Raw genomic sequence first — 53,457 nt, 5'->3', positions numbered from 1 at the left:
CAGCGAGGCCACGCCCTTCACGTTCTGGCGGCCCTTGGTGCGGTCCCAGATGGTCAGCAGCGGGCCCACGCCGGCACCGGCGATCTCGATGTTGCCGGACAGCAGCGCATCGTTCACGGCCGCGCCGCCCGAGAGCTTGACCCACTCGACCTTGGCGTCCACGCCGGCCGCCTTGGCGTGCTTCTCGATGAGCTTTTGTTCCTGCGCCACGTTGAGCAGCAGGTAGACGATGCCGAATTGCTCGGCGATGCGGATGCGGCCCTCTTGGGCGTGGGCGGCCAGGCTGCCGGCAAGCAGCGAGATGCCGGTGGCGATCACGGCGATGCGGCGGGTGAAACGTGGCATGTGAGGAATCTCCAGGGTGAGCGAAGCCGGCCCGCGGGATGGCGGGCACGGTGCAAAGAAGCGGGGATCAGAAAGGCGTGTCGCCCTCGATCGTGGTGCGGTAGAGCTTGCGGCGTTCGCTGTCCGGCGTGCCGGCGGCCAGGTGCACCACCGAGCGGTTGTCCCAGAACACGATGTCGTGCGGCCGCCACCGGTGGCGCAGCTGGAACTCGGGCTTGGTGCTGGCCGCGAACAACAGGCTCAGCAGCGCGCGGCTCTCGTTCTCGGGCACGCCCACGATGCGCGTCGTGAAGTGCTCGCTGACGAACAGTGCCTTGCGGCCGGTCTCGGGGTGCGTGCGCACCACCGGGTGCACGACGGGCTTGACCTCGTCGAGCTGGGCCTGCGTGAGCGCAGGGCGCCAGGGGCTGCGCGCGCGCAGCTCCTCGTACTTGGCCAGGTAGCTGTGCTCGGCCTTGAGCGTGGCGATGCGTTCCTTCACGCTCTGCGGCAAGGCCTCGTAGGCCGCATGCTGGTCGGCGAACAAGGTGTCGCCGCCCTCGTTCGGCAGCTCCTGCGCGTGCAGCAACGAGCCCAGGCTAGGCCTTTCCTTGTACGACAGGTCCGAGTGCCAATAGTGGCCGGCATCGCCCAGGCCGATGGGCTCGCCGTTCTCCTTGATGTTGGAGACGATCAGCACCTCGGGCGTGCCGGCGAGCTGGAATTTCTTCTGCACATGGATCTGCAGCGGGCCGAAGCGGCGGCTGAAGGCGACGTGCTCGGCGGGCGTGATGCGCTGGTCGCGCAACACCAGCACGTGGTGCGCCAGGTGCGCGCGGTGGATGGTCGCGAAATCGGCGGCGTTCAGCGGCTTGGACAGGTCCAGGCCCACCACCTCGGCGCCGAAGGGCGCATCGAAACGCCGCACGTCGAACGCTTGGGAGGGCGTGGGGTCGGCGGCAACACCGGGTTGCAAGGTCTCGGGAAGGGCAGACATCGGGCGGGCGCCGTCGGCGCAATGGAGGCAGATCCACGCACTGTACGGGTGGGCCTGCCCCGGACAAACGACAGTTTTCTTGCTTGCTTATGCCGACCCGATCTGATGGCCTGCGCCGCGGGCGGCACGCGGCACGTCCTCGCTCACCAGCGCGCGCCGAACTGCTGGCGCAACTCCTCGATCTGCTCTTGCCCGAGCGGCGCCGGCTTGGCCAGCAGCCACAGCCGGGCCGTCTCCTCCAGCTCCTCGAGCACCGCCATCGCCGCTGCCGGGCTGTCGTGCCACACGTTGGGGCCCAGGCGCGCCAGCATCACGGCGCGGATCGCGCGGCCGTCGTGCGCGTACCGGGCGATGGCATCGGCCACGGCCTCGGCCGCCTCGGGCGCCCCGGGGCGGCGGTAGCCGATGTGCGGCACGCGGCCGACCTTCATCACGAAATACGGCGTGATGGGTGGCAGCAGTTCCTCGGCATCGCCATGCTGCAGCGAGCACGCGACCAGGTGCGTGCTGTGCGTGTGGATGATGCAGCGCGCCGGCTGCGGCGTGGCCGCGCTGGCCTCGTAGATGCGGCGGTGCAGCACGATGGTCTTGCTGGCGCGGTCGCCGTCCACCTGCCGGCCCTCGGCGTCCAGCCGCGCCAGGCGCTGCGGGTCCAGCAGGCCCAGGCAGGCATCGGTCGGCGTGATCAGGTAACCGTCTGCCAGGCGCACGCTGATGTTGCCGGCCGTGGCGTGCACGTAGCCGCGCTCGAACAGGCTGCGCCCCACGCGCACGATCTCGGCGCGGGCCGTGGCGTCGTCCAGGTCATGACTCATGGCGTGGCAAAGGCCTTGGTGAAGAAATCCGGCGTGCCGAAGTTGCCCGACTTCAGCGTGATGTGCAGGCCCTCGGGCACCACGTCGCTGGTGGCGAAGCACCAGGGCACGCCAGGGTCGATCTGCGCGCCGATGCGCATCTGCGCGATGCCGAGTGCCTGCACGCAGGCGCCGGAGGTTTCGCCACCGGCCACGACCAGCTGCCGCACGCCGGCCTGCACGAGGCCGCGCGCGATGCCGGCGATCGCGTCCTCCACCATCGCACCGGCCTGCTCCACGCCGAGCCGGCCCTGGATCGCGCGCACGGCCGCAGGCTCGGCCGTGGAATAGACCAGCACCGGGCCGCTGGCCAGCCTGCCCCCCGCCCAGGCCAGCGCCTCGCCGACCACATCGGCACCGCTGGCGATGCGCAGCGGGTCGAGCGCCAGCGCCGGCCGGCCGCTGGCGATGAACTCGGCCACCTGCCGGTTGGTCGCCACCGAGCAGCTGCCCGACACCACGGCCTGCAGGCCGGCGGCCGGGGGCAAGGCGGCGGCCTGCGCATCCGGTGCGATGCCGAAGTTCTGCGGTAGCCCGATGGCCACGCCCGAGCCCGCCGTGACGAGCGGCATGCCCTGCAGCGCCTGGCCCAGCGTGACGAGATCGGCATTGGCCAGCGCATCGACGATCGCAATGCCCACGCCCTGTGCCTGCAATGCGGCAAAGCGCGCGCGGATCGCATCCGGCCCCTGGGCGACGGCCTGGTAGTCCACCAGACCGACCTTGTGCCGCGTCTGCGGCTGCAGCACGCGCACGAGATTGGGATCGGTCATGGGCGTGAGTGGGTGGTCCTGCATGCCGCTCTCGTTGAGCAGCACGTCGCCCGCGAACAGGTAGCCCTTGAAGACGGTGCGCTTGTTGTCCGGAAAGGCCGGCGTGGCGATCGTGAAGCGCGTCTCCAGCGCCTGCATCAGCGCGTCGGTCACGGGCCCGATGTTGCCCGCGGGCGTGCTGTCGAAGGTGGAGCAGTATTTGAAGTAGATCTGCTGGGCACCCTGGGCCCGGAGCCACTGCAGCGCTGCCAGCGACTGGGCCACGGCCTCGTCCGGCGCGATGGTGCGGCTCTTGAGCGCGACGACGACGGCGTCGGCCTGCGTGTCCAGCGGGCCCTCGGGCACGCCGATGGCCTGCACCACGCGCATGCCGGCGCGCACCAGGTTGTTGGCCAGGTCGGTCGCACCCGTGAAGTCGTCGGCGATGCAGCCGAGCACGATGGCCGGGGCGGTCTTGCGGTCGGTGTGTGGTGTCATGGCAGGCAGTGTGGTGCTGGAGGCCACGACATGCTATCCGGGGCAACGCTTGGGCGGTTGCAGCCACCCGCCAGGCCATCGGCGCGCCGTATGCTGGCGCCATGACCCCTCCACCGCTTCCCACCCTCGACTTCGCCGCCGTGCGCCGCGCCCTGCTCGCACGCGAGGAGATCGCCCTGCTCGACCTGCGCGAAGAAGACCCGTTCGCCCAATGCCACCCGCTATGGGCCGCCAACCTGCCGCTGTCGCGCATCGAGCTCGACGCCTGGCGCCGCATCCCGCGCCGCGACACCACGCTCGTGCTGTACGGCGAGCACGACGGCGAAGACCTGGTGCCGCGCGGGGCCGCCGTGCTGGCCGCGCTGGGCTACACGCGCCTGTTCGCGCTGGCCGGTGGACTGGCCGGCTGGCAGGCCGCCGGCGGCGAGGTGTTCCGCGACGTGAACGTGCCGAGCAAGGCCTTCGGCGAGCTGGTCGAGCACATGCGCCACACGCCCTCGCTGGCGGCCGAAGAGGTGCAGGCCCTGATCGCCTCGGGCGCCGACGCCGTGGTGGTCGACGCGCGCCGCTTCGACGAGTACCAGACCATGAGCATCCCCGGCGCGACCAGCGTGCCCGGCGCCGAGCTGGTCTTGCGCGTGCGTGCGCTGGCGCCCGACCCGCGCACCCAGGTCATCGTGAACTGCGCCGGCCGCACGCGCAGCATCATCGGCACGCAGTCGCTCGTGAACGCAGGCCTGCCCAACCCCGTGGCGGCGCTGCGCAACGGCACCATCGGCTGGCTGCTCGCGGGCCAGGTGCTGGACCACGGCGCAAGCCGGCGCGCACCGGCCGCGGTCGACCCGCAGCACCTGGCCGCCGCGCAGGAGGCCGCGGCGCAACTGGCCGAGCGGGCCGGCGTGCGCACCATCGCGCCCGAGGCGCTGGCCCGGCTGCGCGCCGCGCCGGGCCGCACGGTGCATGCCTTCGACGTGCGCACGCCCGAGGAATACGCGGCCGGCCACCTGCCCGGCTTTGCCAACGTGCCCGGCGGCCAGCTCGTGCAGGAGACCGATCACCAGGTGCCCGTGCGCGGCGCGGCCATCGTTCTCGCCGACGACGACGGCGTGCGTGCGCGCATGACGGGCTCATGGCTCGCGCAGATGGGCTGGGACGTGCACGTGCTCGCAGGCCCGCGTGCGGCCGACGGCGGCGAGACCGGCGCGCAGCCCGCGGTGCTGCCGCCCGCGCCCGATGCCGGGCGCCTCACGCCCGCGCAGCTGCAGGCCGCGCTGGCCGATGGCAACACGCTGGTGCTCGACCTCGGCCCGGGCCAGGCCTACGTCCAGGCCCACATCCCGGGCGCCTGGTTCGCCATCCGCGCGCAGCTGCGCCAGGCGCTGGGCGCCCTGCCGCCCGCCGCGCGCTATGTGCTGACCAGCGCGGACGGAGCGCTGGCGCCGTATGCCGCGGCCGACCTGCGCGCGTTGCTGGCCGCGCGCCAGGACCCCGCACAGGTGCTGGTGCTGGACGGCGGCACGAACGCATGGGCCGCGGCCGGCCTGCCGCTGGAAGGCGGCGAAGCCCGCCTGGCCACGCCGCGCACCGACCGCTACCGCCGGCCCTACGAGGGCACGGACGCGCCGCGCGCAGCCATGCAGGCGTACCTGGATTGGGAGTTCGGCCTGGTCGAGCAACTGGGCCGGGACGGCACGCACCACTTCCACGTGGCGTGAGGTCTCGCCCGGCGGCCGGGTCTCAGGAGCGGCGCGCGACCCAGTAGGTCGCGCCGGCGGCGCCGTAGCGCTCCGAATGCACGGTGCCGCGCGCCAGCACGAAGGTGTCGCCAGGCTGCAGGTGCCGCGTGCCCTGCGCGTCGCCGAGCCACATCTCGCCATCCACGACGAGCGCCTCGGCGTCGAAGGGGTGCGCATGGTCGTCGATGACCTGGTGCGGCGCCCAGCTGCGCGCCATCGCCTCGTCGAAGCCGGCTGCCAGTGCCGCGGTGCGGAACGCCTCGAGCGTGGTCGCGGCCTGCAGGGAAGGATGGATCGCGGGCATCTCAGCGCCCCAGCCAATGGCCGACGGCGATCGCGCATCCGCCTGCCTGGATGAGCGCGCCCAGCAGCAGGCGCCCGCGGTGAAGCCGGGTGGTGGGGAAGGTGGCAAGTGTGTGCATGGGCGCCATGCTATTGCCGCCGCAGCGCCTTGGCCAGACACGGCATTCAATCGCAGCGATAGCCTGCCCTGCAACACACCCAAGCCCTGCCGAAGCGCGCCGGCGCGGCATCCACGCGCGTGCACGCCTGACGGGCAAACCGCTGCGCGATGCTGCTCAGGCGGGCGTGAGCGGGCTCACGGCCTGACTTCGTCCGCCACCAGCGCGTCCGCGCGCGCCCGGCTGCGCCAGACGATCTCGGCGTTGAGCCCGTCGTTGCGCGCGATGCGGGCCAGGGCCTCCTCTGGCGTGATGCCCCAGGCCGCCTGGTGGCGCGCCGCCAGACGCGCCATGGCCACCTCGCGCGGCACGTCGAGAAACCAGCAGGCGTCCATGGCGCCGCGCAAGTTCCAGCCGTGCGCGTCGTGCAGCAGGTACAGGCCTTCCAGCAGCACCAGGCGCACCGAGGGTGGCACGTGGATCGCATCGGCCACCGGGTCGCCCACGCCGTGTTCGAAGCCGGGCCAGGTCAGGCTCTGTGCCGCCTGTGAACGCAGCAAGGCCAGCCGCTGTGCCAGGCCCTGCGGATCGAAGGTCCAGGGTGCGCCGCGGCGCAGCAAGGCCGCATCCGGATCGGGGAAGGCACGCAGTTGCGCACGCGTGAGATGGAAGCCGTCCATGCCCAGCGCCATGGCCACGGGCGCGCCGGCCGCCAGGTTCACCGCGCCGGCCAGCGCCTGCGCGATGGTGCTCTTGCCCGAGCCCGGCAGGCCGGCAATGCCCACGATCCAGCGCCGTGGCGGCATCTGTCGCAACAGGCCGAGCAGGTGGTCGACAGGACCGTGCAGGAGGGGTGGCGAAGCGGACATGGGCCGGATCGTAGCCGCGCTTTTCTATGATGCGGCGCATGAGCGAATTCAGCGACAACCTGCACGAGGTCTTCGAGCGCTTCGGCCGCATCGCGGTGCGGCGCATGTTCGGCGGCCATGGGGTGTTTCATGAAGGCCGCATGTTCGCGCTGGTGGCGCGCGAGCGGCTGTATCTGAAGACCGACGCGCAGAGCGTGGCGGCCTTCGAGGCGAAGCACCTGCCGGCCTTCGAGTACGAGCGCAAGGGCGAGCTGGCGCGCATGCATTACCACGAGGCGCCGGCCGAGATCTTCGAGGACCGCGACGAGGCCGCGCGCTGGGCACGCCTCGCCTGGGAGGCCGTGCTGCGCTCGGGGACGCCGCCGCGCGCACCGGCTGCACCGCGCCAGCGGGCGGCGGCCAGGAAGCGCTCACCCAAGCGCTGAGCCGGTTCCCGCGATGGATGCGCGCGCGCACTACGAAGCCGAGGTCACGGCCCTGGGCACCGAGGCGGCCCGCATGCTCGCCGCGGGCACCAGCGAGGAACAGGTCGCGCGCTGGATCGTGGCGCAGCGCAACGCACTCAAGCAGCGCTTTCGGGCGCTGACGCCGGCCGAGGATCTCGCGCGGTTGGAGGCCTGGACGCTGGGCCGCTACGGCAATGCGCTGGGGCCGTCGGTCGAGCAGTTGCGGTCCGCAGGCAAATCGTGGCGCCAGATCATCGACGGCGCCGCACGGCCCGGGCTGTACCGCGGCCGGCCTTGAATCCTGGGCGTGCAGAGCGCCGACCTTGTTGACAGCCCGAGGAGTCCCCCGTGTACATCCCCCACTACCACCGCCAGCCCGATCCCGGCGCCACGCAAGCCCTGATCGACACGCACCCACTGGGCGCCTGGGTCGTGCAGGCCCGTGACGGGCTGTTGGCCAACCATGTCCCCTTCCTGCTGGACCGCGCGCGCGGCCCGCACGGTACGCTGCTGGGCCATGTGTCGCGCGCCAACCCGGTCTGGCGGCAGCTGGTGGGCGGCGTGCCCTCGGTCGTGATGTTCCAGGGACCGCAGAGCTACATCACGCCGGGCTGGTACCCTGGCAAGGCCGACCATGGCGAGGTCGTGCCGACCTGGAACTACGTGGTCGCCCATGCGCACGGCGTCGCCCGGGCGGTGGACGACGCACTGTGGCTGCGCGAGTTCCTGATGCGCCTGACCGCGACCCACGAGGCGACGCAGGCGGTGCCGTGGGCCATGACGGACGCGCCCGCGGCGTTTGTGGACAAGCTTCTGCGCGCGGTGGTCGGCATCGAGATCCCGATCGACCGCCTGGAAGGCAAGCTCAAGGCGAGCCAGGACGAGGCGATGCCGGACCGGCTGGGCACGGTCGACGGGCTGATGGCCCAGGGCAACCCGACCGCTTGCGCGATGGCCTCGCTGGTGCAAGCGGCCCTGGCCCCGCGCGCGCGGGACTGAACGCTGCGGCTCAGACGCCGCGGCTGTGCAGCGTGACGACGCCCTTGGGCGTGTGCAAGGTGGCGGCCAGGTCGGCCGCACCGGCCGTGATGTCGATGCCCGTCAGCCCCAGCTCCGAGTAGGCCGCTTTCAACGCGTCCGCCTCGGGATGGGTGACCGCGATGCGCTCCAGCGACACCTTGGAGCGCGGCAGGCTGTTGCGCGGATGGCGGCGCAGCGGCTCCTTGTCGCCGGGCGCACCCCACTGGATCAAGGTGGGCAAGGCGCCATTGAACAGGCGCTGGCCGTCGTCGCGCACGCTGATCTGCCATTGCAGAAGCCCGTCCGCACCAGGCCGACTCGCCGCCAGCGGGGGGCCACGGTCCAGGCCCTGGGCCTGCAGCGCGGCCAGGGCGGCCCGGATGTCCGGTGGCGCCACGACGAAGTGGATCAGCTGCGGTTCCTTGCCGATGGCGGCCTGCAGCGCGGCGTCGTCCAGGTCGAACCAGCGCGGGCCGCGCGCGGTGGGCACGGCGCCGGGGTCCACGGCGATGATCTCCAGATACGCCATGGGGTTGCGTGGCGTGGCGATCTTGATCAGCCGGTTGTGGGTGCCGTACTGGGGGTGCGCGCCGCCGGGGCCCGGCGTGACGCCGAGCGTGGCCTCGCACCACTGCACGCCCTGGTCCAGCGTGCGGGCGGCGACGATCAAATGGTCGATGTGTGTCTGCATCGCCCGACCGTACCACTACCCGCCATGGGTCTTATCCAGTCTGACGCACGCCCATGGCATGCTGCGCCATGCCCTTCTTCCCTTCCCGCCGCCCTGCCCTGAACCTCGCCCTGCAAGGCGGCGGCGCGCACGGCGCCTTTACCTGGGGCGTGCTCGACGCGCTGCTGGAGGCCGACCGCTTCGACATCGCCGGCATCAGCGGCACGAGTGCCGGCGCCATCAATGGCGTGCTCGTCGCGCACGGCCTGCAGCAAGGCGGCCCGGCCGCGGCGCGCGCGGCGCTGGACGGCTTCTGGAGCGCGGTCGGCGCGCGCATCCCGTTCGAATGGCTCACGGTGGGCGAAGACGACGCGCTGGCCTTCAACCCGCTGGCGCGGCTCATGATGCGCTGGTCCAAGCTGTTCGCGCCGCATGAGCTGAACCCGTTGGGCCGCAACCCGCTGCGCGAGCTGCTGGCCGAGCAGGTGGACTTCGCGGCACTGCGCAGTGGCGCGGGGCCACGGCTGGCCATCGCGGCCACGCATGCGAACAGCGGGCGGCTCAAGGTGTTCGACAACGCCGCCATGGACATCGACGCCGTGCTGGCCTCGACCTGCCTGCCCACGCTGCACCACACGGTGCTGATCGACGGCGAGCCGTACTGGGACGGCGGCTACAGCGCGAATCCTGCGCTGATGCCACTGCTGGCCGACAGCCAGTGCGCGGACGACACCCTGCTCGTGCTGCTGGCCCCGCGCCAGCATGCGCGTACGCCGCGCAGCACGGCCGAGATCGCCGAACGTGCGATGGACATTGCGTTCCAGGCGCCGTTCCTGCGCGAGCTGGGCTTGATCGACCAGTTGCAGTCGGCCTCGCCATCTCGCTGGTGGCCGCGTGTGGGCCTGGAGCGGCGCATCGCCAATGCGCGCTGGCACCTGGTCGATGGCGCGCCGACGTTGGCGGCGTTGCACGGCGAGACGCGGCTGATCGCCTACCTGCCGTTCTTGCAAAGGCTGCGTGAAGCGGGGCGCATGGCGGCGCAAGCCTGGCTTGCGCGCGATGCTGAACAAGTCGGCCGAAGCAACGGTGTGGAACTGCGTACGCTGGCGGACTGCAACGCTGTGGGTTGACCGCGTATGGAGGCTTGCGGCAAGCGCTACGGCCAAATGTGCTCAGGCGACGATCGCCTCCAACCGAAACCGCCGCGCCACGGCACGCACTTCCTTCATATGACCATGCCCTGGCAAGACCTTGGTCTCGATGGTGACCATGCCAGCCAGCGCAAGCTGGTCCACATCACGCTTGACGGCACTGCGGTCACGCTGCAGCCGCTCGGCGATCACGGTGATCGACCCTGGCGCGTCTTTCACCGTGCGCAACACATCCAGCCGGCTGCTGGTCAACAGCCGCAGCAGTTCTGCCGGCTCCTCGAAACTGATGGTGCGCTCGCGCGGCATCGGCTGGCGCCAGTCGGCCAGGCGCGCCAGAGCCTTGCCCCGCTGGAAGAAATCCTGCTCCGTCCCCGCCTTCAAAACCATGCTTTTCATTGAGCACCTCGCAACGCTGTCCAATCTGCCTGAAAACGATCCTCGATGTCTTCGAAGCTCGTGAACTCGACCGGGAATACCTTGCCGAAAGCATGGCAGTGGTGGTACCCGTGCTGGTTGTCGTAGCCCACGACCCGCCCGTGGTCCCCCGCTTGCACTGCAGGGTTGATGTAGGCCAGGTGGTAGCGCGTCACGCGTCCCTTGCCATCCACCCACACCTCGCGCCGCAAGTGATCATTCCCACGCTTGTGCGCGATGTGATGGACTGCGTCCACGACCTTGCTGTCAGCCATGACAAAAATTATCACGCCTGCAGCGCACTCCTCAATGCATGTGGACCTGACCCACAGCCGCCGCAGCCCCATCCGGCGCCCCCACCGGCACCTGCACCTCGCGCACGCTCTTCACCCCCTTCGCATCCTCGAAGCGCAGGCTCAGCGGCACCGTGGCGCCCTTGGGCAGCGGCTGCTTCAGGTCCATCAGCATCACGTGGAAGCCGCCGGGTTTCAGCTCCACGGTCTGGCGCGCGGGCAGCGGCAGGCCGTCCTTCAGCTCGCGCATGCGCATGGTGCCGCCGTCCATCAGCATCTCGTGCACCTCGGCCACGCCGGCCACCGGGGTGGAGACGCCCACCAGCTTCGCGCCCTGCGGCGCTTGCAACTGCATGAAGGCGCCCGTGCCGCTCTGGCCCGGCACGGTCTGGCGCACCCAGGCGTTCTTCACGTCCACGGCCGCGACGCCGGCCGGCAGCACGTCGAGCCGCGCGGCCGGGAACGGCAGCTTGGCGCTGGCATCGGGGCCCGGCAGCTGCGCCCAGTCGGCGCTGGCCGTGCCGCAGGATTGCAGCACCTTGAACCACAGCGTGCCGGGCTGGCCCGTGAGCTTGCCGCGCACGATGAACTCGGCGCGCTCGTTGTCGGGAAGGCCGGCGTTGGCAGGTGCCGTCCAGCTCACTTCGCGCGCATTGCTGGCGAGTGTCCAGCCGGCGCGCGGCTGCGCTTCGGCCAAGGTGAAGCCCTCGGGCAGGCGTACCGTGATGCCCGTGGTGCTGGCCGTGTCCTTGCAGCTGTGGCCGACGCGGAACGCGGCCTCGTAGTCGCTGCCGGCCGCGGCGCCGCCGGGCGGCAGCGTGACATGGGCCAGGGCTGGCAGGGTGGCGGAGACGAGAAGGGGGAAAACGAACTTGCGCATGGTGATGGCTCCTTGGGTCACAGATCAAATTTGAGTTCAGCGCTGTAGGTGCGCTGCGGATACGGGTGGAACGCCCAGTACTGCTGGTTGTTCAGGTTGTCGATGCCGAACGCGGCCGACCATTGCTTGTCGATCTGCCAGCGCAAGCGCAGGTCCAGCGTGAGGTAGCGGCTGGCGCCGAAGTACGCGAAGGCATTCGTGTCGCTGTTGTCCAGGTTGCTGTACTGGCGTCCGCTGTAGCGCGCGGCCAGCGTGGCGGCCCAGTGATCGTCGGGGCGCCAGGTGGCCACGGCGGTGGCGCGCCAGCGCGGCACGCGCGGCTGCCATTTGCCAACGCTGGCCGGGTTGGCGGCATTCGCCACGGTGCGACTGTTGGCATAGGTCAGGCTGCCGCCCAGGTCGATGCCGCGCAGCCCCACGTCCTGCGCGGTGGCGGCCAGCTCCACGCCGGTGGTGCGCACCTCGTCCACGTTCTGCACGCGCGAGACGGCGGTGTTCGGCACCAGCTGGCTGATCAGCGCGTCGCGCGTGCGCTCGTGGAACAACGTGGCGCGGGCCAGGACTGTGCCCAGGTCGTGCTCGGCCGAGAGTTCGCTGGTCCAGGACTTCTCAGGCCTGAGATTGGGGTCGTTGATGAAGGCCAGCGCGCCGCCCGATGTCGCGCCGTACAGCTCGCCCACCGTGGGGTAGCGCACGGCGCGGCCCAGCGAGGCCTTGAGGACCGTGTCGGGCAGCCACTGCCAGGCCAGCGCGGCCTTGGGCGACAGGTCGGACTGGCTGCGCTGTGCGTAGCCCTGCCGGCTGGTCGCCGTGGCTGTGGTGCCGTCGCTGGCCTCCCAGTGTTCCCAGCGCGCGCCGAGCACGGCCTTCCAGCGCGGCGCAAAGGCCCAGGCGTCCTGCGCCCAGGCATGCCAGGTGGTGGTGCGGCCGGCGACGTCGCTGACCAGCGCGCCCGCATCGCCGCTCTGCCAGTCGCCCACGACGGCGCTCTTGAGGATGTCGAGCTTGTAAGCATCGCGCCCCACGCCGAAGTCCACGATGTGCGCACCGCCCACGCCCTGCGGCCGCCAGGTGCCCTTGGCGGCCAACGTGTTCCAGCCCGTGCCGTCCTGGCTTTGCACGGTGCCGGCTCCGCCCAGCGCAGCCTGCGGCAGCGGCGTAGTGGGCGCGCGCTGGAGGTCCTTGGCGTAGTCGTAGAGGCTGGCGGCCAGCTCCCAGTCCCACTCGCCCTGCGTGCGGCTCTTGAGCGAGAGGCCATGCATCACATGCGTCTGCCGTTCGTCCGTGAGCGGGAGTGCCAGCGTGACGGTGCGCCCGCCGACCAGCACCGGCCCGCTGTAGACCGCGTTGCCCGCGCCATCGCGCAGCCAGCTCTCGGGCCGGCCCTGCGCATCGTTCTGCCACCAGCCCAACGTGTAGCTGGCACGCAGCGTGGGCGTGATGTCGTAGGCCAGTCTGAGCTTGGCCTGGTCCTGCCGCGTGTCGTACTGCGTGGCGCTGCCCAGCAGCCACCAGGGCTGGCCCGTGGTGCTCTGGCCCGGCACAGCGCCCGTGACGGGCACGCCGTTGCCGCCGGCCTGCCCCGCGCTGGCCAGCGCCGTGGCGAAGGTCTGCGGCTGGCCCTCGCTGCGGCTGCGCTGCAGCGCAATCCACCACGACCAGTCGCCGCTCTTGCTGCCCAGCGAGGCGCTGGTCTGCCAACTGTTGAAGCTGCGGTCGGTGCTGTACAGGTCGTTGGGCTGGCGCGCATAGCCCAGCTTCACATGGGCCTCCAGCTTGGTCGGCATGCGCGTCACGAAGTCGACCACGGCGCCGGCCGAGTTGCCCGGGTACGCGGCCGAGAACGGGCCGTACATCACGTCCACGCGCGCGATCTCCTCGGGCGTGACCAGGCCCCAGCGCGGTGCGTAGTTCGTGCCGTTGGCAATGCCGTTGCCCAGGAAGTTCGACAGCAGGATGCCGTCTGCGTACACGGCCGATCGCGCGCTGTTGCCCGTGCCGGAGGCGCGCGTGGACAGGATGGCGTGGTTGTAGTCGCCGATGTAGCGCTTGCGCACCATCAGGCTGGGCAGGTATTTCAACGCGTCTTCGCTGTCGCTGGCGTTGATGGTGGTGGCGATCTGCTCGCGCGTGACGCCTTCGATGGTGGTCGGGATCTGCGTGGGCAGCGAGCTGGGCTGGCCACCTGTGACGGTGACGATGCCCAGCGACTTGGCGCGCTCGGGCGCCCGGTCCTGCGCGGTGGCGGCCAGCGCCACGGCGGGCAGAAGCGCCAACGCAATGTTCTTGTGCATGGGGAAGCTCTCCGCGGCGTGCCGGTGCACACCGCTGCATGACGGGAAGGCGGCGTGCCGCGCAGCCCGCAGGCCGCACGCTCACGCCATCGATGAGAACGTCAGGAGAGCGAGGGAGGCCCGCGCGCCGGCAACGGCGCCGCGGTGGCCGCGGCAATGCGCGCGGCGGGGATGGGCTGGACCGCATGGCCCAGCGGCTGCAGCGTGGGCAGGGCCACGGCAGAAGGGATTGGCGGTGCGCCGCCCAGCACGCACAGCGGGCAGTCGAGGTGGCCGGCGCCCAGCTCCTGCATGCCATCGTCGGTGTGCACGATGGCTTTGACGATGCCGCTGCCCGAGCAGATCAGCTCCATGGTCTGTGGCTTGACGATGGGCGATGCGATGGCCACGCCCAGCGACAGCGCGAACATCAGCAGCACGGCGCGCACCAGGCCCACGCCCGGCCGCTGGCCGGCCACGAGGGGCAGGCAGTGGAGGAAGCGGGGCCAACGGGACATGGGCGCGATTGTGCCGTACCGCACGGGCCCGGCGCCGCATGCACTGATGCGCGGCGCGCGTTTCAGCCCGCCTTGCGCGCGTCCTTCACCAGCGCCGGCTCGGCCCGATACACCGCCGGGAAGATCTTCTTCAGGTCCTCGATCTTGGGCTGATCGTTGATCACGATGTACGGCTGGCGCGGGTTGCGCACCAGGTAGTCCTGGTGGTAGGCCTCGGCCGCGTAGAACGGCCGGCCCGGCTCGATGGTCGTGGCGATCTTGTCCTTGAACACGCCGGACTGGTTCAGCTGCGCGATGTAGTCCCTGGCGATGCGGGCCTGCGCTTCGTCTTGCGGGAACACGGTGGAGCGGTACTGCTTGCCGAAGTCCGGCCCCTGGCGGTTCAGCTGCGTGGGGTCGTGCACGACAGAAAAGTAGATCTGCAGGATCTGCGCATAGCTGATCTGCCGCGGGTCGAAGTAGACCTGCACCGCCTCGGCATGGCCCGTGCGGCCCGAGCCGATCTGCTCGTAGGTGGCGGTGGCCTTCTCACCGCCAGCGTAGCCCGAGACGGCATTGCTCACGCCCTTGACGTGCTGGAACACGCCCTGCACGCCCCAGAAGCAACCGCCGGCCAGCACGGCGACCTCGGTCGCCGGTGGATTCGTGGGCGCTGCGCCAGCAAACGCCGGGATGGTGCGCGCCTCGCTGGAGGCAGTGGCCAGCTGCCAGAACGCCGTGCCGCCGAATGCGGCCAGCGCCGCCGTGCCCAGCCATGCGCGGCGGCGCAGCGGGGTGGGCGATGTGTCACTCTTCAAGGTCTTCATGGGTTCTCCTGGTCGGAACATCAGGCTTCACCCGGCACAAAACGCAGCGCCAGGCCATTCATGCAGTAGCGCAGGCCGGTGGGCTTGGGCCCATCGTCGAACACATGCCCACCGTGCCCGCCGCAGCGCTTGCACAGCACCTCGGTGCGCAGCATGCCCAGCGAGCGGTCCTTCTTCTCGATCAGCGCGCCGTCCAGCGGCTGCCAGAAGCTGGGCCAGCCGGTGCCGCTGTCGAACTTCGTTCTAGACGAGAACTGCGCCAGCCCGCAGCCTGCGCACTCGTAGCGCCCGGCGCGCTTCTCATTGTTGAGCGGGCTGCTGTAGGGGCGCTCGGTGCCCTCCTCGCGCAGCACGGCGTACTGCTGCGGCGTCAGGCGCTTGCGCCACTCGGCCTCGGTGAGCGTGAACTCGAAGGTCTCGGCCGCCACGGCCTCGCCCGGCCGTGTGGAGAACCAGCCGAGCGCGGCCAGGGCAGCCGCCGCGCCGGCTGCCAGGATGAAACGACGGTCGGTCGAGGCTGTGGTGTTCATTTCTTCATCTCGTCTTTCTTCATGTCGTCCTTCTTCATCATGCCGCCTTTTGCCATGCCATCCTTGGCCATGTTGTCTTTGGCCATCCCGTCCTTGGCCATCGAATCCTTCTTCATGCCGTCCTTGGCCATCGAATCCTTGGCCATGCCGTCCTTGGCCATGCCGTCCTTCTTCATGTCATCGGCCGCGAATGCCGAAACGGAGCCGATGGCGATGCCGGTGACCAGCAGGGTTGCGTAGAGCTTGTTCATGGGGTTTCCTTTGGGGTTGGTTGATCGTCTTCAAAATGGCCGGCCCGTCATGGGTCCGGCCGCACCTTCGGGCCGCTTGTCGAGTCGGCCCTCCATTGCGCTGTGCGCTACCCGCATGTCCCGAAGCAACGGGCTATGCGAGTGCACCCGCGGGACTGGCTCTGCCAGACCGCTGGGTGCGCCCCTTGAGGGGTATGGGATGTCTACACGCAGTGAGACATCCAAACGGGGTGGGTTCATCTAGCTTCCGCCGAACCAGTTGTAGCCCTGGTCTTCCCAGTAGCCGCCCGGGTGGGTGTTGGTGACGAAGATCGCCATGACGTGCTTGGGGTTCTTGTAGCCCAGCTTGGTCGGCATGCGCAGCTTCATCGGGAATCCGTATTTGGGCGGCAGCGGATGGCCGTCGTAGCGCAGCGTGAGCTGCGTCTGCGGATGCAGCGCGGTCGCCATGTCGATGCTCGTGTAGTAGTCGTCGGCGCACTTGAAGCCCACGTACTTCGCCGTCGTGTCCGCGCCCACGCGCTGCAGGAAATCGGCGAAACGCACCCCGCCCCACTTGCCGATGGCGCTCCAGCCTTCCACGCAGATGTGGCGCGTGACCTGCTCGTGCTGTGGCATGGCGCGCAGTTCGTCCAGCGTCCAGGCGCGCTTGCCCGAGACAAGCCCCGACACCTCGAGCCGAAAGCCCTCCTCGGCCACCACGCGCACCTCGTCCTCGCCGTAGTAGGCGTTGAAGGGGAACGGCCGCGTGATCATGGACTCGGGGTAGGTCTCGGCCAGCTGGTTCGGGTCGAAGATCAGGCCCTGCACCTTGTCGTTCAAACGCGAGATGCGCGAGAGCGCGGCCTCCACGCCGGCGTTGTCGCTGATGCTGCAACCCGTCAGCAGCGACAGGCCGCCCAGCGTCAGCGAGCGCTGCAGGAAGGCGCGGCGCGCGGGCTGCTCGACCACGCGGCCGATGCGCCGGCGGGCCTCGCCCAGCACGGCCTCGCCGTCGATGCCGGCGAGCGGGATGCGGCGCAGGATCTTCATGCGGGTTCTCCATGGCGGCCAGCGCGGCCGCTCAGCATCGTCAACAGCGTGCGCGGCACCAGCGCCACCATCACCAGGTGTACGGCCACGAAGCCCACCAGAGCCGCCATCGCCACGAAGTGGATGCGGCGTGCGAACTCGTAGCCGCCCAGCAGGTCGCGCAGCAGCCCGAACTGCACGGACTTCCACAGCACCAGGCCCGACAGCACCAGCAGCACGATGTCCACCATCACGAACAGGTAGGCCAGCCGCTGCACCTGGTTGTAGTGCCGCGGGTCGGCATGCGACAGGCGCCCGCGCAGTGCGGCCAGGGCGTCATGCACGATGCCGCGCGGCGACAGCGGGAAGAAGCGGCGCCACAGCCGGCCGCTGGACACATTGGCCGCCAGGTAGACCAGGCCGTTGCCCGCCAGCACCCACATCGCCGCGAAGTGCCATTGCAGCGCGCCGCCCAGCCAGCCGCCCAGCGTGATGCCGGCCGGAAACGTGAACGGGAAGAACGGCGCCGCGTTGTAGATGCGCCAGCCGCTGGCCACTAGCACCAGCACCGCCAGCGCGTTGAGCCAGTGCGTGATGCGCATCCACAGCGGGTGCACCGGTGCAAGCGGGGTGGAGATGGTTGCGTTCGGCATGGGCTGGATTCTTGGGCCCACCCGCTCACCGATGCATCACGCAAACTTCAATAAATCGTGATAACTCGGCGGCGCCGTCCGCAGGACAATCGGCCGCATGGAAACCGTCAAACGCGTGCTCGTCGTCGAGGACGACATCCACATCGCCGAGCTGCTGCGCATGCACCTGCACGACGAGGGCTACGCCGTGACGCACGCGGCCGATGGCCATGCCGGCCTGCGCGCGCTGGAGCATGGCAGCTGGGACGCGCTGATCCTGGACTTGATGCTGCCCGGCGTGGACGGCCTGGAGATCTGCCGCCGCGCGCGGGCCATGGTGCGCTACACGCCCATCATCATCATCAGCGCGCGCGCCAGCGAGGTGCACCGCATCCTGGGCCTGGAGCTGGGCGCCGACGACTACCTGGCCAAGCCCTTCTCGGTGCTCGAACTCGTCGCGCGCGTGCGCGCGCTGCTGCGCCGCACCGAAGCCATGGCGCGCAATGCCCGGCTCGAATCAGGCCAGTTGAGCCTGGGCAATCTCTCCATCGACCCGGTGGCGCGCGAGGTGCGGCACGGCGGCCAGGCCGTCGAGCTCACGCCGCGCGAGTTCGACCTGCTGTACTTCTTCGCGCGGCATCCGGGCAAGGTCTTCTCGCGGCTGGACCTGCTGAACCAGGTCTGGGGCTACCAGCACGATGGCTACGAGCACACGGTGAACACGCACATCAACCGGCTGCGCATGAAGATCGAGACCAATCCCGCCGAGCCGCAGCGCATCCTCACCGTGTGGGGCCGTGGCTACAAGCTGGCGGACGTGAAGCCATGAGCCGTCTTTCGCTGTCGCAGCGCTTGTCGCTGGTGTTCGCCGCGCTGCTGCTGGCCTGCTGCGGCGCATCGGCCTGGCTGCAGATGGCGGCCAGCGGGCGCCATGAGCAGGAGGTCACGCAGCGCCTGTCCGCCGGCCTGGCCGCGCACATCGCGGGCAATGCAGAACTGATGAAGAGCGACGGCCTGAACGACGCGGCCGTACGCCGCTTGTTCACGATGCTGATGGCCGTGAACCCCAGCGTGGAGGTCTACGTGCTGGGCCTGGACGGCCGCATCCAGGCCCAGGCCGCGCCCGATGGCCACCTGAAGAAGACCACGGTCGATACCGCTCCCATCCACCGCCTGCTGGACGGCGCCGCCCTGCCTGTCTTCGGCGACGACCCGCGCGGCGAGGGCGGGCGCAAGGTGTTCAGCGCGGCCCCCCTGAAGGTCGACGGGCGCGATGCCGGCTACGTCTACGTCGTGCTGTCGGGCGAAGAACGCGACGCGCTGGTCACCCAGGTGGCGGCAGGCGGCGTGCTGCGCACCACGCTGTGGTCCATCGCGCTGGTGGCGCTGCTGGGCCTGGTCGCCGGCCTGGTCGCGTTCCGGCTCATCACGCGCCCGCTGCGCGAACTCACCGGCGCCGTGCGCCGCTTCGAGCAGGAAGGCGTGCAGAGCCTGGAGCATGCCGCGCCCGCGCTGCAGCGCGTGGCCGCCGGCGGCGACGAGATCGCCACGCTGGGCCAGGCCTTCACGCGCATGGCGCAGCGCATCGCCGAGCAGTGGCGCGAGCTGACCACGGCCGACCAGCAGCGCCGCGAGCTGTTCGCCAACATCTCGCACGACCTGCGCACGCCGCTGACCTCGCTGCACGGCTACCTGGAGACGCTGCTGCTCAAGGCCGACACGCTGGGCCCTGCCGAGCGCCGCCGCTACCTGGAGATCGCACTGGGCCAGAGCCGCAAGGTGGGCCTGCTGTCGCAGCAGCTGTTCGAGCTGGCGCGGCTGGAATACGGCGTGGTGCAGCCCGAGCTGGACCGCTTCGTACTGGCCGACTTGGTGCAGGACGTGTTCCAGAAATTCGAGCTGGCCGCCGAATCACGCCGCCAGCGCCTGGTGCCCGACATCGCACCCGGCCTGCCCACCGTGACGGCCGACGTCGGCATGATCGAACGCGTGCTGACCAACCTGCTGGACAACGCGATCCGCCACACGCCCGAAGGCGGCGAGATCGCCGTGCGCCTGAGCGCACGGGCCGACGGCGTGCAGGTGGACGTGAGCGACACCGGGCCGGGCATTGCGCAGGCGCTGCAACCCGTGCTGTTCACGCGGCCCGCGTTCTCCGCGTCCACCAGCCGCAGCGGCGGGCTCGGCCTGATGATCGTCAAGCGCATCCTGCAGCTGCACGACAGCGACATCCGGCTGGTGGCACAGGACGGGCGGGGGGCGGTGTTCCGATTCTGGTTGCGGTAGTGATGGGCACCCAGCCCGGACATCCCGGTCCGCGCGCACGCCCTTCAGCAGCAAAGACGTGCGAATGCCTGGCCCTCAGGGCTACGACTGGCGAGTCGGCCCCGAGGAGTCCGCAGGCTGGCGTTGCCAGCAAGGCGCAGCGCCCCTCCCTGCTGCGCCGCTGGTCTCACCGCAAAAACGCATACCAGTAGGCCGTGTAGATGCAGTCCATGAATCCATCGCACGGCGCGTCACGGCGGCCCATGGCGTTGGCACTGGTACAGAGCGAGGCACCGATCAGCAGGGCGACCGTGAGTGCACGTGAACGTGTGATGAGTCTGGGCATGGTGGGCTCCGAAGAATGTGCAACCGGGACCATCCCGTTGCTGCGTCCCATTCTTCGAGCCTGCCACCCGTCGCGCATCGTGTGTTTCTGGTAGCCGTGGCACGCGCCGTCATCAAGCCGGCACGTGCCCGAGGCGCCGCGGCCCGCTGGCGCATATGCAAACTCGGAAAGCTTCGTAGCCACGGCGGGGCGCCCTCCCTATGCTCGACCTTCCTCGTTCCCAACCCCGCACACGGGCATGCATCCATGAACATCGTCAGCATCTCCGGCAGCCCCTCGCTGCGTTCGCGCTCCGCCTTGCTGCTGCAACTGGCGCAGACACGTCTCGAAGCCCATGCGCACAGCAGCCACCTGATCGCGGTGCGCGAGCTGCCGGCCCAGGCCCTGCTGCTGGCCGACACCCAGTCCACACCGGTCCAGCGGGCCGTGGCACAGCTGGCCGATGCCGACCTGGTCATCATCTCCACGCCCATCTACAAGGCGGCCTACAGCGGCCTGCTCAAGATCTTCCTGGACCTGTTGCCCATGGATGCGCTGCGCGGCAAGACCGTGCTGCCGCTGGCCACCGGCGGCACCCTGGCCCATCTTCTGGCGCTGGACTACACGCTGCGCCCGGTCGTCTCCGCACTCGGTGCGCGCCACGTGCTGGACGGCGTGTTCGCCACCGATGCGCAGCTGGTGGCGCACACCTCGGGCGGCTACGTGCCCGACGACAGCCTGCTCGAGCGCCTGGACCGCGCGCTGCAGCCGCTGCTGGCGCACCCTGTGCACGCGTCGCGCCCGGCCGCACTGGAGCGCGCCGCTTGAGTTGAGGGTTGGTTTTGTCTCCTCGCCCCCGCAAGCGGGCGTTGGACCCCAGGCACTGGCAACAGGCCTGGGGGTTTTTTTACTGCGCGCATCGATCGAATGCCTGCGCCTACCCGCACCGCGCTTGAGACAATTGCGCCATAACCAATCTACGAATCAATCGTTTGGAATCCGCGGGCCGGGCGGAACAATGCAGCCGGATGAACTTCCAGCAACTGCGTTCCGTGCGCGAAACCGTCCGCTGCGGCTTCAACCTGACCGAAGTCGCCCACACCCTGCACACCTCGCAGCCCGGCGTCAGCCGGCAGATCCGCGAGCTGGAGGAGGAGCTGGGCATCGACCTGTTCGTGCGCGCCGGCAAGCGGCTGACGGGCCTGACGGAGCCCGGCGCCCACGTGCTGCCCATCATCGAAGGCATCCTGCAGGGCAGCCACAACCTGCGCAGCGCGGGCCAGGAATTCATGGCCCAGCAGAGCGGGGCACTCTCCATCGCGGCCACGCACACGCAGGCGCGCTACGCCCTGCCCACTGCCGTGCAGGAGTTCCGCTTGCAGTTCCCCAACGTGAAGCTGCACCTGCACCAGGGCTCGCCGCGCCAGGTGGCCGAGATGCTGCTCTCGGGCGAAGCCGACATCGGCATCGCGACCGAGGCGCTGGCCCAGTACAGCGAGCTGGTCGCCCTGCCCTGCTACCGCTGGACGCATTCGGTCATCGTGCCGCCCAACCATCCGCTGCTCGAAGGCCCGCTCACGCTGGAGAAGCTGGCGCGCTACCCGCTCATCACCTACGGCGCAGGCTTCACGGGCCGCGGCCACATCGACCAGGCTTTCGCCAAGCAGCGCATCGAGCCGCGCATCGTGCTGAGCGCGATGGACGCCGACGTCATCAAGACCTATGTGGAGCTGGGCATGGGCGTGGGCATCGTGGCCTCGATCGCGTTCGAGGCCGAGCGCGACACGCAGCTGCGTGCCATCGATGCGGGCGGGCTGTTCGGCATCAACCTGACCAAGCTGGCGCTGCGGCGCGGCACTTACCTGCGGGCCTATGTCTACGCGTTGATCGAGTCGTTCGCGCCCACGCTGCAAAAGAGCGTGGTGGACCAGGCGATGGCAGGCCGGGACGCGGTGGCCGAGGGGTACGAGATCTGATGCCGGTGTTTGTCGGCTGAGCCTGGTTTGGCTTGGGCTGTGTCCAGGCGGCGGTTGCGGGCCTGCGCAACGCGTCGGTCAAGCCGGGACCGGCGTGAAGCCGGCTTGCGTGATCGCATCGCGCAACTGCGCTGCGTCGGCTTGCGCTGGCGTGATCTGCACGCGGTGCGTGGGCAGGTCGATCTCCACACGGGCCTGCGGGTCCACGGCCTGCACGGCCTTGGTGATGCTGCCGACGCAGTGGCCGCAGCTCATGTCTTGCACTTCGAAAGCGATCATCGGGTGTCCTGTCTGTAAGGTGAGACAGTCGCAGTATCGGGCTTGACACTGCGGCAAGGTCAAGCGGCGTGCCGGCATGCCCCTGCTGGCAGGAGCGTCTTGCGCTAGCCTTCCTTGACCTTGCCATCATGGCAATCTTTACCATCGCGGCATCTTCCATCAACCGAGTGCCGCGATGCCCGCCCAGGATGCCAACCGTTTCGAGCTGCAGATCGAGGGCATGACCTGCGCGTCGTGCTCCGGCCGCGTGGAGAAGGTCTTGCGCCAGGTGCCTGGCGTGTCCAGCGCCACGGTGAACCTGGCCACCGAGAAAGCCAGCGTGCAGGCTTCTTCCACGGTACCCATCGCCGCCTTGCTCGCGGCTGTGGCCCAGGCTGGTTACCAGGCGCGCGACGCTGCGCAGGGCCGGCCCGCCAGCGCCAAGCGCCTGCCCGCGTGGTGGCCCGTTGCGCTCAGCACGGTGCTGACGCTGCCCCTGGTCGCCCCGATGCTGCTGCAGCTCTTCGGCATCGCCTGGATGCCCAACGGCTGGGTGCAGCTCGCGCTGGCCACGCCCGTGCAGTTCTGGCTGGGCGCGCGCTTCTACCGCGCGGGCTGGGGCGCCCTGCGCGTGGGCACCGGCAACATGGACCTGCTGGTCGCGCTGGGCACTTCGGCTGCCTACGGCCTGTCGGTCTACCTGCTGTTGCGGCACACGGGCCACGGCATGGCGCATCTGTACTTCGAGGCCTCGGCGGCCGTCATCACCTTGGTGCTGCTGGGCAAATGGCTGGAGGGCCGCGCCAAGCGCCAGACCACGGACGCGATCCGTGCGCTGAACGCCTTGCGGCCGGCGACGGCGCGCGTGCTGCGCGACGGCGTGGAGGCCGAGGTGCCGGTCGAGCAGTTGCAGGTCGGCGACCTGGTGCGCGTGCGGCCGGGCGACCGCGTGGCGGTGGACGGTGCCATCGTCGAAGGACGCAGCCATGTCGACGAGTCGTTGATCACGGGCGAGAGCCTGCCCGTGGCCAAGGGGCCGGGCGACGCCGTGACCGGCGGCGCCATCAATGCAGAAGGCCTGCTGACGGTACGCACCACGGCCATCGGTGCCGAGACCACGCTCGCCCGCATCGTGCGCATGGTCGAGTCGGCGCAAGCCGGCAAGGCGCCGATCCAGCGCATCGTGGACCGCGTCAGTGCCGTGTTCGTGCCGGTCGTGCTGGCGCTCGCCGTGCTGACCTTCGCGGCCTGGGCCGGGGTGACGGGCGACTGGGAGGCGGCGCTGATCAACGCCGTGTCGGTGCTCGTCATCGCCTGCCCGTGCGCGCTGGGCCTGGCCACGCCTACGGCCGTGATGGCCGGCACCGGCGTGGCCGCGCGCCACGGCATCCTGATCAAGGACGCCGAGGCGCTGGAGGTCGCCCACGGCGTGACCGTGGTCGCGTTCGACAAGACCGGCACGCTGACCGAGGGCAAGCCCGCGCTGGCCGCCGCGCTGCCGGCCGATGGCGTGGCGCGCGACGAGCTCGTGCGCCTGGCCGCCGCGCTGCAGCAGGCCAGCAGCCACCCGCTGGCGCTGGCTGTGCTCGGCGCCGCGCGTGCGCAGGGGCTGGCGCTGCCGCACGCCAGCGACGCGCAGGCCCTGCCGGGCCGCGGCGTGGCCGGCACGGTGCATGGCCAGTCGCTGGCACTGGGCAGCACGCGGCTGCTGCACGAGCGCGGCGTGGACGCCGGCCCGCTGGCGGCCCAGGCCGAGCGGCTGGAGCAGCAGGGCAAAACCATCTCGTGGCTGCTACGCCAGGACGCAGGCAGCACCACCGTGCTGGGCCTGCTGGCCTTCGGCGACACCGTCAAGCCCGCCGCCACGCAGGCCGTGGCGCGCCTGCATGCGCTGGGCATCCGCACCGTGATGCTGACCGGCGACAACCACGGCAGCGCGCAGGCCGTGGCCCGGGAGCTGGGCATCACCGACGTGCGCGCCGAGGTGCTGCCCGGCGACAAGGCCGCCGTCGTGCAGCAGCTGCGCGCGGCCGGCGAGGTCGTCGCCTTCGTGGGCGATGGGCTCAACGACGGCCCGGCGCTGGCCGCGGCTTCCTGCGGCTTCGCGATGGCCGGCGGTGCCGACGTGGCGACCGAGACGGCCGGCGTCACGCTCATGCGCGGCGACCCGCGGCTGGTGGCCGACGCCATCGACGTCTCGCGCCGCACCTACGCCAAGATCCGGCAGAACCTGGGCTGGGCCTTCGTCTACAACACGTTGGGCATCCCGCTGGCCGCGTTCGGCCTGCTGAGCCCCGTGATTGCCGGCGCCGCCATGGCCTTCAGCAGCGTGAGCGTGGTGGCCAATGCGCTGCTGCTGCGCCGTTGGCGTGGCGCCGCCGACACGCAGCCCGCCGCGCCCGCCGAGGCGCCACGCCCCACCACCGTCACCGCCTGAGAAGCGACCACATGGACACCACGATGAACATCGGCCAGGCCGCCAAGGCCTCGGGCGTGTCGGCCAAGATGATCCGCCACTACGAGAGCGTGGGCCTGTTCCCCGAGGCGCTGCGCACCGAGGCCGGCTACCGGCAATATGGCGAGCGCGAGGTCGGCACGCTGCGCTTCATCCGCCAGTCGCGCGACCTGGGCTTTTCGATCGAGCAGATCCGCGACCTGCTGGGCCTGTGGCAAAACCGCAAGCGCCCCAGCCGCCAGGTCAAGGCGCTGGCCCAGGCCCACATCGCCGAGCTGGACGCCAAGCTGCAGGAGCTGCAGGCCATGAAGGCCACGCTTGCGCATCTGGTGCACTGCTGCCAGGGCGACGACCGGCCCGACTGCCCCATCATCGACAGCCTGGCGGGCGAGCAGCCCGTGCTGCCGGCGACGGCACGGCCGGCCAGCCGTGGCAACGGCCTGCAGCCGGGGCGGCATGCGCGCCGGCCCTGACGTCGCGCTGGCCGGCGTTGCCCTGGCGTGGCTACACTCGCCGGCCTCCGATTTGCGATCGAGGTCCACCATGAGACTGCTGCACCGTCTGCTCTGCCTGGCCTGCACCGCCGCGCTGCTGGCCCCGCCCGTCTTCGCACGCACCGACGCCGCGCCGCGCGCCATCGCGCCGCGTGGCCCGCTGGGTGCGGAGGAGCTCAACAACATCGCCGTGTTCAAGGCGGCCTCGCCCTCGGTCGTGAACATCACCTCGCTGGCCCTGGAGCGCGAGATGTTTTCGCTGAACGTGCAGCAGGTGCCGCAGGGCACGGGCACCGGCTTCGTGTGGGACACGCAGGGCCACATCGTCACGAACTTCCATGTGATCCAGAACGCGCGCGGCGCGCGCGTGACGCTGGCCGACCAGAGCAGCCACGCGGCGCAGCTGGTCGGCGTCTTCCCCGACCGCGACCTCGCCGTGCTCAAGATCGACGTGCCTGCCGCCCAGCTGCGCGCGCTGCCGATCGGCCGCAGCGCCGACCTGCAGGTCGGACAGGCCGTCTACGCGATCGGCAACCCGTTCGGCCTGGACCAGACGCTGACCACCGGCATCGTGAGCGCACTGAACCGCGAGATCGAATCCGTCACGCGGCGCACCATCCGCGGCGCCATCCAGACCGATGCGGCGATCAACCCAGGCAACTCCGGCGGCCCGCTGCTGGACTCGGCGGGCCGGCTGATCGGCGTGAACACCGCCATCTACAGCCCCTCGGGCGCCAGTGCCGGCATCGGCTTCTCGATCCCGGTGGACGAGGTCAACCGCATCGTGCCGCGCCTAATTCGCGACGGCCGCTTCGTGCGTCCCGCCCTGGGCGTGGCCTATGCGCCGGCGCAGCTCAATCGCGCGCTCGGCCTGCCGCGCGGCGTGGCCATCGTGCGCGTGCAGCCGGGCAGCCCGGCTGCGCAGGCGGGCCTGCGCGCGTTCACGCGCAGCGAGCGCGGCGTGAATGCGGGCGACGTGATCACGGCCATCGGCGGCGAGCCCGTGGCCAGTGCCGACGACGTGCTCAATGCGCTGGAGCGCCTGCAGCCCGGCGACCGGGCCGAGCTGACGCTGTGGCGCGGCGGCAGCACGCGCACGGGGCGCGTGACGCTGGCGGCGTCCGAGGAATGAACGATCAGGCAAGCACGTCACTTACTCGTGGCCAACGGAAGACCGCATGCAGCACAGCACTATCACCATCGACACGCGCGACGGCATCTCGGTGCAAACCTCTGGCTGGGCGCCAGCCGACGTGCCGCGCGCCGTGGTCCAGTTGCAGCATGGCCTGGATGAGCATGCCGGCCGCTACCGCCGCTTCGGCCAGGCCCTGACAGCCGCCGGGTATCTGGTCTATGCGCCGGACGCGCGCGGCTCCGGCCGCAATGCAGCCGGAGCCTACGGGCGCTGGGGCGCGAACGGCTGGCTGGTCTGGATCGACGATGTGCACCGGCTGAACCGCCGCATCCGTGCCGACCAACCCGGCCTGCCGTTGGCTTTGATCGGCCACAGCCTGGGCTCGTTCGCGGCACAGCAATACTTGCTGGACCACTCCGCAGACGTACAGGCTGCCGTGCTGCTGGGCACCAGCGAGCCGGCCGGCATCGCTGCGATGTTGAGCGCCGAAGGCCCGGTCGACCTGAGTAGGCTGAACCAGGGCTTCGAACATAGCACCTGCCTCGAATGGCTGAGCCGCGACGCGGCCGAGGTTGACCTGTACTGCGCCGACCCGGCCTGCGGCTTCCTGCCCGAGCCCTTCAGCGGCATAGCCACGCTGGGCCGCGCGGCCGACCCTGCCGCCCTGTCGCAGGTGCGGGTGGACCTGCCCATCCTGCTGCTGTCCGGCGAGGCAGACCCCATCGCCGGGCCCGGCGGCTCAGGCGTGCAACTGGTCGGGCAGCGCCTACCGCGAGGCGGGCGTGCGCGATGTGGAGGTTGGGCTGTACGCAGACGCACGGCACGAGTTGCTTAATGAGACGAACTGCGACGAGGTGACGCGGCGCATCATAATGTTCCTCGATCGGGTGCTTGGTGGAGCTAAGGCCGGGGCGGCATCCTCACATTGATGGAGGCGCGCGGCGGACCCGGCCGCACAGCTTGGTAGATTGTTCGCAGGACCTTGACCGGCCAATGGCTGGAGGTCTCGATGTGTCACGCCGACTGTTCGACAGCGGCTTGAACCAGAGCGCAAACCCAAGGATCCCCATGCACCAACCCAATGTCTTCATCAGCTATCGCCGTACGGACGCCATCGACGCAGTGCGCGGCTTGTACTTCCAGCTGCGCCTGCGTTTCGGCTCACGCCAGGTCTTCATGGACGTGTCCGGTATCGAGCCGGGTGATGTCTGGCCCGATCGCTTGCAGCGCGCCCTGACTAAAGCCAGCGTCGTGCTGGTAGTGATCGGCCCGACCTGGCTGCGTGCGACCGACCAGTACGGGCGCCGCCGCCTGGACGAGACAGGCGACTGGGTGCGCCAGGAGATCGAGCAAGCGCTGCGCTCCGGCAAGCCGGTGATCGCGCTGCTCGTCGGTGGCCTGACCGTACTACCGCCGGCCGAGGCGCTGCCGGAGCCGCTGCGGGAGCTCCGCAACCGTCAGCATCTCGTGATCCACGACCAGAGTTGGGAAGACAACGTCGGGAGCCTGGCCCGCCTGCTGGTGGATTCGCATGGCTTTCACCCGTCCGACGCGGCGGTGATCTACCCAACGCCCGAGATCAACCTGCCTGCGTTGACTGATGGCGATCTGGACGCGGCATTGCTGACGATTCCTCGCTGGGAGCCCGTCGAGAGCGCCATTCCCAGAGACTACCCACGCACGCGTCTAGAGCTGCGCCGAGGGTTTCGCTTCCGGTCCTTCAAGGACGCGATCGGCTTTCTGCAAGCGCTCGTGGACCCGATCAACAAATTGAAGCACCACCCACGCCTCGAAAACCAATGGCGCACCGTGTTCGTGTACTTCACGACCTGGGACGTCGGCAATCGGATCACGCAACTGGACATCGAAGCGGCCAGGCTCGTCGAAGCGCTCTATGAAAAATTTCGTGCACAGGCTGAATCGAAAGCACCGCAGTGACGTTCCGCCAGACACCGGCTTGAACACACTGTTCCTCGCTATCGTGCTGCCGGTTCGATGTGTGTCACCACGAACCTGCCATCGATCTTCTCGGCCTGGAAGCGCACCTTCTCACCGGCCTTGACCTGGTCCAGCACGGCTTCGTCCCGCACACCGAACACCATGGTCATGCCCGGCATGTCCAGGTTCTTCAGCGGCCCGTGCTGGATCGTGAGCCGGGCGTTGTCCTTGTCGACCTTGCGGATCTCGCCCTCGGCCAGCTCGGTTGCGTTCGTGGTGATGGCGGCCAGCGCGAGCATGGCGGCGATGGTGGTGGTGCGCAGCATGGGATTCCTCGTGATTGAAAAATGGATCAGTGGTGCGCATGCCCGCCGCCGGGCTTGCGGATCTGCACCTCGATGTCGGTCGCCGGCGGGTGGCGCGCCGGCATCGCGGCCGGGCCGGCGCCGTGCTGGCGCGGCGGCTCCGGTGGCACGCTGCCGAGTTCATAGGCCACCGTGCCCGGCGGGTGCCGGTACCAGCCCGGGTTGGCGTAGTCGCCCGGCTTCTGGTCCTTGCGCACCTTAAGCACGCTGAACATGCCGCCCATCTCGACCGAGCCGAACGGGCCCTCGCCCCCCATCATGGGCACGGTGTTGTCGGGGATGGGCATCTGCATCTCGGCCATGTCGGCCATGCCGCGCTCGCCCATGACCATGTAGTCGGGCACGAGGTCGGCGATCTGCCGCACCATGTCCTTGTGGTCCACGCCGATCAGCGTGGGCACGTCATGGCCCATGGCGTTCATGGTGTGGTGGCTCTTGTGGCAATGGAAGGCCCAGTCGCCCGGCTCGTCGGCCACGAACTCGATCTGGCGCATCTGGCCGACGGCGATGTCGGTGGTGACCTCGTACAGCCGCGTGGCCTTCGGCGTCGGCCCGCCGTCCGTGCCCGTCACCTGGAACTCGTGGCCGTGCAGGTGGATGGGGTGGTTGGTCATCGTGAGGTTGCCCATGCGGATGCGCACCCTGTCGCCCAGGCGCACGTTCAGCGAGTCGATGCCCGGGAAGATGCGGCTGTTCCAGGACCACAGGTTGAAGTCCAGCATGGTCATGGTGCGCGGCGTGGCGCTGCCGGGCTCCACGTCATAGGCGTTCAGCAGGAACACGAAATCGCGGTCGACCGGTGCGATCAGCGGGTGCGCGGCCCTGGGGTGCGTGACCCAGAAGCCCATCATGCCCATGGCCATCTGTGTCATCTCGTCGGCATGCGGGTGGTACATGAAGGTGCCGGGCCGGCGCGCAACGAACTCGTAGACGAAGGTCTTGCCGGGCTGGATGGCCGGCTGCGTGAGGCCGGTCACGCCGTCCATGCCATTGGGCAGGCGCTGGCCATGCCAGTGCACGCTGGTGTGCTCGGGCAGCCTGTTGGTCACGAAGATGCGCACGCGGTCGCCCTCGACGACCTCGATGGTCGGGCCGGGCGACTGGCCGTTGTAGCCCCACAGGTTGGCCTTGAAGCCGGGGGCCATTTCGCGCACCACGGGCTCGGCCACGAGGTGGAATTCCTTGACACCATCGCGCATGCGCCAGGGCAGCGTCCAGCCGTTCAGCGTGACCACGGGGTTGTAGGGGCGACCGCTGGCGGGCACCAGCGGCGCCATGGTGTCGGGCGAGGTTTGGACCACGGGCTCGGGCAAGGCGGCCATGGCCGCGCGCGCCACGCTGGCGGCGGCCACGGCGCCCGTGATGGCGCCCGCGCCGCCGAGGAAGTTGCGTCTGTTGTGCATGGGAGATCGTTTCGTGGATGGTTCAGGGCGCGGCAGCGGGCCGGCCGATCAGCGAGGCGGCCAGCGCCGCGTCGGCCAGCCAGAACTGCTGCTGTGCGTCGATGGCGCGCGTGACGCTGGCAACCTGCTCGCGCGCTTCGGCGAGCAGCTCGAACACGCCGATCAGCATGCCGTTGTAGCGCAGCAGGTTCTCGTTGGCGATCACCTGGTGCAGCGGCACGACCTCGTCGCGGTGGTGGCGCGCGATGTCGTAGGCCGTGCGATAGGCGGAATAGTCCTCGCGCAGTTGCGAGGCCGCGCCGCGCACCGTGGCGTCGTAGCGGTGGGCCGCGGCCAGCGTGCCGGCGTCCATGGCTTCGCGCTGCGCCGCGCCCCAGTCGAACAGCGGCAGCCGGATGTCCAGCTCGAAGCCGCGGCGCGTGCCCTTGCCGCCGTCGGCGTTGTCGAACACCGTGTCGCGCCGCACGCCGGCTTCCACGTCCACGAAGCTGGCCCAGCGCGTGAGGCCTTGCGATCGGCCGGCCGCCTCCAGCCTGGCCCGTGCGAGCTGGATGTCCAGGCGCTGCGCGGCTGCGGCGGTGCCGATGTCGGCGGCCTCGCGCGGGGCCGGCGGCAGGTCGGCCAGGCGCGCGGGCAGACGCAGGCGCGCGGCCTGGGCGTCGTCCAGGCCCAGCATGCGCACCAGGGCTTCGCGCGTGGCCATGGCGCCGTGCTGGGCGACGGCCAACTGCGTGCTCGCGTCGGCATAGAAGACCTGCTGCCGCGCGCGCTGCAGGCGGCTGAAGTTGCCCACGGCCTGCATGCGACGCGCGAGTTCGGCGCTGGCCGCGGCCGAGCGCTGCACCTGCCGCGCATAGTGCAGCGCCTGCTGCGCGGCGACGGCGCGCACCCAGGCTTGGCGCACCTGCGTGACCTGGTCGACCACGGCGCTGGCGAGTTGCAGCCTGGCCTGGGCCTGCTGGCTGGCCGCGACCTGCAGGCGCTGCGGCAGCAGGATCAGGTCGACGAGGCCGAACGAGAGCAGCCGGCCGAACTCGAGCTCGCTGCCCAGGCGCATGCGCTCGAAGCTGAACACCGGGTTCGGCAAGCGGCCGGACTGGTTGGCAGTGGCCATGTCGGCCCAGCTTTCGGCCAGCAGTGCCTGCACGGCGGGGCTGTTGGCCAGCGCCAGTTGCACGGCATCGGCCTGCGACAACGGCTCATCCAGCAAAGTCTGCGACAAGGCCTGGCGGCGTTCGCGTTGCTCGGCTGTGCGGCCGAGCTCCAGCGCGCCGCCCGTGAAATCGCGTGCCTGCGTGTTGGCCTCGCGCACGGCCTCGTCGATGCCGACGGAGGCGCAACCGGCCAGCAGCAGCACCAGCGGGGCCAGCGCCCATCGCGTCACGACGCTCATGGCCGCGCCTTGGCAGGCGGCATCGCGTGGCCCTTGTGCGGGCCCTCGGCGGCTGGGGCCTCGGCCTCCTGCGCGTAGGCTTTCCAGCCGCCGCGCTGGCGCACGGTCTCGTTGGCCTGCCGCCAGGGGATCGGCTTGTCGTCGGCCATGGGGCGGTAGCCCTCGAAGGCGGATCGGTAGGCCGGCACGGCCGGTGGGGCCGCAGGTGGCGCGGGCGGCGCAGGCTGGGCCACGGCGGCCAGGGCCACCAGGGACGCAAGGGCGGCCAGCCAATGGGCCGGCGATATGGGGCGCATGGAATCCTCGCAAGATCATGGACGGGACGCGTCGGCCGCGCCTCGGAAGGCGGCGACGCAGGCAGTGCATGGGGCGTTCGCAGACAGCGCGCGGCCAACGCCACGCGTGCGCGAACGCGTCAGGCGCGAGGTGGTCGGTCCAGCACGCGCAGCACGTGCGTGGCCACGGGGCGCGCCGGCTCGCCCAGGTCGGCGGGCGGCAGGGGCTGGGCCGCGCCCCACGCCGGCGGGCCGACGAGCGCGACGGCGTGGCAGATGCCACAGGTGCCGCAGGTGTGCCCCGTGTCCGCGTGAACGGCGCCGTGGTCGTGCACGGCCGCATCGGCTGGCGCCTGCGCGGCATGGTGACCGTGCGCCGCGTGGTCGTCCGCCAGCGCATCCATGGACGCCGCCACCGGCGACGAACCCGGAGCGCAGCCCAGCATCGACGCCGCCGCGTAACCCTGGAAGGGCACGGCCAGCATCAAGGCCCAGAGCAGAAAGGTGCGCAATGAAGACATGGGTTCCGTTGGATGCCGGCGGACCGCAGGGCCAGCGCAGCGAGTCTGGAGTCTTACACAGTGGCAAGGTCAAGAAGCGCAGATGCCCATGGTGCCTGCAAGCCGATGCTTGACTCTGCAGCCACATCAAGGTTCCCAATGCCTGCATCGACTGCCGAGAGAGCTGCATGAACGCCACCCACCCCGCGCCGGACGCCGGCCACGCCACCCATGACCATGGCCACGACCACCAGCACGGCCATGCCCATGACGCGTGCTGCGCGCCGAAGTCGCCCTCGCCCCTGCCCGCAGCAGGCGCCGACGCCGGCCTGGCGCGCTTTCGCATCTCGGCCATGGACTGCGCGGTCGAGGAGGCCGAGATCCGCCGCGCCGTGCAGGGCATCGCGGGCATCCAGGCGCTGCGCTTCAACCTGGGCCAGCGCACGCTGGCGTTCGATGCACCGGCCGCGGCCATCGAGCAAGCGCTGCAGGCGATCCGCAAGAGCGGCTTCGACCCGCAGCCCGTGGCCGACGCCGCGCATGCGGGCCCGGCCGAGCCCCGCGGCCATGCGCACGACCACGAACACGACCACGGCGATGCCGGCTTGAGGCGACTGGGCCTCGCACTCGGCCTGGCCATCGGCGCCGAGCTGCTGCACTTCTTCGCGCCCGACCTGCCGCTGTGGCGCGGCGCCGGCCTGCTGCTGGCTGCCATCGCCATCTGGGCCGCGGGCTGGGGCGTCTACAAGAAGGGCCTGGTCTCGCTGCGCCACGGCCGGCTCAACATCAACGCGCTGATGACCGTGGCCGTGTCCGGCGCCTTCGTCATCGGCCAGTGGCCCGAGGCGGCCATGGTGATGGCGCTGTACGCCATCGCCGAGGCCATCGAGGCCAAGGCCGTGGACCGCGCGCGCAACGCGATCCAGGGCCTGCTGGCCATGGCGCCCGACGTGGCGGCCGTGCGCCAGGCCGACGGCACATGGCGCGACCTGCCGGTGGCCGACGTGCCGCTGCAGGCCATCGTGCGCGTGCGCCCCGGCGAGCGCGTGCCCATGGACGGCACGGTCGAGGAAGGCAACTCCAGCATCGACCAGTCGCCTGTCACCGGCGAGAGCATTCCGCTCGACAAGGCCCCGGGCGACCCGGTGTTCGCCGGCACCATCAACGCCAGCGGCACGCTGCAGGTGCGCGTGACGGCCGCGGCGTCGAACTCCACGCTCGCGCGCATCATCCATGCCGTCGAGGAGGCGCAGGCCACGCGCGCGCCCACGCAGGGCTTCGTGGACCGCTTCGCCGCCGTCTACACCCCCGGCGTGTTCGTGTTCGCGCTGGCCGTGGCGGTGCTGGGCCCCTGGCTGTTCGACTGGACCTGGCTGCAGTCGCTGTACAAGGCCCTGGTGCTGCTGGTCATCGCCTGCCCCTGCGCGCTCGTCATCTCCACGCCGGTCAGCGTGGTCAGCGGGCTGGCGGCTGCGGCGCGGCGCGGCATCCTGATCAAGGGCGGCGTCTACCTGGAAGATGCGCGCAAGCTCAAGGCCATCGCGCTGGACAAGACCGGCACCATCACCGAGGGCAAGCCCAGGCTCGTGCATTGGGCGCTGGTGGACACCGGCGCCGACCGGGCGCGCGTGGAGCGCCTGGGCGCGGCGCTGGCCGGCCAGTCCGACCACCCCGTGTCGCGTGCCATCGCGCAGGGTTTGGATGCCACGGCGTTGCACGTCACCGGCTTCCAGGCCCTGGCCGGCCGCGGCACGCAGGGCCAGGTCGACGGCGCGGCCTACTGGCTGGGCAACCGCCGCCTCGTCGAGGAGCGCGGCCAGTGCACGCCCGCGCTGCAGGCCCGGTTGCAGGAGCACGAGCAGGCCGGCCGCACCGTGACGCTGCTGGCATCGGATGCGGGCGTGCTCGCGCTGTTCGCCGTGGCCGACACCATCAAGCCCTCGTCGCGCGAGGCCATCGCCGCGCTGCAGGCCCTGGGCATCACGCCCGTCATGCTGACCGGCGACAACCAGGCCACGGCCTCGGCCATTGCGCAGCAGGCCGGCATCGCCGAGGCGCGCGGCAACCTGCTGCCGCAGGACAAGCTGGACGCGATCAAGGCGCTGCAACAGCAGCACGGCCCCACGGCCATGACCGGCGACGGCATTAACGACGCGCCCGCGCTGGCCCAGGCCGACATCGGCATCGCCATGGGCGCGGCCGGCACCGACACGGCCATGGAGGCGGCCGACGTGGTGGTCATGAACGACGACCTGCGCCGCATCGCCGAGACCGTGCGCCTGTCGCGCGCCACGCACCGCGTGCTGTGGCAGAACATCACGCTGGCCCTGGGCATCAAGGCGGTGTTCCTGGTGCTGGCGCTGTTCGGCGACGCCACGATGTGGATGGCCGTGTTCGCCGACATGGGAGCGAGCCTGCTGGTCGTGGGGAACGGCTTGCGTCTGCTGCGGGTGCGGATGCAAGGGTGAGGCCGTGCTGCGCGTGAATCCATCGCGAAGACCCATATTCCAAAGATAAAGCGGCACACGTACGCGCAGCAGCGCAGGAATCACGCGCAAGAGCCAGTGCGGGTGCAAAACATTGCAGGAATACTGCACCCTGAATCCCTACCATGGGAAGCTGTTCACCACCCACACGGAGACCCTCCATGACCGAGCTGTTCGACAACCCCATGGGCCTGCAAGGATTCGAGTTCGTCGAGTTCGCCTCGCCGACGCCCGGCGTGATCGAGCCCTATCTGGAAAAGCTCGGCTTCGCGCTCGTGGCCAAGCACCGCTCCAAGGACGTGCTGCTGTACCGCCAGGGCGACATCAACTTCATCGTGAACCGCGAGCCCAAGAGCGCTGCCGGCTACTTCGCGGCCGAGCATGGCCCGTCGGCCTGCGGCCTGGCGTTCCGCGTGAAGGATTCGCACAAGGCCTATGACCGCGCGCTGTCGCTGGGCGCGCAGCCGATCGAGATCCCGACCGGCCCGATGGAGTTGCGCCTGCCTGCCATCAAGGGCATCGGCGGCGTGCCGATCTACCTGATCGACCGCTTCGAGGACGGCAAGTCCATCTACGACATCGACTTCGAATTCATCGAAGGTGTGGACCGCCGGCCCGTGGGCTATGGCCTGAAGCTCATCGACCACCTGACGCACAACGTCTACCGCGGCCGCATGGCGTTCTGGGCCGACTTCTATGAGCGGCTGTTCAACTTCCGCGAGATCCGTTACTTCGACATCCAGGGCGAGTACACGGGCCTGACCAGCAAGGCGCTGACCGCACCCGACGGCAAGATCCGCATCCCGCTGAACGAGGAATCGTCCAAGGGCTCGGGCCAGATCGAAGAGTTCCTCATGAAGTTCAACGGCGAGGGCATCCAGCACATCGCCCTGCTCACCGACGACATCCTGCACACGATCGACCAGCTCGGCCTGGCCGGCGTGCCGCTGATGAGCGCGCCCAACGACATCTACTACGAGATGCTGGAGACGCGCATCCCGGGCCACGGCCAGCCCGTGCCCGAGCTGCAGGCGCGCGGCATCCTGCTGGACGGCACCACCACGGGCGGCAGCCCACGCCTCTTGCTGCAGATCTTCTCGGAGACGGCATTCGGCGGCCCGGTGTTCTTCGAGTTCATCCAGCGCAAGGGCGACGACGGCTTCGGCGAAGGCAACTTCAAGGCACTGTTCCAGTCCATCGAGCGCGACCAGATCCGCCGCGGCGTGCTGGCGACCGAGCCGGCGTAAGGCACGAAGCCGCGCCCGACGCCTTGTGGCGCGAGGTGGGCGCGGACGAGATCGCCGGCCTGCACGCTAGCCGCGTGCAGGCCCGCTTCCCGCAGATCCGTGGCCAAGCGTTGAAGGCACGCGCCTGCATGTACACCGTGACGCCGGACCGCGATTTCGTGGTCGACCAGATGGATGGCGCGTCGAATGTGTGGATCGCCTCGGCGTGCTCGGGGCATGGGTTCAAGCATTCGGCGGGCCTCGGCGAGGCGATCGCGCAGCGGCTGCGCGGGGGTGGCCGGTCGGAGGTGCTGGAGCCGTTCAGGCGGCGGGTGGCCGTGGGTTGAGGCGCCACGCGGCGGCGCTGCAGCTCTGCGCTCAGCTTTCGAGGCTGCAACTGCAGCGCAACTCCCGCACCTGCTCGCCGCCGACCTTGATGAGCCGCGCCGACTTGGCCTCGCGTGCAAAACCAGCCGCCGCATAGAACATGATCGCCCGCGCGTTCGCGGCCAGCACCCACAGGCTCACGCTGGCATGGCCGTGCGTGCGCATCTGCTCGCGCGCCGCCAGCCACAGCATGCGGCCCCAGCCGCGCGACCAGGCGGCCGGAGCCAGTTAGAAGGCCCAGATCTCGGCGCTGCCGGGCGCCACATCGGCGTCGCGCGAAGGCCCGAACGCGATGAAGCCCTGTACCGCACCGTCGGCCCGCGCCACCAGCACCTGCGGCCGCCCCAGGGCCAGCGCGCTGCGCCATTGGGCTTCGCGCTGGTCGATGTCCATGGTGGCCAGCATCGCGCGCGGCAGGATGCCTTTGTAGGCGTGCTGTCAGGACAGGACCTGCACCTCGGCGATGGCGCGGCTGTCTTGGGAGTGGCGGGCTCGATCAGCATGGGGACTGGCTCTTACGACTGCACGATGGGCACCTGCGACCCGTGCGCCGCCTGCACGACGCTGCGGTGCAAACGCATGGCTCCGGCATGAACCAGCGGCGTTTGCGTCATGCGCTTCATGCGCGCAATGCCGGCCTCGAACAGGCAAACGCAGCCGTGATGAGGATGCTGTGCTGACGCATAAGCAATGCCATGCAGGTCCGCCCGCCGGCAGTCCGCGGCAAATGCCTGTGTCGATTCATAACGCAGCGACTGTAGTACCGGAAACTGCTCTTCCAGTCCACATAGGTCCACGAGCCGTAGGCGCGCGGTGCTGCGAAAGCTAGTTAGTGCGCGCTCGCGCAATCGGCCCAGATGGCAGTTGCGCGCCTCTCTTCGAAACAGCGACTCGTACAAGGCCGTGAGCTCGCTGTCGCCCAGGTAGGCCGTGGCCTCGTCGCGCAGATCGAATCGGCCGGCCAAGCTGCCCGGCGGTGCGAGAACAAAGCCGCGAGTCCGGATGCTGTCGCTACGCGCCTTGATGCGCTGCACGCGGTGCCAAATTTGATGCGCAGGGAATTCAACGATAGGTGGATTCAGTGCTTCGAGATTCATGAAGTGAGGTCAATGTGCCTCAGCCGTCGCCAGCGCAAGAATGCGCTCTCCAGAAACGCCCTGCTCCAGCGCAGCGCGCGGAGTCTGGCCGTCCAACGCCATCGAAGGCGCCTCAAGAAAGGCCAGCAATTGCCAGCCGTCGCTGCTGCCAATGCTTTTTGCAAGGGGCTGCAGTAAGGGCCAGACGGAAGGCTCGAACTGCCAGCGCGGCAGCTTGAACCCGCGGCGCAGGTTAGACACCGCGATGCAGCGGCCAGCCTTGATCCAGGCGTTGATCGTCACGCGGCTTGTACCGGCCAACTTGGCGGCTTCGTCGGTATTGATCATGTCGGCGGCATCCATTCGGTCACGGCGGTACTGAGCACCTGACCGCAACACGTTCGCAGACTCCGCAATGCTGGTGTAGGGATCGCTGGACGCTTTGCTGTGAGTGGGCGCACTTCCAGTGACAACAGGTGAAGTAGTGAGAAGGGTGGTCATGCGTTGTCTTCGATGAAGTGCGCTCAGGGCGCGTTGCGCAAATTCAGCTTAGTTGCGGAAAAGAACCCATGTCGTTCCACTTGCCAGAACTGAGTACGACCATGCGCGCGTTGGCACAAGCTGCTCATCGGCTTACTAGCACTAGGAAGGGGCCAAGTAGCACTTATGGAAGTGGGTGTCGAAGAAGGTTCAAAAGGAACCACGGCGCTTGATCGATGAATGACTTCGTAGTGAGCCAACAGCGCACCAATACCTGAGCAAGGTGAGTCAATGGATTTCAGAAGAATCATGCAGAGCTTTCGTCAGCAGGTCGAGAAACCCTGCCAAGGTCAAGAGTCTACTGCTATCGGAAAATTCCGAAAACCTCGTTAAGTTTGAAAAGTTCAGCCACATTAGCCTGAAGACAGAACATTCAGCAAGCGTTCCGCGTCATCGCGCGCCGACGCCACACCACCCTCCACCCGCTCCAGCATCCGCCCCAGCATTCCCCCCGACGGCTCGATCGCCCCGAAGAACAGCACTCTGCCCTGCTCCGCGATCAGCACGACCGGGAAGGTCTCGATCTCCACCGCGTCCAGCACTTCTTCATGCGCATCGACATCGATCCACGCGAACGCGTCGCCCGGGTGGGCGGCGGCCTGGGCCTCGAAGGCGGCGCGCCATTCGCGGCAGACGCCGCACCATTCGGCGCACAGGCAATAGACCTGCCGCGCAGGGCGGCCGGGGGCGGATGTGGGGGCATCGGGCATGGCCGCCATCATGCCGCAGCCCTGCGGATCAGGCGGCCTTGCGGGCTTTGGCGAACTGGTTCTCGGGGCGCGCCAGGCCCAGGTTTTCGCGCAGGGTCGTCCCTTCGTACGCGGTACGGAACAGCCCGCGCCGCTGCAGTTCGGGCACCACCAGGTCGACGAAGGTCTCCAGCGACTCGGGCAGCACCGGCGGCATGACGTTGAAGCCATCGGCCGCGCCGTTCTCGAACCATTCCTGCATGCGGTCGGCGATCGTCGCGGGCGTGCCCACCACCACCCAGTGGCCGCGCGCGCCGGCCAGGTATTCGTACAGCTGGCGCACCGTGTAGCGCTCGCGCCGTGCCAGCTCCAGCACGACATGCGTGCGGCTGTGCGTGCCCTTGGGCGGCTCGGGAATGTAGGGCGGCGGCGCGTCGAGGTTCCACTTTTTGAGGTCCTCGCCGGGCCAGAAGGGCTGCAGTGTGTTGAGGCCCACCGAGGGGTGGATCAGCGACTGCAGCTGCGCCCATTTGGCCTGCGCCTCTTCCTCGGTGCGGCCGATCACGGGTGAGATGCCGGGCAGCACCAGCAGCTGTTCGGGCCGGCGGCCGTAGCGGGCCATGCGGCCCTTCACGTCGCGGTAGAAGGCCTGGGCCTCGGCCAGGCTGGTCCAGGCCGTGAAGATGGCCTCGGCCGTGGCGGCGGCCAGTTCCTTGCCGTCTTCCGACGAGCCGGCCTGCACGATGACGGGGTGGCCCTGCGGCGGGCGGCCCAGGTTCAGCGGGCCCTTCACCTGGAAGTGTTTGCCCACGTGGTTGAGCACATGCAGCCTGGCCGGGTCGAAGTACACGCCCGTCTCGGCATTGCGTACGAAGGCGTCGTCCTCGAAGCTGTCCCACAGGCCCTTGACCACGTCGACGAACTCGTGCGCGCGCTCGTAGCGCAGGGCCGGGTCGGGGTGCCTGTCCAGGCCGAAGTTGCCGTGCACGTTGTCGGCGCTGGTGGTCACCACGTTCCAGGCCGCGCGGCCCTTGCTGAGGTGGTCGAGCGAGGCGAACTTGCGGGCCAGCAGGAACGGGTCTTCGTAGGTGGTGGAGGCGGTTGCGACGAAGCCGATGTGCTTGGTCACGGCGGACAGCGCGGCCCACAGCGTGACGGGCTCGAAGTAGGACACGCGGCCCTGGCGGCTGAAGGCCTCGTCGTCGCCCTTGAATTGCACGCCGGGGCTGTCGGCCACGAAGACCTGGTCGAACAGGCCGCGCTCGGCGATCTGCGCGACCTCGATGTAGTGGTCGATGTTGGTGCCGGCATCGGCCTGCGAGCCCGGGTGGCGCCAGGCGGCGATGTGGTGGCCGGTGGCCATGATGAAGGCGCCGAGGCGCAGCTTGCGTTGGGTCATGTCATCTCCTGGGGTTCATCTGCATTGCACGCAGGGCGTGCTGGCGGTGTCCGGCCGCGCGTCGGCGATGAAGCCATCGCGATTCGGCATGCGCACCTGCGGCAAGGTCGTGGCGTCCAGCACCGCATCGGCCGGCACGATGCCGTTCAGGTGCAGCAGGTAGGCCGTGACGGCGTAGACCTCGTCGGCGGAAAGGCTCTGCGGCGCCTGGTAGGGCATGGCGCGGCGGATGAAGTCGAACACCGTGGTCGCGTGCGGCCAGAAGCTGCCGATGGTCTTGATGGGTTTGGGCGTGGCCAGCGTGCCCTGGCCACCGACCAGCGCGTCGGCCGGCTTGCCCTCGCCCTGGGCGCCATGGCAGGCCGCGCACTGGGCGGCGTAGACCGCCTGGCCGGCGGTGACTGAGCCGCGGCCATTGGGCAGGCCGGCGCCATCGGGCGCAACATCGATGTCCCAGGCCGCGATGGCGGCAGGGGTCGCAGGCCGGCCCAGGCCGTACACCTGGGCCTGCGTGGCGCTGCAGGCCAGCAGCAATGCGAGCGCCAGCGCTTCAGACTTGCGCATTGCTGATGCCTCCGTCGGTTGCCACGCGCCAGCTCTGGATCGCGTTGTAGTGGTAGAGCGAGTTCAGCCCGCGCTGTGCAATGAGTTGCCGGCCCGTGGGCTGCACATAGCCGGTCTCGTCCGTCACGCGGCTTTGCAGCACGGCGGGGCCGCCGTCCCACTGCCAGTCGGCCTTGAAGCGCGTGAGCGCGCGGTCGAGCACCGGCCCTTCGATGCGCGCCTCGCGCCAGGTTGCGCCGCCATCGGTCGACACGTCGACACGCTTCACGCGGCCCTGCCCGGTCCAGGCCAGGCCGCTGATCTCGTAGTAGCCCTTGCCGCGCAGGCGGTGGTCCACGGCCGGGTAGGTGATGACGGACTTGGCCTCCATCGTGAACGTGAACTGGCGCGCACGGCCATCGGGCAGCGAGTCGGTGTACTTGGACGTCTCCTCGCGCGTCATGAAGGGCTGCGCGCCGAGCTTCAGGCGCCGCAGCCATTTGATGCTGGCGTTGCCCTCCCAGCCGGGCAGGAACAGGCGCAGCGGGTAGCCGTGCTCGGGCCGCAGCATCTCGCCGTTCTGCGCGTAGACCAGGAGCGCGTCTTCCCAGGCCTTGGCAATCGGGATGCTGCGCGACATGGCGGCGCCGTCAGCGCCCTCGGCCAGCACCCAGGCGGCCGCGGGATCGACGCCCACTTCCTGCAGGATGGTGGACAGGCGCACGCCGGTCCATTCGCAGCACGACAGCAGGCCGTGGCTCTGCTGGATGGACTTGCTGGCCGGCCCGCGCCACTCCACGCCGGTGTTGCCCGAGCATTCGAGGAAGTGGATGCGCGACACCGAGGGAAAGCGCACCAGGTCGTCCATGCTCAGGATCAGCGGGCGCTGCACCAGGCCGTGCACCACGAGCCGGTGCAGCGCCGGGTCGATCTGCGGGATGCCGGCGTGGTGGCGCTCGAACACCAGGCCGGTCGGGGTGATGATGCCGTGCAGGTTCTGCAGCGGCGTGAGCGACGATGACGCGCCGGGCAGCACGGCCGTGCCGCGCGTGCGGCGCACCACGTGGGCCTCGTGCACATCGGGCAGGCCGTAGCCGCGCCACAGCACGGGCTCGCCGGGTGTGCGCGTCCAGGGCGGGATGTCGAGCGGCGCTTCTTCGGCTGCGCGTGCACCCAAGGCCAGGCCCGCGGCGCCCAGCGCGGCGGAGCGGCCCAGGAAACGGCGGCGCGATGCGGTCGTGCCGGGCCCGCTCACGCGGCCACCGCCGCGGCCGGTGCGCTGGCCCTGGGCGCCGGCGTCAGCGCGAGCGAGGGCCGCCCGTCCACGCCCACCGGCACGTCGCCGGCCAGCGTCACGCGGCGCACCACGCGGTGCTGGTCGCCATAGTCGTTGATGGCGTAGTGCTGCGTGGCGCGGTTGTCCCAGATCACCACGTCGCCGGCCCGCCAGCGCCAGCGCACGGTGTTCTCCAGCCGGATCACGTGGGCCTGCAGCGCGGCCAGCAAGTGCGCCGAGTCCTGCGAATTGAAGCCCTGCAGGCGCTGTGCGAAATGGCCCAGCACCAGGCTGCGCTCGCCGGTCTCGGGGTGCACGCGCACCACGGGGTGCTCGGTCTCGTACAGCGTGGAGGTGAACACCTCGCGGTAACGCTTGACGGCCTCCTGCGACACCTCGTGGGGCGCGCGCTGCTGTGCGTAGTCGTACTGGTTGCTGTGCACGGCGCGCAGGCTGTCGGCCAGCGTGCGCAGCGGCTGCGGCAGGTCGTCGTAGGCGGTGACGGTGTTGGCCCACACGGTGTCGCCGCCCACGGGCGGGATCACCACGCCGCGCAGCACCGAGATCTTGGGCGGCGCATGCGCGAAGGTCACGTCCGTGTGCCAGGAGTTGGCGCGGCCGCCGTGCTGCGAGTCGAGCTCCAGCACCGTGGCGGTGCCCGCGCGCGAGGGCACGGTGGGGTGCGCCACGGGCTCGCCCAGTCGGCGCGCGAAGGCCTCCTGGCCGGCATCGTCGAGCTGCTGCTGGCCGCGCAGGAACAGCACCTTGTGGCGCAGCAGCGCTGCATGCAGCGCGGCCAGCGTGCCCTCTTCCAGCGCGGCGGACAGCGCCACGCCGCGCACCTCGGCGCCGATGCGGCCGGCCAGCGGCACGAGGTCGAGCGCGGTCGTCGCGTCGTGGGTAGCTACCTGGGTCATGGGTTCTCCTGGGTGATGAAGCGGCGGATTCTGGAGAGCGGCGCGCGGCGCGTGAACGACCAAGATCGCAGGTGCTTATGCGCAAACCGTTGGTGCGCGCGCGGGCCGCACAATGCCGCGTCCCACCCTCTGCCGCCGCCCCATGGAATCGCCCGACACCGCCCTGGTCCACGCCCTCGAAGAACGCGCCTTCAACGCCTGGCCGGCGCGCCAGGCGGTGCTGCACGGCGGCTGGCTGTTCCGGCTGTCGGACGGGTTCACCAAGCGCGCGAACTCGGCCAACGCCGTGCTGCCCGGGGCAAGCTTCGACGGCCAGCGTGCCGCCGCCGAGGCTTTCTATGCGCGCCACGGGCAGCCGGCCGTGTTCCGCATCTCGCCGCTGGCGCCGCCCGCGGCAGACCGCGAGCTGGCCGAGGCCGGCTACGCCGTGCTGGACCCGAGCCTGGTGCTGCACGCGCCGTTGCCGGGCCTGCAGGCTCAGGCCCATGTGCATGTGGCGAGCGAGCGGTCGGACGCCTGGCTGGACGGCCTGGCCGCCGCCAATGGCGTGCCGCGCCAGCAATGGGCCATGCACCACGCCATGGTGCACTTGATCGCGCTGCCAGCCGGCTTCGCCACGGTGCTCATCGGCGGGCAGCCGGTCGCGTACGGCCTCGCCGTGCTGGAGCGCGGCGCGGTCGGGCTGTACGACCTCGTGGTGGCACCACAGCACCGCGGCCAGGGGCACGGGCGCGCGCTGGTGCAGGGCCTGCTGCACTGGGGGCAGCACGCGGGCGCAGGCTGGGCCTACCTGCAGGTCAGCGCGCAGAACGCGCCGGCCTGTGCGCTGTACGCGGCGCTGGGGTTCACACGCTGCTATGGCTACCACTACCGCGCCAAGGCGGCCTGAGTCATCAGACAACGTGCGCCATCATCCGGCGAGTCAGTGCACGCCAACCCGGTGAGGAGCGCCGAGTCATCGTACAACCTACAATCACGCACCATTTCAGGGCGCCGCCCTGGGTTCTGCCGATTGCTCGCCGTGCCAAGCTCATCACCCGCCTCGCCGCTCACCGACCGCAAGACCGTCTTCCTGCTGGCCACCTTCTGCTGCCTGCTCTGGGGCAGCTCCTACCCCGCCATCAAGGGCGGCTACGCGCTGCTGGGCATCATGCCGACCGACATCCCGGCCAAGCTGGTGTTCGCCGGTTGGCGCTTCGCGCTGGCGGGCGTGGTGCTGCTGGCCTGGGCCGCCCTCAGCGGCAAGCGCGTGGGCGGCTGGTCGGGCCGGCAGATGGGCCAATTCGCCTTGCTGGGCCTCACGCAGACCACTCTGCAATACGTGTTTTTCTACATCGGCCTGGCCTACACCACGGGTGTGAAGAGCTCGATCATGAACGCCACGGGCACCTTCTTCAGCGTGCTGCTGGCGCACTTCCTGTACCGCAACGATCGCCTGAGCTATGGCAAGGCGCTGGGCTGCGCGATCGGCTTCGTCGGCGTGATGGTGGTGAACCTGGGCTCGGGCCTGGGCGGCCTGCTGGCGCTGGACTTCACGCTGCTGGGCGAAGGCTTCGTGGTCATCGCCGCCGCCGTGCTGGCCGCCGCCAGCATCTACGGCAAGCGCGTCTCGCAAGGCATCGACCCCATCGTCATGACGGCCTGGCAGCTCGCCATCGGGGGCGCGGCGCTGCTGGCGGCCGGCTATGCGCTGGGCGGCGCTCTGCGCACGCTGACCGTGGCCTCCACCGCCCTGCTGGCCTACATGGTGCTGCTGTCCTCGCTGGCCATCTCGATCTGGAGCCTGCTGCTCAAGCACAACCGCGTGAGCCTGGTCACGGCCTTCAACTTCATGGTGCCGGTGTTCGGCGCGCTGCTGTCTGCCGCGTTCCTGGACGAGAGCATCCTGGAATGGCGCAACGCGGTCGCGCTGGGCCTGGTCTGCCTGGGGATCTGGCTGGTGACGCGGGAGCCGCAGGCGGGGGCCGGGGGCGGCAAGCCCTAGCTGCACGGCGCGCACCTGCGGCAGATGGCAGGACGGACGGCGCGATGCGCGTTTGAGGGCAAGGCCGGTCGCGCAAGCCCCCACCCACGGGAGCCTTGCACTTCGTAACAACTGGCAGGCGCCCTACTGCATCCAAACCCACCCCCCATCGGTAGTGCCCATGAGCCCAGGCCATTCCGGCCTGCGCCACCCATCCCTACAAGGGGCACCCGATGTTTTCTCGCACCGCAGTCCACTCTTCCCTGCTGGTCCTCGTCACGGCCGGCCTTGTCGCCTGCGGCGGCAGTGGCGACGATGACGAACCCGGCACCGTGCAGGTCGGCGACACCATCGTGCTGACCAGCTCGGACCGGCTGCTGTCCTTCAACCGCGCCGCACCGGCCACGCAGGTCGGCGCCATCGCGGTGACGGGCCTGGCCAGTGGCGAGACGCTGCTGGGCATCGACATGCGGCCGGCCGATGGCGCGCTGTACGCGCTGGCCAGCACCGGCACGCTCTACACGCTGGATGCGGCCACCGGCAAGGCCACGCGCAAGTCGACGCTCGTTGCCCTGGCCGGCGACAGCGCGCCCTACGCCGGCCTGGCCGGCACGCAGTTCGCGGTGGATTTCAACCCCGCGGCCGACCGCCTGCGCGTGGTCAGCAACACCGGCCAGAACCTGCGCATCAACGTGGACACCGGCGAGACCACCACCGACGGCACCATCACGCCCACCAGCACCAGCGTGACCGCCGCGGCCTACACCAACTCCTTCGCCGGCACGGTGGCCACGCAGCTCTACGGGCTGGACGTGGCCGCCGGCCGCCTGGTGCTGCAGGACCCGCCGAACGACGGCGTGGTAAACGCCGGCGTGCCGCTGGGCGTGGTGGCCGATGCGGCCAACGGCTTCGACATCGACGCACGCAACAACATCGGCTACGCCGCGCTGCGCGTGGGCGGCAGCACGGGCCTGTACACCATCGACCTGGCTGCCACCGGCAATGCCGCCACGCGCGTGGCCGAAATCCCCGGCGGCGAGGCCGTGAAGGGCCTGGCGCTCAACATGCCGGCCAAGCTGCAGACGCTGGCGCTCACCGCCGACAACCGCCTGGTCAGCTTCGACCCGGCCGCGCCGAACACCCTCACCGCCAACACGGCCATCACGGGCCTGCAGGCCGGCGACACGGTACTGGGCGTGGACTTCCGCCCCAAGGACGGCCTGCTCTATGCGCTGGCCACCGGCGGCAAGCTCTACACCATCGACCCGGCCACGGGCGCGGCCACGCTGCGCGCCACGCTGGCGGCCGACCCTGCCGACGCCACCGCGCCCTACGCCGGCCTCACCGCCGCGCGCTACACCGTGGACTTCAACCCCGTGGCCGACCGCCTGCGCGCCATCGGCAACGACGGCCAGAACCTGCGCATCGTCGTCGAGGCGATCACCACAGGCGGCACCACGGTGCCGGCGGGCCGCACCATCACCGATGGCGTGGTCAACCGCGCGGGCGTGCCGGCCTCGGTGATCGGCTCGGCCTACACCAACAGCTTCGCCGGTGCCACGGCCACCACGCTGTTCAACCTGGACGAGGCCAGCGACGTGCTGACGCAGCAGGTGCCGCCGAACGACGGCACGCAGGTCAACGTGGGCGCGCTGGGGCTGGACATCGGCAGCGCCGCCGGCTTCGACATCGCGGGCGGCGGCAACGGCGTGGCGCTGGCGGCCCTGCGCAGCGGCGCGGCCGGGCCGTTCTCGCTGTACGCGGTGGCGCTGCCCACGGGCGCGGCCACGCTGTACCGCAACACCAGCGGCAATGCGGCGCAGTCCCTGATCGGCGGCGCCGGCGGGCCGACCAACCTGATCGACTTGGCCGTCCGCTTCTAAAGGGATATGCGTGTGGAGCGGGTGCCATTCCTAGAATGGCGCCCGCCCTATGCCCCAAGCCACCGACTTCGACTACGAATCCACCGTGGAAGCCTGTGCCCGTGGCGATGCCGAGGCCCTGCGCGCGCTGTACGAGCGCGAGTCGCGCTGGCTGCTGGGCGTGGCGATGCGCATCGTGCGCGACCGCCACACGGCGCACGACGTGCTGCAGGACGCCTTCGTGGCCATCTGGCAGCGCGCCGGCACTTACCAGCGCGCACTGGGCTCGGCGCGCGGCTGGGTCTACACCGTGGTGCGGCACAAGGCGCTGGACGAGGCGCGCCGCGCGGCGCGCGAAAGCCCGGCCGGCGACCTGCGCGATGCGCTGAGCGCTCAGCCCGACGAGACGGCGTTCGATGCGTCCGCACTGTCAGGCCATGCCGACGCCGCCGCCCTCACGCGCTGTCTTGACGCACTCGATACGCCGAAGCGAGACTGCATCGTCAGCGCCTTCGTCGAGGGCCTGACGCACGAGCAGATCGCCACCCGCCTGGCCGCGCCGCTGGGCTCGGTCAAGTCGTGGATCCGGCGTGGATTGCTCTCGCTCAAAGCCTGTCTGTCATGAATCTGCAGGACCCCGAAGAACGCAGCGTCGCCGCCGCCGAATACGTGCTTGGCACGTTGGACGCGGCCGCCCGTGCCGAGCTGGAGGCGCTGCTGCCCTCCGACGCGGCGCTGCGCGCCGAGGTCTATGCCTGGCAGGACCGGCTGCTGCCGCTGGCCACGCGCGGGCCGGCCGCCGAGCCGGACGCCAGCCTGTGGCCCCGCATCGCCGAGCGCATCGCGCGGCCGGCGCCCTCGGCCCCGCCTTCGCCCATGCCCGCCGCGCAATCGGCCACGCCCGCGGCCAACGACGCGCTGTGGCGCAGCCAGCGCCGCTGGCGCGCCACGGCCCTGCTGTCGATGGCGGCCACGGTGGCACTGGCGGCCGTGCTGGTGCTGCGCCCGCCCGAGACGCAGGTGCGCTACATCACGCTGCTGCAGGCACCGGAGACACAGCGCACCGGCTGGGTGGTCGAGGCCACGTCGGGCGAGCGCATCCGCCTCGTGCCGATCGAGGCCGGCGCCGCCGTGCCGGCCGGCAAGTCGCTGCAGTTCTGGACCAAGCCCCAGGGCGCGGACCGGCCCACTTCGCTGGGCCTGGTGCAGCCCGGCACGCGGCTGGAGCTGCCCGTGGAACGCTCGCCGGGCCTCGGCGCCGAGCAACTGTTCGAGCTGACGCTGGAGCCCCAGGGTGGCTCGCCGACCGGGCTGCCGACCGGGCCGATCCTGTTCGTGGGGCGCTCGGTCCGCCTGTAGCCGGTCAGCCGGCCGGGCGCTCCGAAACGAACTTCAGCCCCACGCCCGGCTCGGTCACGATGTAGCGCGGCGCAGCGGCCGAGTCGCCCAGCTTGTGCCGCAGCTTGCCCACCAGCACGCGCAGGTAGTGCGCATCGTCGGCATGGGTCGGGCCCCACATCTCCTTGAGCAACTGCGTCTGCGTGATCAGCCGGTCGGGCTGCTGCACGAGCAGCGCGAGCAGCGCGAATTCCTTGCGCGCCAGCGCGACGGGCTGGCCGTGCAGCAGCACCTCGCGCCGTGCCAGGTCGATGCGCAGGCTGCCGTCGTCGTAAGCCGGTGCGACGGCGCCCTCGGCGCGCGCCGCGTTGCGCAGCAGCACCCGCACGCGCGCCATCAGCTCGGCGATGCCGAAGGGCTTGGTCACGTAGTCGTTGGCGCCGGCGTCGAGCAGGGCCACCTTCTGCTGCTCGTCGTCGCGCACGGTCAGCACGATCACGGGCACGCGCGACCACTGGCGCAGCTCCTTCAAGACGTCCTGCCCGTCCAGGTCGGGCAGGCCCAGGTCCAGCACCACGATGTCGGCGCCCTTGCTGGCCAGCAGGGCCAGGCCCTCCTGCCCCGTGGCGGCCAGCAGCGTGGCGTAGCCCTGCGAGCGCAGGCTGATGTCCACGAACTTGCGGATCTGCGGCTCGTCGTCGATGACCAGCACGCGCGCGGCCGGGGTGGTGGAGGTCGGGTCGCCAGCGAGCGTCATGCTGCGATTGTCTCCACCGGCTCCGCAGGGTTCATCGGCAGGCACAGCCGGATGGTGGTGCCCGCGCCGCCCGGCCCGGGCAGGGCCTCCACGCTGCCCATGTGCGCGCCCACGATGCCCTGCACGATGGTGAGCCCCAGGCCCGTGCCCTGGCGGCCACGGTCGCCGCGCTCCACGCTGTAGAACATGTCGAAGATGCGGCGCCGCTCGTCCGGCGGGATGCCGGGGCCGCGGTCGGAGATGTCGATCGCCAGGCGCCCGTCGTCCGCCCGGCGCGCCTGCACCCGGATCGCCTCGCCCGGCGGCGAGAACTTGGCCGCGTTCTCCATCACGTTGAACAGCGCCTGTTCGATCAGCGCCGGGTGCACGTGGATCAGCCCCAGGTCGGCCCGCACGTCCGTCTCCACGCGCGAGCCCGGCACGTAGCGCTGCAGCCGGCGCGCGGCCGAGCCCACCAGCTCGTCCACGCCGATCCAGTCGCGCGCCAGCGTCAGGCCCTGCTGGCCCAGGCGCGTCATGTCCAGCAGGTTCTGGATGTAGCGGTCCAGGCGCTCGCCTTCGACGCGGATGGTGTCCAGCAGGCTGCTGCGGTCCTCTGCCCCCATGTCCTGGCCGTAGTGGGCCAGGCTGTCGGCCGCACCGATCATGGATGCCAGCGGCGAGCGCAGGTCGTGCGAGACGGACGACAGCAGCGCCGAGCGCAGCCGCTCGGTCTCGCCGGCCACGCGCGCGGCCTCCAGCTCGGCCACCAGGCGCGCGCGCGCCGCGGCCTGGCCGATGTCCTCGGTCATGCTCTCGGCCAGGCGCCGCTGCTCGAACGACAGCCGGCCCATGCCGGCCGGGAAGCGCAGGCCCACCACGCCCAGCGTCTGCGCGCCGTCCGGGATCGGCAGGAACCACCAGCCGGCGTGGGCCAGCGTGTCGGTGTAGCGGCCGCTGGGCTGGCCGTGGCGCTGCGCCCAGTCGGCGGCGGCCAGGTCCTTGTCGCTGAGCATGTCTTGCGCTGCTGCCGGGCCGGCCTCGGCCTGGATGCGGACCCAGGCCTCGGCGTGCAGCGTGGCCTGCAGCACGGCCGCGCTGGCCGCGATGACCTGCCCCAGGTCGGCCGCCTTCGAAAGTTGCCGCGCCAGGTTCTGCAGGGCCGTGGCCTGCGCGTTGGCGGCGCGCAGCGCGATCACCTGCATGCGCAGCCGCGAGGCGAGCCGACCGGCGATCAAGGCCGCGGCCAGGAACAGCAGCACCGTGGCCACGCCGCGCGGCGCGCTGATGAGGAAGGTGAAGCGCGGCGCGATGAAGAAGAAGTCATACGCCAGGAAGCACAGCACCGCCGTGACGAAGGCCGCCGCCATGCGCGTGCGCGAGGCCACCAGCATCACCGCGACCAGGAACACCGGCGCCAGCTCCTGCAGGCCCAGGAACTCCTCGGCCGCCGCCGCAGCGCCGATGGCCCCCAGCGTGGCCGACGCGATCAGCGCCGTCTCGCGCCGGGCCAGCCGCTCGCCGGCCAGGCCCTGCAGCTGCCGCCCGCGCTGGCGTGCCAGCGGCGTGCTAACGATGGTCAGCTCGTAGCGCGCGCCGCGCTGCAGCAGCTGCTGCGTGAGCGTGCGGTTGAAGATGCGCGCAATCGGCCGCTCGCGCGTGCGGCCGATCACGATGGCCCGGGCGCCGCGCGCCGAGGCCGCGTCCAGCAGCGCCTGCACCACATCGGTGTTGTGCAGGATCTCGGTGTCGCCGCCCAGGCTGCGCGCCAGCGCGAAGGCCTTGTCCAGCTCGCGCTGGCGTTGCTGGCCGGCCTGGGCCGTGCCGTGCTGCGCCGCGCCGTGGCGGTCCAGGTCGTCGGCATGCAGCGTGGCGTCGGCCGAATGGCCCGTGTCCACCGTCACCACCGACCAGGGCGCGCCGCGCCGCTCGGCCATGCGGGCGCCGGCGCGCACCAGGTAGTCGGACTGGCCCTGGCCGTCGATGGCGATCAGCACATGGCGCTGCAGCGCGATGCCGGCCAGCCCGCGCGCGGTGCGCGTCTCGCGCAGGTCGGCGTCCACCTGCTCGGCCACGGTCTGCATGGCCAGCTCGCGCAGCGCCGTGAGGTTGGACGGCGAGAAGAAGGCCTGCAGCGCCTGCGTGGCCTGCTCGGGCAAATAGACCTTGCCCTGGTTCAGCCGCTCGATCAGCTCGCGCGCGGGCAGGTCCACCAGGCGGATGTCGCGCAGCCGCTCGAACACCGCGTCGGGCACGGTCTCGCTGACGCGCACGCCAGTGATCTGGTGCACCACGTCGTTCAGGCTCTCCAGGTGCTGGATGTTGACCGTGGTGTAGACGTCGATGCCCAGGTCCAGCAGCTCTTCCACGTCCTGCCAGCGGCGTTCGTGGCGGCTGCCGGGCGCGTTGCGGTGGGCCAGCTCGTCGACCAGCGCGATGGCGGGCTTGCGCGCCAGCAGGCCGTCCAGGTCCATCTCGTCCAGCAGCCGGCCCTGGTACTCGACGCGCTTGCGCGCGAGCTGCGGCAGGCCTTCCAGCATGGCCTGCGTCTCGCTGCGGCCATGCGTCTCGACGATGCCCACCACCACGTCGATGCCCTGGCGGTGCAGCTCGCGCGCGCGGGCCAGCATGGCGTAGGTCTTGCCCACGCCCGGGGCAGCGCCCAGGAACACCGTGAGCCGGCCGGCGGCCTGCCGCCGCAGCGCGCCGATCAGCGCGTCGGCCTGGTCGGTGTTGTCAGTTGCCATCGGCCCTTGTTCCGGTCATGCGAGGCGCAGCATAGCGGCTCGCCCTGCCGCGCTCAGGCGGTCCATTGCGCGAAGCTGCGGCGGATCTGCGCGGCGCTCCGGCCCGCGTGCAGCGCGGCGCGGAACGCCGCGTCGGAGAACAGCGAAGCGACCTGCGCCAGCACATCCAGGTGCGCCTGGCTCGCCGGCGTGGGCACCATCAGCGTGACGACGTCGCACACCGGTTGGCCGTCCGGGGTCTCGAAGTCCAATGCGGGCGCCAGCCGCGCATAGACGATGCGGATCTGCCGCAGGCCGCTGACGCGCGCATGCGGGATCGCCACGCCGCAGCCCAGGGCCGTGGTGCCCGCCGACTCGCGGCGCTGCAGCGCCGTGGCCACGGCGTGGGCCGGCACGCCGTGCAGCGCCTCCATGTGGGTGCCGACGGCTTCGAACAGTTCGCGCTTGTCGCGTGCGTGCAGGTCGAGCAGGATGTCCCGCTCGTCCAGGTAGTCGGTCAAGGTGCCCATGGCTCAGCGCACCTTGGCCGCGTCCAGCGCGAGGTTGAGTTGCAGCACGTTGACGCGCGGCGCGCCCAGCACGCCGAACTGCCTGGCTTCGGTGTGCTCGGCCACCAGACGCTGCACCACATCCGGCGCGAGGCCGCGCACGCGGGCCACGCGCGCGACCTGGATCGCCGCGCCCGCGGGGCTGATGTGCGGATCGATGCCGCCGCCCGACTGCGTGAACAGCTCGCCCGGCACCTGATCCGGCGCCACGCCCTCGCGCTGCGCGATGGCGGCGCGCGTCTCGGCCAGTCGCTTGCGCAACTCGGGGTTGGTGCGTGCCTGGTTGCTGCCTGCCAGCGCCATGGGGTCGTAGCCTGCGGCGGACGGGCGCGGCTGGAAGTACGACTCGCCGACGAAGGGCTGCGCCACCAGCGCCGAGCCCACGACCCGACCGCCGCGTTCGATCACGCTGCCGTTGGCCGCGGCCGGGAACAGCGCCTGGCCGATGCCTACGCCGGCCAGCGCATACAGGAAGCCGAAGCCCAGCAGAGAGAGGATCGTGAGCACGATGGCCCCGCGCAGCACGCCGTGGCCGGCCGGTTGGATGGCGTCGAGGGGGGGCCGCAGGGCGGCCGTGGTGGTGTTCATGGTGTGTCTCACAAGGCGAAGAGTGCGGCCAGCACGAGGTCGATCAGCTTGATCGCGGCGAACGGCAGCAGCACGCCGCCCACGCCGTAGACCAGCATGTTGTTGCGCAGCAGCGCGTTGGCGCTGGCCGGCTTGAAGCGCACGCCGCGCAGCGCCAGCGGGATCAGCGCCGGGATGACGATGGCGTTGAACATCAGCGCCGACAGCACCGCGCTCTGCGGGCTGTGCAGCTGCATCACGTTGAGCACCGCCATCTGCGGGATGGCGACCGCGAACAGCGCGGGCAGGATGGCGAAGTACTTGGACACGTCGTTGGCCAGCGAGAAGGTCGTCAGCGCGCCGCGCGTGATGAGCTGCTGCTTGCCGATCTCCACCACGGCTAGCAGCTTGGCAGGGTCGGAGTCCAGGTCCACCATGTTGCCGGCCTCCTTGGCCGCCTGCGTGCCCGAGTTCATGGCCAGGCCCACGTCGGCCTGGGCCAGGGCCGGCGCGTCGTTGGTGCCGTCGCCCACCATGGCCACCAGGCGACCGCCGGCCTGCTCGGCGCGGATGCGGGCCAGCTTGTCCTCGGGCCGGGCCTCGGCGATGTAGTCGTCCACGCCCGCCTCGGCCGCGATGTGGGCCGCCGTGAGCTTGTTGTCGCCCGTGATCATGATGGTCTTCACGCCCATCTCGCGCAGCCGGGCGAAGCGCTCCTTGATGCCGTGCTTGATCACGTCGGACAGCTCGATCACGCCCAGCACATGGCGCCCGTCGCTGACGACCAGCGGCGTCGCGCCCTTGCGCGCCACCTCGTCCACGCGCGCCTGCAGCTCGACCGGTGCGCGGCCGTCCAGCGACTGCACGTGGCGCACGATGGCGTCGATGGCGCCCTTGCGGATCTGGCGCTCGTCGACGTCTACACCGGACATGCGCGTCTGCGCCGTGAACGGCACGAAGTGCGCCTGGGCCGGGTCCACCAGCGGCTCGCCCTTTTCGCGCGCCAGCTTCACGATGGACTTGCCCTCGGGCGTGGGGTCGGCCAGCGA

The 53,457-nt window shown here is 70.4% G+C and carries 60 protein-coding genes (2 of these 60 only partly in view); 22 read left to right on the top strand and 38 right to left on the bottom strand.

The window, feature by feature from the left end; genetic code table 11:
- The 4 genes from ASF43_RS02215 to otnK form a co-directional block, all read right to left on the bottom strand.
- Positions 1-345, bottom strand: the 5' portion of a protein-coding gene (locus ASF43_RS02215) for an ABC transporter substrate-binding protein (protein WP_056176020.1). 669 nt of this gene lie to the left of the window's left edge; 345 of the gene's 1,014 nt are visible here — the first part of the coding sequence; the start codon lies at positions 343-345; the stop codon falls past the left edge of the window.
- Between the two features lie 67 nt (positions 346-412).
- On the bottom strand, positions 413-1,321 hold the full coding sequence (locus ASF43_RS02210) for a TauD/TfdA family dioxygenase (protein ID WP_056176018.1): 909 nt from the start codon (positions 1,319-1,321) through the stop codon (positions 413-415).
- A gap of 143 nt (positions 1,322-1,464) precedes the next feature.
- Complete coding sequence (locus ASF43_RS02205) at positions 1,465-2,136, bottom strand: aldolase (protein ID WP_369803211.1); 672 nt, start codon at positions 2,134-2,136, stop codon at positions 1,465-1,467.
- Positions 2,133-3,425 (bottom strand): 3-oxo-tetronate kinase, encoded by a 1,293-nt coding sequence (gene otnK / locus ASF43_RS02200; RefSeq protein ID WP_056178018.1) that lies wholly within the window; start codon positions 3,423-3,425, stop codon positions 2,133-2,135. Before otnK ends, ASF43_RS02205 begins: the two co-directional genes overlap by 4 nt.
- Positions 3,426-3,526: 101 nt before the next feature.
- Here otnK and ASF43_RS02195 point away from each other — a divergent pair, with 101 nt between their 5' ends.
- Positions 3,527-5,140, top strand: a complete 1,614-nt coding sequence (locus ASF43_RS02195) for a rhodanese-like domain-containing protein (protein ID WP_056176016.1) — start codon at positions 3,527-3,529, stop codon at positions 5,138-5,140.
- 22 nt (positions 5,141-5,162) lie between these two features.
- Here the strand turns inward: ASF43_RS02195 and ASF43_RS02190 are convergent, their stop codons facing one another.
- Both ASF43_RS02190 and ASF43_RS02185 read right to left on the bottom strand, forming a co-directional pair.
- Positions 5,163-5,465: a cupin domain-containing protein gene (locus ASF43_RS02190; protein WP_056176013.1), complete on the bottom strand. Its 303-nt coding sequence runs from the start codon at positions 5,463-5,465 to the stop codon at positions 5,163-5,165.
- Between the two features lie 294 nt (positions 5,466-5,759).
- A complete protein-coding gene (locus tag ASF43_RS02185; RefSeq protein WP_056176010.1) occupies positions 5,760-6,431 on the bottom strand; it encodes a hypothetical protein in 672 nt (223 codons plus the stop codon).
- 38 nt (positions 6,432-6,469) lie between these two features.
- On the opposite strand from ASF43_RS02185, the gene ASF43_RS02180 reads away from it, so the two are divergent.
- The 3 genes from ASF43_RS02180 to ASF43_RS02170 are packed head-to-tail and all read left to right on the top strand — an operon-like array spanning position 6,470 to position 7,876.
- Positions 6,470-6,856 (top strand): TfoX/Sxy family protein, encoded by a 387-nt coding sequence (locus ASF43_RS02180; RefSeq protein ID WP_056178016.1) that lies wholly within the window; start codon positions 6,470-6,472, stop codon positions 6,854-6,856.
- A 13-nt stretch (positions 6,857-6,869) separates the two neighbouring features.
- Entirely contained in the window at positions 6,870-7,175 is a 306-nt protein-coding gene (locus ASF43_RS02175) for a hypothetical protein (protein ID WP_056176007.1), read from the top strand.
- 50 nt (positions 7,176-7,225) lie between these two features.
- Positions 7,226-7,876, top strand: coding sequence for an FMN-binding negative transcriptional regulator (locus ASF43_RS02170; protein WP_056176004.1), 651 nt, complete (start codon positions 7,226-7,228; stop codon positions 7,874-7,876).
- A gap of 10 nt (positions 7,877-7,886) precedes the next feature.
- Here the strand turns inward: ASF43_RS02170 and ASF43_RS02165 are convergent, their stop codons facing one another.
- Positions 7,887-8,588 carry a VOC family protein gene (locus ASF43_RS02165; RefSeq protein ID WP_056176001.1) on the bottom strand — a complete coding sequence of 234 codons (702 nt, stop codon included), beginning with the start codon at positions 8,586-8,588 and terminating at the stop codon, positions 7,887-7,889.
- A gap of 68 nt (positions 8,589-8,656) precedes the next feature.
- Between ASF43_RS02165 and ASF43_RS02160 the strand changes: the two genes are divergently transcribed.
- Complete coding sequence (locus ASF43_RS02160; protein WP_056175998.1) at positions 8,657-9,697, top strand: patatin-like phospholipase family protein; 1,041 nt, start codon at positions 8,657-8,659, stop codon at positions 9,695-9,697.
- 42 nt (positions 9,698-9,739) lie between these two features.
- On the opposite strand, the gene ASF43_RS02155 is transcribed toward ASF43_RS02160, so the two are convergent.
- From ASF43_RS02155 to ASF43_RS02110, 10 genes are all read right to left on the bottom strand, one after another.
- The gene (locus ASF43_RS02155) at positions 9,740-10,138 is read right to left on the bottom strand and encodes a MarR family transcriptional regulator (RefSeq protein WP_235578095.1); all 399 of its coding nucleotides are present in this window, start codon (positions 10,136-10,138) and stop codon (positions 9,740-9,742) included.
- The gene (locus ASF43_RS02150; protein ID WP_056178015.1) at positions 10,111-10,407 is read right to left on the bottom strand and encodes a DUF6516 family protein; all 297 of its coding nucleotides are present in this window, start codon (positions 10,405-10,407) and stop codon (positions 10,111-10,113) included. The genes ASF43_RS02155 and ASF43_RS02150 overlap by 28 nt, the downstream gene beginning before the upstream one ends.
- A gap of 31 nt (positions 10,408-10,438) precedes the next feature.
- A complete protein-coding gene (locus ASF43_RS31970; protein ID WP_056175993.1) occupies positions 10,439-11,305 on the bottom strand; it encodes a copper chaperone PCu(A)C in 867 nt (288 codons plus the stop codon).
- Between the two features lie 17 nt (positions 11,306-11,322).
- Complete coding sequence (locus ASF43_RS02140; protein ID WP_056178013.1) at positions 11,323-13,599, bottom strand: TonB-dependent receptor; 2,277 nt, start codon at positions 13,597-13,599, stop codon at positions 11,323-11,325.
- Between the two features lie 101 nt (positions 13,600-13,700).
- Positions 13,701-14,096, bottom strand: a complete 396-nt coding sequence (locus ASF43_RS02135) for a DUF2946 family protein (RefSeq protein WP_235578094.1) — start codon at positions 14,094-14,096, stop codon at positions 13,701-13,703.
- 62 nt (positions 14,097-14,158) lie between these two features.
- Entirely contained in the window at positions 14,159-14,902 is a 744-nt protein-coding gene (gene msrA, locus ASF43_RS02130; RefSeq protein ID WP_082497545.1) for a peptide-methionine (S)-S-oxide reductase MsrA, read from the bottom strand.
- 20 nt (positions 14,903-14,922) lie between these two features.
- Positions 14,923-15,432: a peptide-methionine (R)-S-oxide reductase MsrB gene (gene msrB / locus ASF43_RS02125; RefSeq protein ID WP_056175990.1), complete on the bottom strand. Its 510-nt coding sequence runs from the start codon at positions 15,430-15,432 to the stop codon at positions 14,923-14,925.
- Positions 15,429-15,683: a pentapeptide MXKDX repeat protein gene (locus tag ASF43_RS02120; protein WP_056175986.1), complete on the bottom strand. Its 255-nt coding sequence runs from the start codon at positions 15,681-15,683 to the stop codon at positions 15,429-15,431. Before ASF43_RS02120 ends, msrB begins: the two co-directional genes overlap by 4 nt.
- A gap of 240 nt (positions 15,684-15,923) precedes the next feature.
- The gene (locus ASF43_RS02115) at positions 15,924-16,715 is read right to left on the bottom strand and encodes a molybdopterin-dependent oxidoreductase (RefSeq protein ID WP_056175983.1); all 792 of its coding nucleotides are present in this window, start codon (positions 16,713-16,715) and stop codon (positions 15,924-15,926) included.
- The gene (locus tag ASF43_RS02110) at positions 16,712-17,347 is read right to left on the bottom strand and encodes a cytochrome b/b6 domain-containing protein (RefSeq protein WP_056175980.1); all 636 of its coding nucleotides are present in this window, start codon (positions 17,345-17,347) and stop codon (positions 16,712-16,714) included. Before ASF43_RS02110 ends, ASF43_RS02115 begins: the two co-directional genes overlap by 4 nt.
- A 97-nt stretch (positions 17,348-17,444) precedes the next feature.
- Between ASF43_RS02110 and ASF43_RS02105 the strand changes: the two genes are divergently transcribed.
- Positions 17,445-18,155, top strand: a complete 711-nt coding sequence (locus tag ASF43_RS02105; RefSeq protein WP_056175977.1) for a response regulator transcription factor — start codon at positions 17,445-17,447, stop codon at positions 18,153-18,155.
- Positions 18,152-19,612 (top strand): HAMP domain-containing sensor histidine kinase, encoded by a 1,461-nt coding sequence (locus tag ASF43_RS02100; protein WP_056175975.1) that lies wholly within the window; start codon positions 18,152-18,154, stop codon positions 19,610-19,612. The genes ASF43_RS02105 and ASF43_RS02100 overlap by 4 nt, the downstream gene beginning before the upstream one ends.
- A 166-nt stretch (positions 19,613-19,778) precedes the next feature.
- Here ASF43_RS02100 and ASF43_RS30325 read toward each other — a convergent pair whose 3' ends face one another.
- The gene (locus tag ASF43_RS30325; protein ID WP_156373096.1) at positions 19,779-19,937 is read right to left on the bottom strand and encodes a hypothetical protein; all 159 of its coding nucleotides are present in this window, start codon (positions 19,935-19,937) and stop codon (positions 19,779-19,781) included.
- 246 nt (positions 19,938-20,183) lie between these two features.
- Here ASF43_RS30325 and ssuE point away from each other — a divergent pair, with 246 nt between their 5' ends.
- Positions 20,184-20,744: an NADPH-dependent FMN reductase gene (ssuE, locus tag ASF43_RS02095; RefSeq protein ID WP_056175972.1), complete on the top strand. Its 561-nt coding sequence runs from the start codon at positions 20,184-20,186 to the stop codon at positions 20,742-20,744.
- A gap of 200 nt (positions 20,745-20,944) precedes the next feature.
- Positions 20,945-21,892, top strand: coding sequence for a CysB family HTH-type transcriptional regulator (locus tag ASF43_RS02090; RefSeq protein WP_056175971.1), 948 nt, complete (start codon positions 20,945-20,947; stop codon positions 21,890-21,892).
- Between the two features lie 78 nt (positions 21,893-21,970).
- Here the strand turns inward: ASF43_RS02090 and ASF43_RS02085 are convergent, their stop codons facing one another.
- The gene (locus ASF43_RS02085) at positions 21,971-22,171 is read right to left on the bottom strand and encodes a heavy-metal-associated domain-containing protein (protein WP_056175968.1); all 201 of its coding nucleotides are present in this window, start codon (positions 22,169-22,171) and stop codon (positions 21,971-21,973) included.
- Positions 22,172-22,346: 175 nt separating this feature from the next.
- Here ASF43_RS02085 and ASF43_RS02080 point away from each other — a divergent pair, with 175 nt between their 5' ends.
- The 5 genes from ASF43_RS02080 to ASF43_RS02060 all read left to right on the top strand — a co-directional run bounded on the left by ASF43_RS02080 (position 22,347) and on the right by ASF43_RS02060 (position 28,172).
- Positions 22,347-24,587, top strand: a complete 2,241-nt coding sequence (locus ASF43_RS02080; RefSeq protein WP_056175965.1) for a cation-translocating P-type ATPase — start codon at positions 22,347-22,349, stop codon at positions 24,585-24,587.
- Between the two features lie 23 nt (positions 24,588-24,610).
- Entirely contained in the window at positions 24,611-25,078 is a 468-nt protein-coding gene (gene cueR / locus ASF43_RS02075; protein ID WP_056175962.1) for a Cu(I)-responsive transcriptional regulator, read from the top strand.
- Between the two features lie 70 nt (positions 25,079-25,148).
- On the top strand, positions 25,149-26,231 hold the full coding sequence (locus ASF43_RS02070; protein WP_156373094.1) for a S1C family serine protease: 1,083 nt from the start codon (positions 25,149-25,151) through the stop codon (positions 26,229-26,231).
- 46 nt (positions 26,232-26,277) lie between these two features.
- The gene (locus ASF43_RS02065; RefSeq protein WP_156373093.1) at positions 26,278-27,069 is read left to right on the top strand and encodes an alpha/beta fold hydrolase; all 792 of its coding nucleotides are present in this window, start codon (positions 26,278-26,280) and stop codon (positions 27,067-27,069) included.
- A gap of 233 nt (positions 27,070-27,302) precedes the next feature.
- The gene (locus ASF43_RS02060; protein WP_056175960.1) at positions 27,303-28,172 is read left to right on the top strand and encodes a 4a-hydroxytetrahydrobiopterin dehydratase; all 870 of its coding nucleotides are present in this window, start codon (positions 27,303-27,305) and stop codon (positions 28,170-28,172) included.
- Positions 28,173-28,210: 38 nt separating this feature from the next.
- Here ASF43_RS02060 and ASF43_RS02055 read toward each other — a convergent pair whose 3' ends face one another.
- The 5 genes from ASF43_RS02055 to ASF43_RS02035 form a co-directional block, all read right to left on the bottom strand.
- The gene (locus tag ASF43_RS02055) at positions 28,211-28,498 is read right to left on the bottom strand and encodes a copper-binding protein (protein WP_056175957.1); all 288 of its coding nucleotides are present in this window, start codon (positions 28,496-28,498) and stop codon (positions 28,211-28,213) included.
- 26 nt (positions 28,499-28,524) lie between these two features.
- Positions 28,525-29,940, bottom strand: a complete 1,416-nt coding sequence (locus ASF43_RS02050; protein ID WP_056175954.1) for a multicopper oxidase family protein — start codon at positions 29,938-29,940, stop codon at positions 28,525-28,527.
- Positions 29,941-29,962: 22 nt separating this feature from the next.
- Positions 29,963-31,333 carry a TolC family protein gene (locus tag ASF43_RS02045; protein WP_056175952.1) on the bottom strand — a complete coding sequence of 457 codons (1,371 nt, stop codon included), beginning with the start codon at positions 31,331-31,333 and terminating at the stop codon, positions 29,963-29,965.
- Positions 31,330-31,629 carry a hypothetical protein gene (locus ASF43_RS02040; RefSeq protein WP_056175948.1) on the bottom strand — a complete coding sequence of 100 codons (300 nt, stop codon included), beginning with the start codon at positions 31,627-31,629 and terminating at the stop codon, positions 31,330-31,332. The genes ASF43_RS02045 and ASF43_RS02040 overlap by 4 nt, the downstream gene beginning before the upstream one ends.
- A 119-nt stretch (positions 31,630-31,748) precedes the next feature.
- The gene (locus ASF43_RS02035; protein ID WP_082497543.1) at positions 31,749-32,129 is read right to left on the bottom strand and encodes a hypothetical protein; all 381 of its coding nucleotides are present in this window, start codon (positions 32,127-32,129) and stop codon (positions 31,749-31,751) included.
- Positions 32,130-32,296: 167 nt separating this feature from the next.
- Between ASF43_RS02035 and ASF43_RS02030 the strand changes: the two genes are divergently transcribed.
- From ASF43_RS02030 to ASF43_RS02020, 3 genes are all read left to right on the top strand, one after another.
- Positions 32,297-34,576, top strand: coding sequence for a cation-translocating P-type ATPase (locus ASF43_RS02030; protein WP_082497542.1), 2,280 nt, complete (start codon positions 32,297-32,299; stop codon positions 34,574-34,576).
- A gap of 179 nt (positions 34,577-34,755) precedes the next feature.
- Positions 34,756-35,841 (top strand): 4-hydroxyphenylpyruvate dioxygenase, encoded by a 1,086-nt coding sequence (gene hppD, locus ASF43_RS02025; protein WP_056175942.1) that lies wholly within the window; start codon positions 34,756-34,758, stop codon positions 35,839-35,841.
- A gap of 23 nt (positions 35,842-35,864) precedes the next feature.
- Positions 35,865-36,167, top strand: a complete 303-nt coding sequence (locus tag ASF43_RS02020; RefSeq protein ID WP_056175939.1) for an FAD-dependent oxidoreductase — start codon at positions 35,865-35,867, stop codon at positions 36,165-36,167.
- 31 nt (positions 36,168-36,198) lie between these two features.
- Here the strand turns inward: ASF43_RS02020 and ASF43_RS02015 are convergent, their stop codons facing one another.
- The 9 genes from ASF43_RS02015 to ASF43_RS01980 form a co-directional block, all read right to left on the bottom strand.
- Entirely contained in the window at positions 36,199-36,435 is a 237-nt protein-coding gene (locus ASF43_RS02015) for an N-acetyltransferase (protein WP_255358092.1), read from the bottom strand.
- Positions 36,436-36,612 (bottom strand): hypothetical protein, encoded by a 177-nt coding sequence (locus tag ASF43_RS30320; RefSeq protein WP_156373092.1) that lies wholly within the window; start codon positions 36,610-36,612, stop codon positions 36,436-36,438.
- A 110-nt stretch (positions 36,613-36,722) separates the two neighbouring features.
- The gene (locus tag ASF43_RS02010; RefSeq protein ID WP_082497541.1) at positions 36,723-37,304 is read right to left on the bottom strand and encodes an RES family NAD+ phosphorylase; all 582 of its coding nucleotides are present in this window, start codon (positions 37,302-37,304) and stop codon (positions 36,723-36,725) included.
- A 9-nt stretch (positions 37,305-37,313) separates the two neighbouring features.
- The gene (locus ASF43_RS02005; protein ID WP_056175931.1) at positions 37,314-37,784 is read right to left on the bottom strand and encodes a helix-turn-helix domain-containing protein; all 471 of its coding nucleotides are present in this window, start codon (positions 37,782-37,784) and stop codon (positions 37,314-37,316) included.
- Between the two features lie 392 nt (positions 37,785-38,176).
- On the bottom strand, positions 38,177-38,533 hold the full coding sequence (locus tag ASF43_RS02000) for a thioredoxin domain-containing protein (RefSeq protein WP_162241750.1): 357 nt from the start codon (positions 38,531-38,533) through the stop codon (positions 38,177-38,179).
- A 28-nt stretch (positions 38,534-38,561) separates the two neighbouring features.
- Complete coding sequence (locus ASF43_RS01995) at positions 38,562-39,911, bottom strand: LLM class flavin-dependent oxidoreductase (protein WP_056175925.1); 1,350 nt, start codon at positions 39,909-39,911, stop codon at positions 38,562-38,564.
- A gap of 15 nt (positions 39,912-39,926) precedes the next feature.
- Positions 39,927-40,475 carry a c-type cytochrome gene (locus ASF43_RS01990; RefSeq protein ID WP_056175922.1) on the bottom strand — a complete coding sequence of 183 codons (549 nt, stop codon included), beginning with the start codon at positions 40,473-40,475 and terminating at the stop codon, positions 39,927-39,929.
- Positions 40,462-41,709, bottom strand: coding sequence for a sulfite dehydrogenase (gene soxC, locus ASF43_RS01985; protein WP_056175919.1), 1,248 nt, complete (start codon positions 41,707-41,709; stop codon positions 40,462-40,464). The genes ASF43_RS01990 and soxC overlap by 14 nt, the downstream gene beginning before the upstream one ends.
- The gene (locus ASF43_RS01980; protein WP_056175916.1) at positions 41,706-42,647 is read right to left on the bottom strand and encodes a TauD/TfdA family dioxygenase; all 942 of its coding nucleotides are present in this window, start codon (positions 42,645-42,647) and stop codon (positions 41,706-41,708) included. The genes soxC and ASF43_RS01980 overlap by 4 nt, the downstream gene beginning before the upstream one ends.
- A gap of 142 nt (positions 42,648-42,789) precedes the next feature.
- On the opposite strand from ASF43_RS01980, the gene ASF43_RS01975 reads away from it, so the two are divergent.
- The 5 genes from ASF43_RS01975 (at position 42,790) to ASF43_RS01955 (ending at position 47,831) form a co-directional block, all read left to right on the top strand.
- On the top strand, positions 42,790-43,536 hold the full coding sequence (locus ASF43_RS01975) for an N-acetyltransferase (RefSeq protein ID WP_056175912.1): 747 nt from the start codon (positions 42,790-42,792) through the stop codon (positions 43,534-43,536).
- 132 nt (positions 43,537-43,668) lie between these two features.
- Entirely contained in the window at positions 43,669-44,631 is a 963-nt protein-coding gene (locus tag ASF43_RS01970) for a DMT family transporter (protein WP_056178004.1), read from the top strand.
- A 212-nt stretch (positions 44,632-44,843) separates the two neighbouring features.
- Positions 44,844-46,493, top strand: a complete 1,650-nt coding sequence (locus ASF43_RS01965; RefSeq protein WP_056175909.1) for a DUF4394 domain-containing protein — start codon at positions 44,844-44,846, stop codon at positions 46,491-46,493.
- A 49-nt stretch (positions 46,494-46,542) separates the two neighbouring features.
- The gene (locus ASF43_RS01960; RefSeq protein WP_056175906.1) at positions 46,543-47,097 is read left to right on the top strand and encodes a sigma-70 family RNA polymerase sigma factor; all 555 of its coding nucleotides are present in this window, start codon (positions 46,543-46,545) and stop codon (positions 47,095-47,097) included.
- Positions 47,094-47,831 carry an anti-sigma factor domain-containing protein gene (locus ASF43_RS01955; protein ID WP_056175903.1) on the top strand — a complete coding sequence of 246 codons (738 nt, stop codon included), beginning with the start codon at positions 47,094-47,096 and terminating at the stop codon, positions 47,829-47,831. The genes ASF43_RS01960 and ASF43_RS01955 overlap by 4 nt, the downstream gene beginning before the upstream one ends.
- A gap of 4 nt (positions 47,832-47,835) precedes the next feature.
- On the opposite strand, the gene ASF43_RS01950 is transcribed toward ASF43_RS01955, so the two are convergent.
- The 5 genes in view from ASF43_RS01950 to kdpB are tightly spaced (at most 53 nt apart) and all read right to left on the bottom strand, a layout consistent with a single transcriptional unit that may run on beyond the window.
- Complete coding sequence (locus ASF43_RS01950) at positions 47,836-48,567, bottom strand: response regulator (RefSeq protein WP_056175901.1); 732 nt, start codon at positions 48,565-48,567, stop codon at positions 47,836-47,838.
- Positions 48,564-51,293, bottom strand: a complete 2,730-nt coding sequence (locus tag ASF43_RS01945) for a sensor histidine kinase KdpD (protein ID WP_056175898.1) — start codon at positions 51,291-51,293, stop codon at positions 48,564-48,566. The genes ASF43_RS01950 and ASF43_RS01945 overlap by 4 nt, the downstream gene beginning before the upstream one ends.
- A gap of 53 nt (positions 51,294-51,346) precedes the next feature.
- Positions 51,347-51,802 (bottom strand): PTS sugar transporter subunit IIA, encoded by a 456-nt coding sequence (locus ASF43_RS01940; RefSeq protein WP_056175895.1) that lies wholly within the window; start codon positions 51,800-51,802, stop codon positions 51,347-51,349.
- Positions 51,803-51,805: 3 nt separating this feature from the next.
- Positions 51,806-52,429: a potassium-transporting ATPase subunit KdpC gene (gene kdpC / locus ASF43_RS01935; protein WP_056175892.1), complete on the bottom strand. Its 624-nt coding sequence runs from the start codon at positions 52,427-52,429 to the stop codon at positions 51,806-51,808.
- A gap of 8 nt (positions 52,430-52,437) precedes the next feature.
- On the bottom strand, positions 52,438-53,457 hold the 3' portion of the coding sequence (kdpB, locus tag ASF43_RS01930; protein WP_056175888.1) for a potassium-transporting ATPase subunit KdpB. It continues 969 nt past the right edge of the window; only the last 1,020 of its 1,989 coding nucleotides appear in the window; the start codon falls outside the window, past its right edge — the gene reads right to left on this strand; the stop codon is at positions 52,438-52,440.

The sequence above is a fragment of the Pseudorhodoferax sp. Leaf267 genome, from assembly GCF_001422405.1.
Taxonomy (GTDB): Bacteria; Pseudomonadota; Gammaproteobacteria; order Burkholderiales; family Burkholderiaceae_C; genus Pseudorhodoferax.
Note: the sequence above shows the minus strand (reverse complement) of the source record. Positions and strands in the feature narration are given on the sequence as shown.

Excerpts from the sequence above, each read along its gene's own strand:
- ASF43_RS02210 (WP_056176018.1), bottom strand. The coding sequence starts at position 1,321 with ATGTCTGCCCTTCCCGAGACCTTGCAACCCGGTGTTGCCGCCGACCCC.
- ASF43_RS02205 (WP_369803211.1), bottom strand. The coding sequence starts at position 2,136 with ATGAGTCATGACCTGGACGACGCCACGGCCCGCGCCGAGATCGTGCGC.
- otnK (WP_056178018.1), bottom strand. The coding sequence starts at position 3,425 with ATGACACCACACACCGACCGCAAGACCGCCCCGGCCATCGTGCTCGGC.
- ASF43_RS02195 (WP_056176016.1), top strand. The coding sequence starts at position 3,527 with ATGACCCCTCCACCGCTTCCCACCCTCGACTTCGCCGCCGTGCGCCGC.
- ASF43_RS02190 (WP_056176013.1), bottom strand. The coding sequence starts at position 5,465 with ATGCCCGCGATCCATCCTTCCCTGCAGGCCGCGACCACGCTCGAGGCG.
- ASF43_RS02185 (WP_056176010.1), bottom strand. The coding sequence starts at position 6,431 with ATGTCCGCTTCGCCACCCCTCCTGCACGGTCCTGTCGACCACCTGCTC.
- ASF43_RS02180 (WP_056178016.1), top strand. The coding sequence starts at position 6,470 with ATGAGCGAATTCAGCGACAACCTGCACGAGGTCTTCGAGCGCTTCGGC.
- ASF43_RS02175 (WP_056176007.1), top strand. The coding sequence starts at position 6,870 with ATGGATGCGCGCGCGCACTACGAAGCCGAGGTCACGGCCCTGGGCACC.
- ASF43_RS02165 (WP_056176001.1), bottom strand. The coding sequence starts at position 8,588 with ATGCAGACACACATCGACCATTTGATCGTCGCCGCCCGCACGCTGGAC.
- ASF43_RS02160 (WP_056175998.1), top strand. The coding sequence starts at position 8,657 with ATGCCCTTCTTCCCTTCCCGCCGCCCTGCCCTGAACCTCGCCCTGCAA.
- ASF43_RS02150 (WP_056178015.1), bottom strand. The coding sequence starts at position 10,407 with ATGGCTGACAGCAAGGTCGTGGACGCAGTCCATCACATCGCGCACAAG.
- ASF43_RS31970 (WP_056175993.1), bottom strand. The coding sequence starts at position 11,305 with ATGCGCAAGTTCGTTTTCCCCCTTCTCGTCTCCGCCACCCTGCCAGCC.
- ASF43_RS02140 (WP_056178013.1), bottom strand. The coding sequence starts at position 13,599 with ATGCACAAGAACATTGCGTTGGCGCTTCTGCCCGCCGTGGCGCTGGCC.
- ASF43_RS02135 (WP_235578094.1), bottom strand. The coding sequence starts at position 14,096 with ATGTCCCGTTGGCCCCGCTTCCTCCACTGCCTGCCCCTCGTGGCCGGC.
- msrA (WP_082497545.1), bottom strand. The coding sequence starts at position 14,902 with ATGAAGACCTTGAAGAGTGACACATCGCCCACCCCGCTGCGCCGCCGC.
- msrB (WP_056175990.1), bottom strand. The coding sequence starts at position 15,432 with ATGAACACCACAGCCTCGACCGACCGTCGTTTCATCCTGGCAGCCGGC.
- ASF43_RS02120 (WP_056175986.1), bottom strand. The coding sequence starts at position 15,683 with ATGAACAAGCTCTACGCAACCCTGCTGGTCACCGGCATCGCCATCGGC.
- ASF43_RS02115 (WP_056175983.1), bottom strand. The coding sequence starts at position 16,715 with ATGAAGATCCTGCGCCGCATCCCGCTCGCCGGCATCGACGGCGAGGCC.
- ASF43_RS02110 (WP_056175980.1), bottom strand. The coding sequence starts at position 17,347 with ATGCCGAACGCAACCATCTCCACCCCGCTTGCACCGGTGCACCCGCTG.
- ASF43_RS02105 (WP_056175977.1), top strand. The coding sequence starts at position 17,445 with ATGGAAACCGTCAAACGCGTGCTCGTCGTCGAGGACGACATCCACATC.
- ASF43_RS02100 (WP_056175975.1), top strand. The coding sequence starts at position 18,152 with ATGAGCCGTCTTTCGCTGTCGCAGCGCTTGTCGCTGGTGTTCGCCGCG.
- ASF43_RS30325 (WP_156373096.1), bottom strand. The coding sequence starts at position 19,937 with ATGCCCAGACTCATCACACGTTCACGTGCACTCACGGTCGCCCTGCTG.
- ssuE (WP_056175972.1), top strand. The coding sequence starts at position 20,184 with ATGAACATCGTCAGCATCTCCGGCAGCCCCTCGCTGCGTTCGCGCTCC.
- ASF43_RS02090 (WP_056175971.1), top strand. The coding sequence starts at position 20,945 with ATGAACTTCCAGCAACTGCGTTCCGTGCGCGAAACCGTCCGCTGCGGC.
- ASF43_RS02085 (WP_056175968.1), bottom strand. The coding sequence starts at position 22,171 with ATGATCGCTTTCGAAGTGCAAGACATGAGCTGCGGCCACTGCGTCGGC.
- ASF43_RS02080 (WP_056175965.1), top strand. The coding sequence starts at position 22,347 with ATGCCCGCCCAGGATGCCAACCGTTTCGAGCTGCAGATCGAGGGCATG.
- cueR (WP_056175962.1), top strand. The coding sequence starts at position 24,611 with ATGAACATCGGCCAGGCCGCCAAGGCCTCGGGCGTGTCGGCCAAGATG.
- ASF43_RS02070 (WP_156373094.1), top strand. The coding sequence starts at position 25,149 with ATGAGACTGCTGCACCGTCTGCTCTGCCTGGCCTGCACCGCCGCGCTG.
- ASF43_RS02065 (WP_156373093.1), top strand. The coding sequence starts at position 26,278 with ATGCAGCACAGCACTATCACCATCGACACGCGCGACGGCATCTCGGTG.
- ASF43_RS02060 (WP_056175960.1), top strand. The coding sequence starts at position 27,303 with ATGCACCAACCCAATGTCTTCATCAGCTATCGCCGTACGGACGCCATC.
- ASF43_RS02055 (WP_056175957.1), bottom strand. The coding sequence starts at position 28,498 with ATGCTGCGCACCACCACCATCGCCGCCATGCTCGCGCTGGCCGCCATC.
- ASF43_RS02050 (WP_056175954.1), bottom strand. The coding sequence starts at position 29,940 with ATGCACAACAGACGCAACTTCCTCGGCGGCGCGGGCGCCATCACGGGC.
- ASF43_RS02045 (WP_056175952.1), bottom strand. The coding sequence starts at position 31,333 with ATGAGCGTCGTGACGCGATGGGCGCTGGCCCCGCTGGTGCTGCTGCTG.
- ASF43_RS02040 (WP_056175948.1), bottom strand. The coding sequence starts at position 31,629 with ATGCGCCCCATATCGCCGGCCCATTGGCTGGCCGCCCTTGCGTCCCTG.
- ASF43_RS02035 (WP_082497543.1), bottom strand. The coding sequence starts at position 32,129 with ATGTCTTCATTGCGCACCTTTCTGCTCTGGGCCTTGATGCTGGCCGTG.
- ASF43_RS02030 (WP_082497542.1), top strand. The coding sequence starts at position 32,297 with ATGAACGCCACCCACCCCGCGCCGGACGCCGGCCACGCCACCCATGAC.
- hppD (WP_056175942.1), top strand. The coding sequence starts at position 34,756 with ATGACCGAGCTGTTCGACAACCCCATGGGCCTGCAAGGATTCGAGTTC.
- ASF43_RS30320 (WP_156373092.1), bottom strand. The coding sequence starts at position 36,612 with ATGCTGGCCACCATGGACATCGACCAGCGCGAAGCCCAATGGCGCAGC.
- ASF43_RS02010 (WP_082497541.1), bottom strand. The coding sequence starts at position 37,304 with ATGAATCTCGAAGCACTGAATCCACCTATCGTTGAATTCCCTGCGCAT.
- ASF43_RS02005 (WP_056175931.1), bottom strand. The coding sequence starts at position 37,784 with ATGACCACCCTTCTCACTACTTCACCTGTTGTCACTGGAAGTGCGCCC.
- ASF43_RS02000 (WP_162241750.1), bottom strand. The coding sequence starts at position 38,533 with ATGCCCGATGCCCCCACATCCGCCCCCGGCCGCCCTGCGCGGCAGGTC.
- ASF43_RS01995 (WP_056175925.1), bottom strand. The coding sequence starts at position 39,911 with ATGACCCAACGCAAGCTGCGCCTCGGCGCCTTCATCATGGCCACCGGC.
- ASF43_RS01990 (WP_056175922.1), bottom strand. The coding sequence starts at position 40,475 with ATGCGCAAGTCTGAAGCGCTGGCGCTCGCATTGCTGCTGGCCTGCAGC.
- ASF43_RS01980 (WP_056175916.1), bottom strand. The coding sequence starts at position 42,647 with ATGACCCAGGTAGCTACCCACGACGCGACGACCGCGCTCGACCTCGTG.
- ASF43_RS01975 (WP_056175912.1), top strand. The coding sequence starts at position 42,790 with ATGGAATCGCCCGACACCGCCCTGGTCCACGCCCTCGAAGAACGCGCC.
- ASF43_RS01965 (WP_056175909.1), top strand. The coding sequence starts at position 44,844 with ATGTTTTCTCGCACCGCAGTCCACTCTTCCCTGCTGGTCCTCGTCACG.
- ASF43_RS01960 (WP_056175906.1), top strand. The coding sequence starts at position 46,543 with ATGCCCCAAGCCACCGACTTCGACTACGAATCCACCGTGGAAGCCTGT.
- ASF43_RS01955 (WP_056175903.1), top strand. The coding sequence starts at position 47,094 with ATGAATCTGCAGGACCCCGAAGAACGCAGCGTCGCCGCCGCCGAATAC.
- ASF43_RS01950 (WP_056175901.1), bottom strand. The coding sequence starts at position 48,567 with ATGACGCTCGCTGGCGACCCGACCTCCACCACCCCGGCCGCGCGCGTG.
- ASF43_RS01945 (WP_056175898.1), bottom strand. The coding sequence starts at position 51,293 with ATGGCAACTGACAACACCGACCAGGCCGACGCGCTGATCGGCGCGCTG.
- ASF43_RS01940 (WP_056175895.1), bottom strand. The coding sequence starts at position 51,802 with ATGGGCACCTTGACCGACTACCTGGACGAGCGGGACATCCTGCTCGAC.
- kdpC (WP_056175892.1), bottom strand. The coding sequence starts at position 52,429 with ATGAACACCACCACGGCCGCCCTGCGGCCCCCCCTCGACGCCATCCAA.